This is a genomic window from Janthinobacterium sp. BHSEK (assembly GCF_056174685.1).
The window spans coordinates 1-56,279 of sequence record NZ_JBWBYV010000033.1 but is presented as its reverse complement, the minus strand read 5'-3'; the positions used below and the strand labels follow the sequence as shown (position 1 = coordinate 56,279).

Genomic DNA, 56,279 nt, shown 5'->3' with positions numbered 1-56,279 from the left:
GCGGCCTGCCCTTGCTGCCAGGCGTGATGACGCCAGGCGAAGTGATGGCGGCGCGTGAAAACGGCTTCCAGCAGCTGAAACTGTTCCCGGCCGTGCCTGCCGGCGGCATCGGCATGCTCAACGCCATCTACGGCCCGTTGCCGGACATCACGTTCTGCCCGACGGGCGGCATCTCGCAAGAGACGGCGTCGCAGTTCCTGGCGTGCAAGAACGTCGCCTGCGTGGGCGGCTCGTGGCTGACGCCGAAAGACGCGATCGCGGCCGGCAACTGGGACCGCATCACGGAAATCGCCAAGGCTGCCAGCGGTCTTCGATTGGCTTAAGCGGTACTGGCGCGGCAGGCTTTACGCTTGCCGCGCTTTCTTCTCTTCTTCTTATGCGAGTCTTGCGCCGCCCCCTCACCATCGGCGAAACCGCCATGGCCCGCAGCGTCTTCCAGGGCGCCATCGACTACGCGCGCGTGCGCGTCGTGCGCGGCTCCTTTCTGCCGTTCGGCTTGCAGGACCAGAACACGGCCATGACGCCGCGCGGCAGCCTGCATTTCATGCCGGCCCAGTACCGCGACGACTTTTCCCGCGAAGGCAACAGCGGCAAGCTGTTCTTCATCCACGAAATGGTGCACGTGTGGCAGTACCAGCTCGGCTACGGCGTGCTGCTGCATGGCGTGCTGCTGGCGCTGCGCGGCGGCTACATCGGGCAGCGCGCCTACCGCTACGATGCGCAGGCGGGCGGCGTCCTGTCCGACTTCAACATGGAACAGCAGGGCGACATCATCGCCCATTACTTCGGCGCGCGCCAGCTGGGCATTCCCGCCTACGTGGCGAAGCTGCCGCAGCTGCAGGATATCCTGCAGGGCTTCCTGATCGACCCCGCCGACCGCCGCTTGCTGCCGCGCTGATGCCGCCGTTACTGCGCCAGGTTCGATGCCAGGCGCACGTCCGGCGCGCGCAGGCTGGCCGCCGCATCCTTGCCCAGCAATAAACGCAGGTCGGCGCCCGCGCCGATGCCGCTGCCGTCCGCCGCCTGCAGTTGCGGCATGCCGCCCAATGCCAGGGCCAGGGCGGCGGCCGCCTGCGCATGGCCGGGGCGGTAGACGATGCTGCTGGCCTGGACGCCGTACGGCCGCTGGTTGCCCAGCCGCAGCACGCTGATGCCCATGCCGCCCAGCATGCCGCGCATGCGCGCCGCCATCCCGGTTTCTCCATTGCCGTTGATGACTTCCAGCCTTGGCAGGGGCGCCGCCGGCGCCACCGGTTTTGCCGGGACCGGCACGGCCGCGTGCGCCGCCACGCGAGCGTCGCGCCAGCTCAGCGCGAAGATATTCGGCTGCAACCGCGTCAGCTGCAAACGGCTGGACGGGGCCGTTGGCGCGGGCGCCGGCGCCAGGTCGGGCGCGATGGCGTCCGCGGTGACGTCGACGGTGGCGATGCTGCGCGCCAGCGCCGCGATGGCCAGTTCCAGGTTGGCGCGCGCCGGCTGCTGGCCGTTGTCGAGCTGCAGCGACTGGCGCAGCACGGCCGCCGCCTGGGCATACTCTGCCTGCAGGTACAGCACATAGCCGAGGTTGTTGTAGGTCCTGGCTGTCGGCGCCTCTTGCGCCAGCGTCTGCAGCATGGCGCGGGCCGTTTCCAGCTGGCCCAGCTGCGCGTGCAGCACGGCGGCGCCATTGCGCGCGTCGGCCGAATCGGGTGTCAGCAGCATCGCTTCGCGATACGCCGCCATCGCCGCGCGCGGGTCGCCCAGCTCCTGCATGCGCTTGCCCAGCTTGCAGAACGCGGCGCTGCGGGCGGCGGGGCTGTCCTCGCTGCGCGCCTGGGGCGGCGCAGCGTGATTGGCCTGGCTGTGCTGGCTGGCGGGGCCGGGCAGGTGGCCGCAGGCGGGCAGCAGGCCGGCGCAGGCGAGCATGAGCATCAGGGTGGTGTGCTGTGACATGGCGGTTCTCCGGTCAGCTGCCGCTGCCCATGCTGGGCAGGAGCACGCGGTAGATTTGCAGGAAGGCTGGCCCCATCAGGACGACCAGCAGCGAAGGGAAGATGAAAAAGATCAGCGGGAACAGCAGCTTGAGGGCGATCTTCGCCGCTTCTTCCTCGGCCATCTGGCGGCGCTTGGTGCGCAGCTGGTCCGACTGCACGCGCAGCGAGGCGGCGATGCTGGTGCCGAAGCGCTCGGCCTGGATCAGCATGGCCACCAGCGCATCGACATCCTCGACGCCCGTGCGCAGGGCCAGGTTGCGCAGCGCCCGCTCCTTGGTGTTGCCGGCGCGCAGTTCCAGCATCACCAGATGCAATTCCTCGGCCAGCACGGCGCTTTTCAGGGCGATCTCGGCCGCTACCCGGGCCAGCGCCGCATCCATGGCCAGGCCCGCTTCCACGCACACCGTCATCAAATCCAGCGCGTCGGGAAAGCTTTCGAAGATATCGCGCTGGCGCCGCTTGATCATTTGCGCCAGCACAATATTGGGCAGATAGTAGCCGACGGCGGCCACGATCAGCAGCCAGAACAGCAGTGCCTTGCCCGCCATCTGGCTGCCCGAGGCGCTCAGTCCCAGGAACAGCAGCAGGGGCAGGCCGATGGCCAGCATGGTCTTGGCGGAAAAGAACAGGATGGGCGCGGACGCCTGGCGCAGGCCGGCATTCATGAAGCGCCGGCGCATCACGGAGCCTTCCCAGCCCTGGTCGGGCAGCGACAGTTTGGCCAGCGGGCCGCTCAGGCGCACCATGCGCGCCAGCCAGGGGCTGGGCGCCGAGGATGCGCCAGGCGCCGCCGCGCTCTTGCCGGTGGCGTTGTCCATGCGCTGGCGCAAGGGATCGGGGGCAAAGCTGCGCATGGCCACCAGCACGGTGCCGAAGACGGCGATGAAGAGCAGGGCGAGAAAGGCGATATGCACGGGATTCATGAGGGTTCTCCTTGCGGGCTCAGACGCGGATGCGGATGATATTGCGCATGACCAGGACGCCGCACGCCATCATCACCAGGGCGCCGGCGAGCATCTTGCGTCCGCCCGGGTCGACGAACAGCATTTCCAGGAACTGCGGATTGGTCAGGTGGATCATGGCCGCCGCGCCGAAAGGCAGCAGCGACAGGATCCAGGCCGACAGCCTGCCTTCGGCCGACAGCACGCGTACCTGACCCAGCAGCTTGATGCGTTCGCGGATGATGCGGCTGATGCTGTCGAGCAGTTCGGCCAGGTTGCCGCCCGTTTCGCGCTGGATCAGCACGGCGATGACGAAATAGCGCAAGTCCGTGCTGGGCACGCGCGTGGCCAGGTTCATCAGGGCATCCTGCATGGCGATGCCGAAATTGACCTCGTCGAAGGTGGCGCGAAATTCCACGGCCAGCGGCGCGTTCATCTCATCGCCGACCATTTTCAGGGCGGTGGGAAAGGCGTGGCCGGCGCGCAGGGCGCGCGCCATCAGATCCAGCGCATCGGGCAATTGCTGCTCGATGCGCTGCAGGCGCTTGGCCTTGGCGCGCAAGACCACCAGCAGCGGCAGCAGGGCCGCGCCGGCCACCAGCGGCAGGCGCAGCATCCACGGCAGGCCGAAGTAGCTGAGCAGTAAAAACGCGGCGCCGGCCGTGGCCAGCATCACGCCGGCGAAGCTGGCCACGCTCCAGCTCAGGCCCGACTGTTCCAGCAGGCGGTCGAGCGCATGCACGCGGGGCACGCTGAGCAGCACGCGCTGCAGGGCCGGGGTATCGCTCAGCAGGCGCTTCTTGATCATCGAGCTGCCCGTGTCGCCATGCGCGCCGGCCGACATGATGCGCAGGCGGCGCGCCACCCTTTCCGCTTCCGGGCCGCGCGAGGTGTTCCACGCCAGGTATATGCCCTCGATCAGCAGCACCACGGCGATGAAGGTGAGAATGGCGAATACGTAATAGAGATAGTCCATGATGCTCCCCTTAATGGTACTGGCGGGCGGGATCGAACAGGGTTTCCGGCAGGCTGATGCCGAAGGCGCGCAGGCGTTCCAGGAAACGCGGCCGCACGCCGCTGGCATGGAAATGCCCCTGCACCGTGCCGTCCTCGCCGATGCCCGTCTGGCGGAAGGTGAAGATTTCCTGCATGGTGATCATCTCGCCCTCCATGCCCGTGATTTCCTGGATCGACGTGACCTTGCGCTTGCCGTCCGTCAGGCGCGACACCTGCACCACCACGCTGATGGCCGAACTGATCTGCTGGCGCATGGCTTTCACGGGCAGGGCCGCGGAAGCCATGCTGATCATGTTTTCCAGCCGCGTCAGCGCGTCGCGCGGGGTGTTGGCGTGGATGGTGGCCATCGAGCCTTCGTGGCCCGTGTTCATGGCGCCCAGCATGTCGAGCGCCTCGGCGCCGCGCACCTCGCCCAGGATGATGCGGTCGGGGCGCATGCGCAGCGCGTTGCGCACCAGCGCCCGCTGCGTCACCTCGCCCTTGCCCTCGATGTTCGCGGGCCGCGTTTCCAGGCGTACCACGTGCGGCTGCTGCATCTGCAGTTCGGCCGCGTCCTCGATGGTGACGATGCGTTCGGCCGTGCTGATGAAGCCGGAAATCGCATTGAGCATGGTGGTCTTGCCGCTGCCCGTGCCGCCCGAGATCAGGATGTTGACCTTGGCCTTGCCCAGCGCCTGCAGGGTGGTGCTCATTTCCTCCGTCAGGCTGTGCTTGAGCAGCAGGTCGGCCAGGCGCAGGGGCTGGGCCGAGAAGCGCCGGATCGACATCACGGGGCCGTCGATGGCCAGCGGCGGGATGATGGCGTTCACGCGCGAACCGTCGGGCAGGCGCGCATCGACCATGGGGCTCGATTCATCGATGCGCCGGCCCACGCGCGAGACGATCTTGTCGATGATCTTCATCAAATGCGCGTCGTCGGTGAAGCAGACGTCGCTCAGCTCCAGGCGGCCATGGCGCTCGACATACACCTGGCGGTAGGTGTTGACGAGGATATCGGACACGCCGGGATCGGCCAGCAGCGGTTCGAGCGGGCCGAAGCCGAGCACCTCGTCCTGGATATCGCGGATCAGCGAGCGCCGTTCCAGCTCGTTGATCACCACGTTGTCTTCCGTGAGCACCTCGCTGACGAGGATTTTCAGCTCTTCGCGGATCTGCTCGCGCGACAGGCGCTGCATGCCCTCCAGGTCGACGCGGTCGAGCAGCGCCTGATGGGTGCGGTGCTTGAGTTGCTGGTAGCTGTGGCTCGATGCGCCCTGGTGCGCGGCATCGTCATTCAGGCTGGCGTCATCCTGGGCATAGCCCAGGCGGTCCCGCAGGGTGAGTTTTTCGGCAGTCATGGTCGGTCTCCGGTGAGTGGGGCGGTATCAGGCTCGAGGATCAGGCTGGAGCCTCAGGCGCGCGCCAGCAGCCGCGCCACCCAGCCTTGCGCGGCTGGCGGGGTCTCGCCGGCCAGGCTGGCGGCCAGTTCCTGCAAGGCGCGCGAGACGGGATTGTGCGGGGCCAGCTTGAGGATGGGCACGCCCTGGCTGACGGAAGCCGCCACCCCCTCGTAGTGGTTGGGGATGGACTTGTAGACGTGCTTGCCATACGCCGCCTCGAGGTCGGCCACGCGGATGCTGTCGCTGCTGGCATAGCGGTTCAGGATCAGGCGGATCTTGTCTTCGCGGTAGCCGAGGCCGCGGAACACGTCGAGCAGGCGCTTGCCGTCGCGCACATACGGCAAGGTTGCCTGCAGCACGGGGAAGATCAGGTCGGCCCGGTCCAGCGCGCGCACGCTGACGGGGTCGAGTCCGCGTCCCACGTCGAGCAGGATGTAGTCGTACTGGCTGCGCGCCAGGGTCAGCAGCCGGTCGATATGCTCGGCCTCGACGTCGGCCGCATGGGCGGGATCGTCGGCGGCGGCCAGCACGCTGTAGGCGGGCGTGATCTGGATCATGCTGGCCGTCAGCAGCGAGGCGTCGAGGCGCACGATCTGCTGCGACAGCTGCGACAGGGTGGCGGCCGGCTTGTGGTCCGAGACGAACAGGGCGGCGTCGCCGAACTGCAGGTTCAGGTCGAACAGCGCCACCTTGCGCTGTTCGCCGGCGGCTAGCGCGTAGCCCAGGTTGGCGGCGATGAAGGTGGCGCCGCTGCCGCCCTTGCACGAGACGAAGGCCAGCACCTGGCCCTTGCGCGTGACCTGTTTCTGCAGCTTGTCCTCGATGCGGCGCAAGGCGGCGCACAGGGCCGCGTCGTCGTCGGGCTGCAGCACTTCGCGCACGCCGGCGCGCATCGAGCGCAGCAGGAATTGCGGACTTTGCTGCGGACATTGCACGATGATGGCCAGGTTCGGATGGCGCCCGCCCAGCAGCTCGAGCCGTTCCAGCTCCGCCTCGCCCGTCTGCTCCTGCTCCAGCAGCAGCAGGTCCGGCGTGACGCCGTTGTCGAATACATCCGGTATGCTCGCCAGCAGGGTGACGCGGTCGGCCGCGCTGCGTTCGCGCAGCAAACGGGTCAGCCGCTTGAGCTGGGCTTCATTCTTCGAGACGATGACGATATTCACTTGGTACTCCCCGGTAAAAGCGTTCGGTAAAGGCGTTCAGTTGATCTGGAAGCCCAGGCTTTCGGCGTGCATGACCACCACCGAGGCTGGCACGGCGATATTCAGAAAACCGAACAGGCTGACCATCGGCGTGTAGCTGACGTTGTCGATCGAGACGCGCACGCTGTCGATGCAGCTGGCCGTACGCGTGATGTCGCCGCAGGCCGACAGGTTGTCGCCCGGGTCAGTCGGCGGCAAGGTCACCTCGGCGCCGCTCTTGTTCAGGTAGCGGATGGTGATGTTGGCGGCCGTCAGTTCCGGCGCGGCCGGCAGGGCCGTGCCGCCGAACAGGGCCAGGGTCTTGATGGCGTCGGTCTGGTCGATCCAGCGCACCACCGCTTCGCGCGCGGCGCGGCGGCTCACTTCCTGCACCGTGTTGTACAGGTACAGCATGCGGCCGAATTCGAGGATGCCGAACAGCAGGGTGAAGAACAGCAGCGCCACCAGGGCGAATTCGACGGCGGCGGCGCCGCGCTGAGGCCTGGCCGGGGGAGACGATGAAAGGCGGTGGCGCATGGCGTTCTCCTTACAGCATGTAGCGCATGGTGGTGCGCGGTGCGAGCGGCGTGGCATAGGTGCTGGCCGCGCCGATCACGAAAGGCAGGTACTGTCCCACCGACAGCGTGTAGTTGACGACTTCGACGCGGATGCCGCCCGGCGCCGTGCCGTCGGTGCAGCTGCTGTCGTTGAATGCCGCGTCCAGGCAGGTGACCGTCACGTTGGCCGTGGTGAAGTCGCTGATGCCGGCGCTGACGGCCGCGTCGGCCACCGTCTGTTTGGCGGCAGGCACGCCCTGCGAGGCGATGCCGGCCTTGGCCTTGACGGACATGTTGCGCGCCGCGTCGCGCGTGGCCTTGTTCAGCGCGTCGTAATACCAGAAGGCGCGGCCGAAGCCGAAGATGCCGGCCAGCAGGGTGACCAGCAGGGCCAGCACGATGCCGAATTCGACGGCGGCGCCGCCGCGCTGTTTGAGTGGGGAAAGGTGGATGCGCATGGCCGCCTCACTTGTAGAGTTTGATTTCGGAATTCGGCACGGGCTCGATCAGGCCCGCGAACTCGACGTCGAGGCGCTTGGTGCCGCCGCTGAAATCGGCCTTCATCGTCATGAAGAATTTGCCGATGCCCACCGCGTTCATGGTGCCGCACGAGGCCGGCCCGACGGGCGCCGTGCGGCAGTCGACCAGCACCACGTTGAGGATGCGGCGGTTGCGCTGGCCAGGATGGGCCGCCGACGGCGCCTGGAACGTGGGGCCGCTGGTCTGGTTGTACGGCGAAGGCGGCGTACTGGCAGGAAAGCCTGCGCCGGGGCTGACGGGGTAGCTGGTCGTGTCGAAGTAATTCGCCTTGGCCGTGCTGTACATGGGGTTGGCGTTTCCGTCCGCGACGCTATAGGCCGTGCCGGCCTTGGCCGGGGTGGCGCCATTGCTTTGGTAGGCGGGGCCGTACGACCACAGCACGCCGTAGCCGGCGAATTGGGCGAACGTGGCCGACGGCGCCGGGACGGCGCCGGCCGACGGCAGCTGGTAATTCGGCTTGTTGCCGGCCAGGCTGACCGGCTGCTGGCTGGGCAAGGTGCTGGCGCCCGGCTGCATCCAGCCGGTGGGCGGCGAGTTGGCGGCGGTGGCGGCGCAGGGCGAGGCGGCGCCCACGCACGGATATTCCTTGATGTTGGTGTCGGGCGGCGCCGTCGCGGGGTCGCACACGGAGGGGCCGCCGTAGTCGTCGAAGCGCGAGTTGAGCGAGGCGGCCAGCGAGGCCGTCATGCCCGTGTTCGTGTAGACCTGGCCCGAGCCGCTGCTGATGACGGCGCTGCTGCCCGTGCACATGAACGGCGCGGTGGAGGCGGCGCTGGAGTGCGAGGCGCTGCAGCTGCCGGGCGGGGCGTCGACGGGGTTGATCAGATAGGGGTCGGACGGGCCGCCCAGCGGATTGAGGCCGAACAGGTTGTAGGTGACGCCGCGGCGGAAACCGAATTCCACCAGTTCCGTCAGGCCCGTGCCGGCCGGCGCGGCCGGATACGTGTATTGCGCCGTCTTGTTGGCCGGGTCGACGGCGCACACGCCGATCGGCGTGACGTCGTTGACGAAGCGGCCCGCCACGGCCACGCCCGAGGTGCTGGTGCTGGCGATGCCGGCGATGCCCATCAGGTAGGTGGCGAAGGTCTTGCTGCCCGTGTCGACGCGGATGAAGGTCTGGCCCTGGGGGCTGGTGCGGGCGCTGGCGCCGGACGACCAGGGGCCGTCCGGGCTGGGGCCGAACTCGATGTTGGCGGCCGTGATGGTCAGCGGGGTGGAGAAATCGTAGCGGTTCTTTTGCGCGATGGCGATGGCCTTGGCCTGCGCATTGTCGATGCCGGCGGCGCTTTGATTGAGTTCCACGGCGCCTGCCAGGGCGGCGCTGTCGGCGCCGTTCTGCAGTTCCGTCTTGGCGATGTACAGGTGGCCCAGGTCCAGCACCAGGCCGCCCATGGCGAACAGCACCACCAGGGTCAGCCCCAGCACGATGGCGATCGCGCCCTGCTGCCTGTCGTGCCTGCGAAATGCGGTCTTCATGGCGGTCTCCTGGTGGCCTGGGGAAAGTGCATCGGGGGACTGGCGCCTATTGGCGTCCGCCCACGCCGATGGTGAAGACATTCGGCTGCGGTTCCGGCGCGGCGAACGATTTCTGGTAGCGCTGGTAGGCGCTGGCGCCGGCCTTGCCGTCGATGCCGCTGACCGGGTTGGCATTGCGGTAGGCGTCCGGATACATGATCTGCTGCGCCTTGAGCAGGGCCACCGATTCGCCGAAGTGGGAATCGAGCACGGGCGTGGTGGTGGCGGCGCAGCCGGCCAGCAGGCATAACAGGGCGGCGCAAGGCAGGCAATGTGCGGTTTTCATGGTGCTCTCCTAGTTGAGGTCGAAGCCGGCGGCAGGCTGGGGCGCGGCCGCTTGCGGCGGCATGGGCGCTGCCGGCGCTGCGGGGGCGGGAGCAGGAGTGGGCGCGCTGCCTTCCATTTTTCCCTGCATGAACATGTCGCCGCGCGTCGGCTGGATGTAGCCGTCGGTGGGCAGCTTGTAGTCGGGCGGCAGCGGCTTGACCAGGTGCGGCGTGATGATGAAGACCAGTTCCGAGCGGTCCGTCTGGAAGTCCGTGCTGCGGAACAGGGCGCCCAGCACGGGCACTTCGCCCAGGCCTGGCAGGGCCTTGATATTGCTGGTCACGTTGTTCTTGATCAGGCCGCCGATGGCGAAGCTCTGGCCGTCGAACAGCTGCACCGTGGTGGTGGCGCGCCGCGTCGTGAACGAGGGCAGGATGGCCGTGGCCGAGATGCCGGTGGCGGTGATGCCGATGCCGTCCTTGTTCAGGTCCGACACCTCCGGCGCCACCTTCAGGTTGATGCGCCCCCCATCGAGCACGGTGGGCGTGAATTTCACGGCCACGCCGAACTCCTTCTCTTCCAGCGTGATGGTGGGCACGCCGTTATTGTTGCTCTGGCTGACGGGGATGAAGATCTTGCCGCCGGCCAGGAAGCTGGCCTCCTGGCCGCTGATGGCCATGATGTTCGGTTCGGCCAGCACCTTGATCAGGCCATCGCGTTTTTGCGCGTCGAGGTTGAAGAAGTTGTTCTTGCTGGCCCCGCTCAAGCCGCTGGGATTGTTGCTGAGCAGGCTGGACAGCAGCGAATACGACCAGCTGCCGATGGTCTTGTTGATGCCCAGGCTGGCGCCCAGCTGATCGACCAGCACCTTCGACACTTCGGCCACCTTCACTTCCAGCATCACCTGCTGCGGCGCGGCGATCGACAGCAGGTTGATCACGCGCGGTGCGGCCGCATCGGGTGTGGCGGCGGGAGCGGCAGCGCCCGCGCCCGCGCCCGCGGCTGGCGCGGCGCCGGAGGCGGCGTTGCCGCTGCGGGCGCTGCGCTGCACATAGGCGTTCGCCAGCGACAGCGCCTGGTCGGCCTTGACGACATCGCTGACCATGCCCGACAGGATCAGGGTGTCGCCCGCCACCGTGACGTTGATCTTCTCGTTAGGCAGCAGTTCGGCCATGCGTGCCTGCAGGCTGCTGCTGTCGATGCCGACGGCCAGGTCGATGATGGTGGCGTCATTGCTCTTGTTCCACAGGATCAGGTTGGTGGTGCCGACGGAGCGCCCCAGCAGATAGACCTCGGTCGGATTGAGCAGGATGACGTCGGCGATGCGCGGGTCGCCGACGGACATGCGGCTGGCGGCGAACGGCAGGCGCATCAGGGTCGACTTGCCCTCGGCCAGGCTCATTTGCGGCGCCATCTCGGTGCGGCCGGCGCGCGATTCGCTTTGCGGCGGCGTGGCCCTGGGCCGGACGGCGGCGCGGCTGCTTTTGGCGGCCCCGGTGTCGGCGCCAGCGGCGGTGGCGGCAGCGGCGACGGGTTCGCCGCGTGCCTGGGGCGCCAGGGCGCCGATCATGGCGAGGGCAAGCGCCAGGCTGAGTACCCGGCTTCCGCTTGCTGTGCAATATGTGCTCATGGCGTGACTCCTCTGGTGCAGGTTAGAATTGTTGGGAGCTGCGTTCCAGCCCCTTGATGACATCGACGCGCGGACCGGCCTGTGGTGCCGGCGCGGCGGCGGGACGGCGGCGTGGCAGCGGCTTGGCTTGCACTATGGCGGCGGGGGCGGCCATGGCGACCTTTTCATCGAGCAAGCTGGACTTGGTGGCGCCTTCCGTGTTGACGGGCTTGTCCTCGATCTGGTTGCGCAGCACCAGCGAGAGGGTGCCCACGCTGCGCGCCAGGTCGAGTTTTTCCGCTTGTTCCGGCGTCAGCTCCAGGGTCACCGCGTTGACCACCTTGGGCTTGGTGTCGTCGCGGTTCGATTCCTGGGCGATGGCGAGCACGAGGATGCGTTCGAGCACGATCTTGGAAATATTCGGATCGCGGTCCGGCGTCTTGCGGGCCCCTTCGCCCTGGGTGTTGACGAGGATGTCGACGAAGTTGCCGGGCAGGGCGAAGCCGGCCACGCCCACCACGTCGTTGACGCGCACGGTCATGGCGCGCTTGCCCTCGGCGACGACGGCCGACAGGCCGCCTTGCGTGCCGGGAGGCGCCAGCTTGCCTTCCATGATCGGTTCGCCGTGCTGGATGCTGGTGCGCGTGACGCGCGTTTCCAGCAGTTTCGGATCGTTGATGGCGCCCGGCGGCAGCGCGTTCGATGGCCAGTCCACCATGCGGACCATGTCGGGCGTGAGACGCGCCCCCAGGCTGATGTCGACCTGGGCCACGGCCACCTTGTTGATGTTGCCCGAGGCTTGGGCATTGATCCAGCGCGCGGCCACGATGACCGCGGCGAACGCCAGGATGACCGCAATGGCCATCATCGTCAGAGCGCGTGCGTTTCTCATTTTGCTTCCCCTTTGTGCTGGACCGCTGCCGGTCCGTTATGTGTGCTTGCAAGGTCGTCATCGCTGCCGAAATAGTTTTGCCATGCCCAGAACAGCACTTCCGGGGACAGCTGCGCCGCGTGGTCTTCATAGCGCGCCTGGTCGCAGACCTGCGCCAGGATGTCGCGCGGATAGCAGGCCAGCAAGGGCCGCTTGTAGAGGCTATGCAGGTGCAGCAGGTAGGTATAGGAGGCTTCGTCGAAATTGATGCCCAGCTGGGCGCAGGTGCTGCGGAACACGGCCAGGTAGTGGTAGGCGCTCAAGGGACCCACATGGATCTTGTAGCCGATGCGGCGCAGGAAGGAATCGTCGGCCAGCTGCTGCGGCGCCAGGTTCGACGAGAACACGACGATGACGTCGAAGGGCACGGGGAATTTGTAGCCCGTGTGCAGCGACAGGTAATCGATGTGGCGCGCCATCGGCACGATCCAGCGGTTCATCAGTTCCACGGGCGAGCAGCGCTGGCGGCCCAGGTCGTCGATGATGAAGATGCCGTTGTTGGCCTTCAGGTGCGGCGGCGCCTGGTACAGGCGGGTGCCCTGGTCGAATTGCAGGTCCAGCATGTCGAGCGTCAGCTCGCCGCCCGTCAGCACGGCGGGGCGTTCGGCGCGCACCCAGCGCGGGTCGGATGGCACGAGGCCTTTGCTTGACAGGGTGTGCAGCATGGGGTCGAGGAAGGGCAGCACTTCGCCGTCGACCATCACGGCATGGGGCAGGGCGATGGCGCCGCTGAGCAGGCCGTTCAGGCGCTCGGCCAGGTAGCTCTTGCCGCTGCCGGCGGGGCCGTGGAAGAACAGGGCGCGCCCGGAATTCATGGCCGCGCCCAGCTGGTCGAGCACGGCCGAACTGGCCACCACGTCGCGGAATTCGCGCTGCACGTCGTCGCGGGTGACGTGCATGTCGGCCACGCTTTGCGCCAGCACCTGGTTGCTGTAGTCGGCCAGGGTGACGGGGGCGGGACCGCTGTAGGCGTTGCGGCGCATGTACTCGGCGGCGCGCAGGCGGCCCTGGTCGCCCAGCATGTAATACAGGTCGGCGTCGGTGCCGCTGCCGCCGTTGCGGCGCGCTTCGCACAGTTTTTCGGCGCGCATGAAGGTGAGCAGCGGTTCGAGCACGCCGGCGCCCAGTTTCACGTGCGTCGACAGGGCGGGCAGGCCGATCTGGCCGCGCAGGAAGAGGATCTTGACCAGCAGTTCGACCAGGAACAGGAAGGGCAATCCCGTTTCCTCGACCGTGCGTGGCGCGCGCTTGGCCGCCGGTTCGACGCCGCCGCCGTCGCTGCGTTCTGGATAGGTGTCAGGCATGATAGGTACTCCTCGCTCGGGTGGCTGGGTATCAGAAGATGAAGGGCAGCAGGCGGTACTTCACCTGGCGCATGTAGACGCGATAGCGCACGTCGGCGGACAGGAAGCGTTCTTCGCGCAGCAAACGCGCCACCATCATGGTTATCGTCGCGACATAGGTGACGGTGTTGGCGGCCGAGGTATTGGCCAGCAGGTAGCCGCTCAGGGAAATCAGGTAGCTGGCGTACAGCGGATGGCGTATCACGCGGTAGACGCCGCCCGTCTTGATCTCGCGCTGCGCCGCCACCAGGCCGAAGCTGCGGTTCAGCGACAGCAGGCCGGCGATCTGCAGCAGGCTGCCGACGGCCAGCAGGTAGCGGGCGCCGGGCCAGATGGCCATGTCGGCGGGGGACAGGAGGAAGGGCGCGAAGGTGGCGCCGATGGCCAGCAGCCAGTCGCCCGCATCGGTGGAGACGCTGACGGGGGCCGAACGCACGATGAAGAACAGGGCGGCCAGGGTTTCGGCGGCGCAGAACAGCAGATAGCTCCAGTCGCCGCTGTGCAGGAATCCCACCACGTGGGCGCTGGCGAAGAACGCCCACAGGCCGGCCATGGTGATGCTGGTAAACAGGCTGGCGCCGCGGGAGTGGCAGAGGGTGGCGAGGGTGTCCATGGTCGTGTCCTTGGGTGGCGGGCAGGCGGCGCGTTTCAGCGCAGACTCCACAGGTGGGTGTAATGCAGGAACACCTGCAAGCCGGTGCCGCTGGCGATGGCGAAGGCGTAGGCCAGCTTGCCGGTGGCCGGCGGCGGCTCGGCGATCGTGGCGGCGCCGCCGGCAAGGCTGTGCAGCAGCGCGCCCAGCATCATGTGGTACGTGTTTTTCAGCACCTGGCGCAGGCGCTGGCCGGCCAGCGCGGCGGCCAGGGCCAGTACGCCGCCGCACAGGAAGGTCAGCAGGGCCGCTTCGAGCACGGCGTCGGGACCGAGGAAGGCGCCGCACATGGCCATCAGCTTGACGTCGCCGGCGCCCAGGGCGCGCAGCAGGTACATGGGCAGCAGCAGGGCCAGTCCGGCGGCGGCGCCGGCCAGGGCTTGCAGCAGTCCCAGGCCGCCGAAGGAGGCGTCGAACAGGCCGCTACCTGGCGGCACGAAGCTGTTCAGGATCAAGCCCGCCAGCGTGCCCCACAGCACCAGCCGGTTCGGGATGCGGCGCGTGCGCAGGTCGTGCCACAGGGCGCTAGCGAGCAGGGTGGCCAGCACGGCCAGGCACAGCAGCATGGGCAGGTGGGCGTTCATGACGTCAGTCCTTCCTTGCCCATGCAGGGCGCCGTGGCCACGTGCATGGCCGGCGCCGCGGCCTGGCTGCCCAGCAGCCGTCCCACCAGGCGCCATACCAGCGCCGCGCCGGCCGCGCCCACATAGCCGTCGAGCGCATAGTGCCAGCCCAGGTGGATGGAGCCGAGCAGGATCAGCACGGCGAAGGCGGACAGGGCGATCCCTGCGGCGCGGCTGACCTTCCAGCCCATGATGGCCATCAGCACGGCCGTGGCCACATGCATGCTGGGCATGGCGGAGATACCCAGTTCGCCGTTCGCGCCCTTGCTTTGATAGCCTTGCCACAGCATGTCCTGCACCTGCAGGGCCCAGACGGGGACGTGCTGGTTGGCGTCATGCAGGTAGGCCATCAGCGGCGCATACGGATCGTTGGCGTGCAGGTGGCCGTAGTAGCAGGGGCCGACCGAGGCAAACAGCACGGCCAGGATGCTGCCGAGGACGATCCAGGTCAGCGCAAAGCTGAGCAGGAACTGCATGCGCAGCAGCGGGCGGCGCGTGTCGAGGATCAGCCAGTACAGGATGGCGTAGAACAGGAAGAACCAGAAGTGGTAGCTAAAGTTGAGCAAGCCCGTGACGAGCGGATGGCCCAGCAGCGGTTGCAGCCTTTCCCAAGGGGCCATGCCGCCATGCAGCGCGACGTCCCAGGCGGACAGGGTGGCATCCCAGGTGTAGGGATGCAGGCGCGGGATGGCGCCCTTGAAGACGGTGAAGCTGGAGGCGAAGACGGGGATCAGCAGCATGGCCGGCAGCGCGTGCAGCAGGCGCTCGTTGTTCAGGTAGCGGCGCAGATCGTGGTACAGATAGTGGCACAGGCGGTGCGGGCGTTTCATCACCATGACGTGGATGGTGTAGCCGCACAGGATGAAGACGGGACCCGTGAGGATGGCCACGAGGAAGCCGGCCAGCACGTTGAGGATCTCCGATGCGCTGGGCAGGCCGCCGGCCAGCAAGGTCGCGGCGGCGGCGTACAGCAGCACGATCAGCAGCAGGGCGCGGTGGGTGCGCAGCGAGGCGCGCAGGGCGTTCATGACAGAGCCAGGACCACTTGGTCCTTGACGTAGACAAACAGCAGCTTGACCTGGTCGCCCAGCACGGTGATCGTGACCACCAGCACTGCCGCGATCAGGCCCGCCAGCAACGCGTATTCGATCGCTGTGACGGCGGACTCGTCGGATAAACGGCTGAAGAGAGATTTCACGATGGGCCTCGCTAGGCGGTATCAAGGTGGGCGTGCCGGGAATATGGGGAAGCGTAGTCCGGGCTGGCGCTGGGCCGGCCCGGACCGCACCGCATCAGCCATTGGCGGTGGTGAGTTTGGTGCCGATGGTGCTGAAGGTTTTTTTCAGCTGCGTGCCGACGATGGTGATGGCGGCGATGATCACCACGGCGATCAGGGCGGCGATCAGGCCATATTCGATTGCGGTGACGCCATCTTCTTCGCGGATAAAGTTTTTGATGAGGTTCATGACAACTCCTGGTGGTGGTTAAGGTACAACGGTGGATAAAACGACATGACAACTGTGCTGCTGCTGTGCGCTGGCGTCATGGGCTTTCGCCCAGTGCCAGCAATCCGATGATGCAGACTACCGCCATGAGGGCCGCCACCAGGGCATAGCGGTAGAACGCAGCCTTCTCCTTGCCCTGTAGATAGGTGATCAGGGCAGTCGGAAGAAACTTGTCAAGGCGCATGCTGTGCTCCGTGTCGTGGTGGGCCGCTGCGGTAATCTGCACTCCGGTAACACCACTATAGAATTTGCCAGCTTGATCTACATCAGAAGAACATCCTTTTATTGCAAGGAGGAACTGCTTGTTTTTTTCGTGACAATTGTCATGGTCGAGTCTGGCGCGCAGGCGCAGGCGCAGGGGCGCAGGCCGCGCCGCTGGCTGGCAAGGGGGCGAGGAGGGAAGGCGCGGCCGTGCGGCGGCCGTGCAGGAGGACAGTGGCGTCAGGCGCCGGGCGGCAATTGGCCCAGCTGGTGCTTGGTGGCGTAGGCGTACAGTTCCAGGCGGTTGTACACGCCCAGCTTGCGGTAGATCGACGTCAGGTGATTGCGCAAGGTGTGTTCGGAAATGAACAGCTGGTCCGCCAGCAGCTTGGCCGGCGTGCCGCTGCCGTGCACCAGCGCGGCGATGATCTTTCTTTCCTTGAGGGTCAGGCTGGCGATGGCGATGGCTTGCGCCGAGCCGCCGCCGGGCTGGGTCAGTTGCGTCAGCATGCGTCCCAGCATCGCGTGTTCCAGCCACAGCTCGCCCTGGTACACTTTTTCGATGGCCTTCAGGACCATTTCCGCGGGCGCATCCTTGCTGACGATGCCGCGCGCGCCTTTCAGTACCGTCTGGTCCAGGATGGCCTGGTCGTGGCTGGCCGTCAGCACCAGCACGCGCGTGCCGCCGCACTGCGCCAGCGCGGGCAGGATGGCCAGCGAGCTGATGCCGCCCAGGTCCAGGTCCAGCACGATCACATCCGGTTGCAGCGCCTTCGCCTGCTCCAGCGCCTCGGCGCTGTCGGAGGCCGTGGCGACCACGCGCATGCCCGAGTGCTCGCCGCCGATCAGCCGCTCCAGGCCCCACAGCATGGTCTTGTGATCGTCCACCAGCATGACGCTGATGACATGGCTGGCCGGTGGCACGTGGCGTAAGTCGTTCATATGGGGATCTCGATCTGTACGGAGGTGTTGCCCAGCATGCCATGCGTGACGCGGGCCGTGCCGCCCAGGGCGGCGGCGCGCTCGGCCAGCGAGTCGGGCAGGAAATCGGGGACGTGCGCGGCGGCGCATTCGTTGTCGATGCTGATGTGCAGCGCACCCTGCACGCAGGTCAGCTTGACGGCGCCGTGGCGCGCCGACGTATGCTTGCGGATATTGCTCATGCCTTCGTTGACGATCTGGAACACCTCGGCCGCCAGGCGGTCGTTGATGTGCAGGTCGCCTTCGATATGCAGGGCGATGTCGATGCCATAGAATTCGCGGATCTGCGTGGCCTGGCGGCGCAGCGCGACCAGCAGTTCCGGCTCGCTTTGCACCTGGCCGTTCTTGAACGTGCGCGCGTAGCTGCGCAGGTCGGCGATCACCTGGCCCGACATGATGATCAGTTTTTCCAGTTCGGGCAGCAGCGGGTTGCCCGGCGAGGCTTCGTTGCGCAGGGCGGCCAGGCCGTGGCGCAAGCCGATGTACGGCTGCACGGCCGTGTCGTGCAGGTCGCGCGCGATCTTTTCGCGCTCGCGCGAGGCCGCCTGCGACGCCAGGCGGTCGAGCAGGTCGATGTTTTCAATGACGGGAAACGCCTGCGCGCCGATATGGCTGAGAAACAGGGCATCCGTCTTGCTCATGCTGGTGGCGGACACGATAAAGATGCGGCCTTTGCCATTGCGCAGGGGCAGCGGCGCGCTGATGAAGGCGTGCGCTTCGAGCAGCTCGGCCAGGCGGGCGCCCGCCGCGTCGTCGTGCCGCAGCCAGCGCCCGCTGTCGGGATCGAGCATGCGCGCGCCGCCCGTCCACGGCAGCCAGCGGCCGGCGGGCTGGTTGTACAGGGCGATTTTATCGTGCGGGAAAGCGAGCAGGGGGCTGGCCGCGTCGTCGCTGAGCAGCGAACTGGTATGCACGACGGTCGTGCCCGTTTGAATCACGCTGCGCAGCGACCAGACCCGCGTGCCCTTGTCCTGCATGATCAGCAGGCAACTGCGGCCGTTGAAATAACTGCGGGTTTTTTCCAGCACCGAGGTGATGGTCTGGTCGACGCCGAAGCGCGGATTGGACAACTGGCTGACATCGCGCAGCAGCGCCAGGTGGCTGCGCTGGGTGATGGCCGAGCCGCCCCAATAGGCGATCATGTAGCCGAGCGCCAGCAGGAAGGTGGTGCGCAGCAGCAGGCGCGACAGTTCCGCCCCCGTTTCGCCGAACAGGGCGGTGGCGGCGAACAGGCCGGCCGAGGCCAGGGTCACGCGCGCGCCTTCCTCGAAGCCCCGCTGGAACGACGAGGTCAGGATGGCAAAGAAAAAAAACAGGAAGAATAAATTATTGTGGCTGCTGGTGGAAAACACGATCAGCGCATACCAGGCCACGTCGAGCCAGTACAGCAAGATGTCCTGGGGCAGGCTGAAGCCCAGCACGGCCAGCACGTAGAGCAGCAGGCTGTGCATGGTGTAGGCGGAAAAGATCAGCCAGGTGATCTTGCTCAGCTTGCCGGCGCTTTCGGGATCGATGAACAGGGTCAGCAAGGTGGCGCTCGACAGCAGCAGGCGCATGCCGTTGACCATGGTCGTATCCATGCCGGCACCCGGCAAGCCGGATCTGAGGGGAGGATCGAGATTCACAAGCGCTCCTGGCCATGTGCCGCATGGGGGCGCCATGCGCAGGGATAGATACCACAGATAAATTCTTGTTATTGTTGCTGCAATCAATAACGAGTCTACCCACCTGCCGTAAAGATGTCTACTGGAATCCTTTGCCCTGCGTTGCTTTTTTTATAGCGGCTGCACCATCACGCGGTTGCGCCCGGCGCCCTTGGCCAGGTACAGGGCGCGGTCGGCGGCGCCGATCAGGGCGGAGATGGTCGGCTGCTGCTGCGGGTGCTGGGTGGCGATGCCGATGCTGACCGTGATGTGCTTGGCGTCATTGACCGTCTTGGCATGCGGAATGCGCAGCCCGGCCACGTGCTCGCGGATCGACTCGGCCATGCGCAGCGCCTGCGCCGCGTCCGTGTCGGGCAGGATGGCGGCAAATTCCTCGCCGCCATAGCGCGCCAGCAGGTCGGTGGGACGCTGCAGCATGGCAGCCAGTTCGGCCGCCACGCGGATCAGGCAGCCGTCACCCTGCTGGTGGCCGTAATGGTCGTTGTAATCCTTGAAATGGTCGATGTCGATCATCAGCAGCGACAGGGGGCTGCTCGTGCGCATGGCGCGCCGCGTTTCCTTTTCGATCGCCACGTCGAAGTGGCGGCGGTTGGCGATGCCCGTCAAGCCGTCGGAAAAAGTTTGCGAACGCAACACCATGGTTTGTTCGCGCAGCAGCTTTTCGCGGCCTACGGCGATGGTGACGTCATTGATCTGGATCAGGCAGTGGCGCGGCGAACCGGGCAAATTGATCGGCGTGACGGCGATCGCCTGCTGCATGCGCTCCTCGCCGTCGTTGCCGCCTGCGGCCGCGCCATGCGTGTACAGGGCAAACGGCGCCTTGTGCAGGGTTTGCGACAGCAGCGACTGGAAATTGTCGCGCAGGGCCTGGGTGATGGCCGAATCGATGCGTTTGTGGCGCAGTTCCGGAAAGACGGCGAAGAAATCCTGGCCCAGCACGGCGTCGGCCTGGCGGGCCGAGTGGCGCGCCATCCATTGGTTCCACAGCACGATGCGGTGCTGCTCGTCGAGCACGATGGCGCCCAGGTTCACGGCACCGAGTATGCTCTCGAGCAGGGCGAGTCGGTGTAAGGCATCCGGCATGATCGTCACGCCTGTCCCAGGACCTTGGCCAGATAGTGGCTGACCTGCTGTTTCAGGTCGTGCAAGGCGGACAGGTCGAGCACGAACGCCACATAGCCGTGGATCTGGTGCTTGGACAGCACGAAGTCGATATGCAGCATCAGCACGACGGCGTCGTCATCCTGGCCGCCGAACGAGGACAGGATTTCCGCGCTGGTGCCCACGTGGTACAGGGGCAGCGAGCCATGCAGTTCGCTGTCGAACAGGTTGGCCAAAGTCCCCACGCAGGAATTGAGGATGATGTTGCCGATCTCGCTCATCGCCTCCTGTTCCATCTCCGTCAGTTCCTGCAGCGGCATGGCGTCGCCCACCATCAGGCGCACGATTTCCAGGCTCTTGTCTTCCGGGAACATCAGGATGGCTTCCGTGGCGAAAGCGCCATCGTAATGCTGGCTGACGCCGCAGATGCGTTCGCCATCCTTCTTGCTACCGAGCAAGGCGGCCGCGTCGGCACGGTTCAGGAACGTGATCGACGGCACCGACATGGTGACTTCTTCATTGACGATCTCGCTCATCGCGGCCGCCGCATGGCCCACCCCGATGTTGAATATCTCCACGAGGGCATCGTTTTCCAGTTCGGAGAGATTGACCATGCTCACAGTCCCAGTGACTCGATCAGCTGGTGGATGCGGGTTTCCGTGATCGGTTTTTCCATGAAACCGACTTGCATTTCGCTGGCACGGTTGCGGATGGCGTTTTGCACGTTCGCCGTGACGAGAACGATGTGCGTTTGCGGGCACAGCACGCGCAATTGTTCCGCCGCCGCCACGCCGCCCATGCCGGGCATATTGACATCCAGTAATATCAGCACAGGGCTGACTGTCTTGACTTTTTCCAGGGCTTCCTCACCCGTCGCCGCCTCAATCACTTGCCAGTCGGCATGTTTGCTGAGGATGAACTGATGCGACATCAAACGTGAAACCCGGCTGTCATCGACAACAAGTACCTGTTTACTGTGATTCATTGGCTATTCCTGAAACGTCATATCGGTCAATCGTGCCATTTTCGCATATTTTAGAGGGCATAGAGAGTAATTGGCTGGGGAGTTGCCCTGGGGCAAAGCTTTTTCGGCTGCCTGTTGTATTCCATCGCATGGCCCGTCATCATGGCCGGCTGGCCGGGCTGGCAATCCGTTAAAATAGCGGGATTCCTCACTTTAGCCCTTTTTTGCCATGACCCAAGACGAATTGAAGCAAGCCGTAGCCCGCGCCGCCATAGCCTATGTGGTGGACGGTGAAATCATCGGTGTCGGCACCGGTTCCACCGCCAACTTTTTCATCGATGAACTGGCCAAGATCAAGGACCGCATCAAGGGGACGGTCGCGTCGTCCGAAGCGACGGCAGCGCGTCTGGCAGGCCATGGGATTCCCGTCTTCGACCTGAACGACGTCGAGGCGATCGCCGTCTACATCGACGGCGCCGACGAGATCACGGCCAGCGGCGCCATGATCAAGGGCGGCGGCGCGGCATTGACGCGCGAGAAGATTGTTGCTTCCGTAGCGAAACAGTTCGTCTGCATCGCCGACGGCTCCAAGCTGGTGGAAACCCTGGGCGCCTTCCCGCTGCCGGTGGAAGTGGTGCCGATGGCGCGCGCCGCCGTCTCGCGCCAGCTGGCCGCGCTGGGCGGCACGCCCCGCTTGCGCCTGAAGGCCGGCAGCACGGAAGCATTCATCACGGATAATGGCGGCGAGATCATCGACGTGCTGGGCTTGCAGATTGCCGACCCGGTGGCGCTGGAGCAGCAGATCAATCAGATCGTCGGCGTCATCGCCGTCGGCCTGTTCGCCGTGCGCGGCGCGAATGTCTGCCTGCTGGGCATGCCGGAAGGCGTGCGTACGCTGGCCTACTAAGACGATAGCCGGCGTTCGCCGGCGTTTGCATCTGACCTACACGGCGGCCCCTTGCGGGCCGCTTGTCATGTGCGCCTGGCGGTACACGGCCACGGTGCGCAGCAAGCCGCCGAGGAAGATGCCGCTGAAGCAGCCATAGGCGAGGCAGACGGGCAGCATGAAGCCGCTCGCATGGGCATAGGCCGGTGCGATGGCCAGGGTCACGGCCACCGCATATTTCAGGCAGAAAATACTCATCATCAGGATCAACGGCACCCAGCTGCCGGGACGCTGCACGCTGCTCCGCGCGGGAATGGCCACGATGGCGTCTGTCTTGGTCAACGACCATGCCAGCGCCGCGCCGGCCAGTGCGCCGGCGCCCCAGGCGAACGGCGCTACGCCGGCCAAACCGAAGCTGCCATGCACGCCGCTCAAGGACAGGGTCAGCATGACCAGGGGAATGATGCACAGCTTGCGCAAGCTCACTTCGCGCGCGCGGCTGGCCAGCACGCCCCGGTAGACGAGCAAGCCCAGGATGGCCCAGACGTAGAGGGGAGTGTGGCTGAAGATGTGCTGCAACATGGTGTCCGCCTTTGGAGTGAGGTTGTCGATGGACGTACTGTGCCAGCGGGCGGCAGGGGCGGCGAGCGGGGTGCGACGAAACGGGAAAGGTCAGCCGTGAAACAGCGTCAGGCGGCGTGAAACGGGGAGGGATGAAACAGCCCGCGGCGCAGCGGCCACGGGCGGGAATGCTGAAAAACTTATTCCGTTGGCGGCACGTAGCCCATGGCGGCATCGGCGCCATCGCCGAAGAAATGCTTTTCCATCTGCGTGGCCAGGTATTTGCGGGCGCGCGCGTCGGCCAGGTTCAAACGGTTTTCATTGACCAGCATGGTCTGGTGCTTGAGCCAGGCGGCCCACGCTTCTTTCGACACCGATTCGTAAATCTTCTTGCCCAGTTCGCCCGGGTACGGCGGGAAGTCCAGTCCTTCGGCTTCCTTGTTGAGTTTGATGCAGTGGATCGTGCGGGCCATCTGTGCTCCTGAATCAGTGTAGAGATAAAGCGTGATTATAAGGCACTTTGCGCCTGCCCTCGCGGGGCCGTCGCGACCGGGCCACGCGCCGTTTGCCGGGCGCTTGCGCTGGATCAAATTTGATCTGCGCCGCCCTAGCTAGTAAGATGCCTTATCGCGCCAGCCGCTGGCGGGCCTCGTCCAAGCAAGTAGTAACAATTAACCAATATGGAATCCCTATGACCTCAGTGAAAGTCCATGGCATCGACGTCAGCAATACAGGCAGCTTTGCGCTGTTTGGCGGCATCAATGTGCTCGAATCGCGCGATCTCGCCATGCGCGCCTGCGAAGAATATGTGCGCGTGACGCAAAAACTGGGCATTCCCTATGTGTTCAAGGCCAGTTTCGACAAGGCCAACCGTTCCTCGATCCATTCCTATCGCGGCCCTGGCCTGGAAGAAGGCATGCGCATCTTCCAGGACGTCAAGGCGGCGTTCGGCGTGCCCGTGATTACCGACGTGCATGAGCCATGGCAGGCGCAGCAGGTGGCCGAAGTGGTGGACGTGCTGCAATTGCCCGCCTTCCTGGCGCGCCAGACGGACCTCGTCGTGGCCCTGGCGAAAACGGGTAAAGTGATCAACATCAAGAAGCCGCAATTCCTCAGCCCTGGCCAGATGGCCAATATCGTCGAGAAATTCAAGGAAGCGGGCAACGACCAGCTGATCCTGTGCGACCGCGGCACTTGCCTCGGCTATGACAACCTGGTGGTCGACATGCTGGGTTTTGGCGTCATGAAAAAGACCTGCGACGACTTGCCCATCATCTTCGACGTCACGCACGCCCTGCAGCAGCGCGATCCCGGCGGCGCCGCTTCGGGCGGCCGCCGCCAGCAAGTGGCGGACCTGGCCCGCGCCGGTTTGGCCGTCGGCATCGCCGGCCTGTTCCTGGAAGCCCATCCTGATCCCGACAACGCCCGCTGCGACGGCCCCAGCGCCTTGCCGCTGGACCAGCTGGAACCGTTCCTGGCGCAATTGAAGGCGCTCGACGACCTGGTGAAATCGTTTGCCCCGCTGAACATCAAGTAAGGATGTTTCAGTAAAGAAAAAGCCCGGCATGCCGGGCTTTTTCACGTGTTACAGGGTTTTAATTAAGACTTGCGATTTGCGTTGCCAGTTATACATATGCTGGCGGTCCTTCGGCAGATCGTCGACGGTGGCCGGCACGAAACCGCGTTTCTTGAACCAGTGCGAGGTGCGCGTGGTCAGCACGAACAGTTTGTTCAGGCCGGCGGCGCGCGCGCGGTTTTCCATGTGTTTCAGGATGCGTTCGCCGTCGCCCTGGGCTTGCACTTCCGGGTTCACCGTCAGGCATGCCATTTCCGCCATCTTTTGCGCGGGGAACGGGTACAGGGCGGCGCAGCCGAAGATGACGCCGTCATGCTCGATGACGGAGAAGTAATCGATTTCGCGTTCGATCAGCTCGCGGCCCCGCTTCACCAAAGTGCCGTCCGCTTCCAGCGGTTCGATCAGTTTGATGATGCCGCCCACGTCTTCGATGGTGGCCTGGCGCAGGCTTTCCAGGTTTTCATGGCTGATCATGGTGCCCACGCCATCATGGGTAAACAATTCCAGCAGGGCCGAACCGTCCATCGAGAAGGGCACGATGTGCGAGCGCTCGACGCCGTTGTGACATGCCTTGACGCAATGTTTCAGGTAGAACGCCGTGGCGTCGGGCAGGAAACCGGCCATCAGCACGGCTTCGGCCTGGTGCGACGACAGTTCGCGGATTTCCACGCCCGTGGCGTCTTCCATCATCGGCGTCTCGGTAATAAAGATCAGCTTGTCCGCGTGCAGGGCGATGGCGGCGCTGCACGCCACGTCTTCCATGGTGAGATTAAACGCTTCGCCGGTGGGCGAGAAGCCCAGCGGCGAGAGCAGCACCAGGCCGTCCGAACCGAGGATGGAGTGGATGGTTTCGGCGTCGACCTTGCGCGTGATGCCCGTCAGTTCCAGGTCCACGCCGTCGATCACGCCCAGCGGGCGCGCCGTGATGAAGTTGCCGGAAATGATACGGATGGCCGCATGCGACATGGGCGTGTTCGGCAAGCCCTGGCTGAACGCGGCCTCGATATCGAGGCGCAGTTCGCCGGCCGCTTCCTTTGCGCATTCCAGCGCGGCGATGTCGGTGATGCGCACGCCGTTGTGGAAGCGGCCTTCGACATTACGCAAGGCCAGTTGTTCCGCCACCTGCGGCCGCGAGCCGTAGACGACGGTGACATTGATGTCCAGCGCATGCAGCAGGGACAAATCATGGGCCAGCACCTGCAGCGCCCCGGCGCTGACGAGTTCACCGGGGAAGGCGACCACGAAGGTCTTGCCGCGAAAGGCGTGGATGTAGGGCGCGACGGAGCGCAGCCATTGGACGAATTGGGTAGGGTTTTCCATTAAGCGCATTATAATTCGCTGCGCGATGTGCGCGCTTAAAATACCTGTAAAAAACAATGTCTTCAGCCAGCAATAAGTCTTCCCCTCCTTCCACCGTTGCAAATGTGCCCGCCAGCGGGGGTGTTGCCACGCCTGCCGCCGCTCCCGCGCAGGGCCGATCACGCCCGCCCGTGAGCCAGCAAAGGCCGCAAGCGCCGCGCACGGAGCAGCAGAAAGAGCAACAGCGACAGCAACAGCAGCAGCGCGCGCCGCGCGAGGGGCAGGAAAGCCGCGACGCGGCCCGCGCCGCGCGCGAGGCGGAAAAGGCTTTCCGCAATCCGCTGCCACCGATTACGTATCCGGAAGACTTGCCCGTCTCGGGCCGGCGCGAAGAAATCGCCAAGGCCCTGATGGAAAACCAGGTCATCATCGTCTCGGGCGAGACGGGTTCCGGCAAGACGACGCAGTTGCCGAAGATTTGCCTGGAACTGGGACGGGGACAGAAGGGCATGATCGGCCACACGCAGCCGCGCCGGATCGCCGCCTCGTCGACGGCCAAGCGCATCGCGCAGGAGCTGGGCACGCCACTGGGCGAAACCGTGGGTTTCAAGGTGCGCTTTACCGACACCCTGAGCCGTGGCGCGTCCGTCAAGCTGATGACGGACGGTATCTTGCTGGCCGAGACGCAGACCGATCCGTTGTTGAAAAACTACGACACCATCATCATCGATGAAGCGCACGAACGCAGCCTGAACATCGATTTCCTGCTCGGCTATCTGAAACAGCTGCTGCCGCGCCGGCCCGACCTGAAGATCATCATCACTTCGGCCACCATCGATGCCGAGCGCTTCTCGCGCCATTTCGGCACGCCGGAAAAACCGGCGCCCGTGATCGAAGTATCGGGCCGTCTGTACCAGGTGGAAGTGCGCTACCGTCCCGTGGAACGCGAGCAGGTGGCCATGCCGGGTGCCGCCAATACTGACAAGCCGGGCCAGCGCACGGCCGCCGCGCGCGAAAAGCGCGACTTGATGGATGCCGTCGTCGATGGCGTGGAAGAGCTGTGCCGCATCGGCTCGGGCGACGTGCTGGTGTTCTTGCCGGGCGAGCGCGAAATCCGCGACTGCGCCGAGGCGCTGCGCAAGCACCATCCGCCGCACGTGGAGATCTTGCCCCTGTTCGCCCGCCTGTCGGCCGAAGAGCAGGAACGCGTCTTCAAGACCAGCAATGCGCGCCGCATCGTGCTGGCCACCAACGTGGCGGAAACCTCGCTGACGGTGCCCGGCATCCGCTACGTGGTCGATGCTGGCCTGGCGCGCGTGAAACGTTACAGTTACCGGAACAAGGTGGAGCAGCTGCAGGTCGAGCCGATCGCCCAGTCGGCCGCCAACCAGCGCGCCGGCCGTTGCGGCCGCGTCGCCGACGGCGTCTGCATCCGCCTGTACGAAGAGCAGGATTATCTGCTGCGGCCCAAGTTCACGGAGCCGGAAATCCTGCGCTCCTCGCTGGCCGCCGTCATCCTGCGCATGAAGTCCCTGCACCTGACGGACGTGGAAACCTTCCCCTTCATCGAGCCGCCGCTGGCGCGCGCCATCGCCGACGGCTACCAGCTGCTGCAGGAACTCGGCGCCGTCGATGAAGTCAATAAACTGACGCCGTTGGGCAACAAGCTGGCCAAGCTGCCGCTGGACCCGCGCGTGGGCCGCATGATCCTGGCCGCGCTCGATAACGCCTGTCTGACGGAAGTACTGATCGTCGCCTCCGCGTTGTCCGTGCAGGACCCGCGCGACCGCCCGATGGAGCACCAGCAGGCGGCCGACGAAGCGCACAAGAAGTTTGCCGATGAAAAGTCGGAATTTTTCAGCTACCTGAAGATCTGGCGCTGGTTCGAGTCCGCCATCGAGCACAAGAAAACCAACCGCCAGCTGCAGGACAATTGCCGCACGAATTTCCTGTCGCAGATGCGCTTGCGCGAATGGCGCGACGTGCACTCGCAGCTGCTGACCATCGTCAAGGAACAGGGCTGGCGCCTGAACGAAGCGCCCGCCACCTACGACAACTTGCACATGGCCTTGCTGACCGGTTTGCTGGGCAATATCGGCTTCAAGGGCGAGGACGAGCCGGGCGCCGGCTATCTGGGCGCACGCGGCATCAAGTTCCATATCTGGCCCGGCTCCTCGCTGCTGAAAAAGCCGGGCAAGTGGATCATGGCGGCCGAGCTGGTCGACACGACGCGGCTGTACGCGCGCTGCGTGGCGCAGATCCAGCCCGAGTGGCTGGAAAAAGTGGGCGAGCACCTGCTGAAGAAATCGTGGGGCGAGCCGCGCTGGGAAAAACGTTCGGCGCAGGTGACGGCGTCGGAACGGGCGACCTTGTACGGCCTGGTGGTGTACAGCCAGCGCCGCATCAACTACGGCAATTTCAACTTGCCGGAAGCGCGAGAGATCTTCATCCGCGATGCCCTCGTCGGGGGCGACTTCGACACGCGCGCGCCGTTCTTTGCGCACAACCACAAACTGATCAAGGATATCGAAAACCTCGAGCACAAATCGCGCCGCCTGGACGTGCTGGTCGACGATGAATTGATCGCCGCCTTCTACGACAAGCTGCTGCCGGCGGACGTGTGCAATGGCGCCGGTTTCGAGAAATGGCACAAGGACGCCACGCGCGAAAACCCGAAGCTGCTGTATTTGAACCGCGAAGAGCTGATGCGCCACGAGGCGGCCGGCGTGACGACGGACCTGTTCCCGAAAACCATGTCCGTGACGGGCCTGGAAATGGGACTCACGTATCACTTCGAGCCAGGCAGCGTGCGCGATGGCGTGACCTTGAGCGTGCCCCTGTATGCCTTGAACCAGTTGCCGCGCGAGCGCTGCGAATGGCTGGTGCCGGGCATGCTGAAGGAAAAGGTGCATCTGCTGCTCAAATCCTTGCCGCAAAAGCTGCGCCGCCACTGCGTGCCGCTGCCCGATTATGCGGCGAAATTCTGCGAGCGCGTGCATGAGGCGGGCGTGTTCGGCCGGGGCGACCTGATCGATGCCATCATCCTCGATATCCGCACGCAGATCACGATCAACGTACTGACGACGGATTTCAAGCCGGAAACCCTGCCGGCCCATCACTTCATGAATTTCAAGGTGATCGACGAGCATGGCCGCCAGCTCGACATGGGCCGCAACCTGGCCACCCTGCAGGCGGAATTCGGCGGCCAGGCGCGCCAGAGTTTCCAGAAGCTGGCCGAAGTGTCGGGCGTTTCCGGCACGGGCACGCCCGGTGCCAAGGTGGCGGGCGCGCAAGTGGCGTCGCGGCTGCAGGCACAGGCCACAGTTGCGGCAGGCAAGGGGGCGGCTACTGCCGCTGCGGCCGCGCCGGCGTCAGGCAATGCCACCGTCTCGCAGCACATGGGCTTGACGGCCTGGACCTTCGGCGAATTGCCGGAACTGCTCGAAATCGTGCAGGGCAAGCTGACCCTGATCGGCTTCCCCGCCCTCGTCGACAAGGGCACGCATTGCGACCTGGAAGTGTTTGACGACCCGACTGTGGCCGCCCGCACGCACAAGATCGGTTTGCGCCGTTTATTTGCGCTGCAAATGAAGGAGCAGATCAAGTACGTCGAGAAAAGCATTCCCGGCTTGCAGCAGATGGGCATGCAATTCATGGCCCTGGGATCGCAGGAAGAGTTGCGCGAGCAAATCATCAACAAGGCGCTCGACATCGCGTGTTTGCAGGATCCGCTGCCGCTGGATGCCGCCTCGTTCGCCAAGCGCCAGGCCGAAGGCAAGTCGCGCCTGGTCTTGCTGGTCAATGAAATCGCCCGTTTGCTGTCGCAAGTGCTGACGGAATTCCACGGCTTGCCCAAGCGGCTGCAAAACATTCCCGCAGCGGCGGCCACCGATATCCAGTCGCAGCTGCAGGGACTCGTGCATAAACGCTTCCTGACGGAAAACGAGTACACGCAACTGGCGCATTTTCCCCGCTATCTGAAGGCGATCAATGTGCGCCTGGAAAAACTGCGCGCCGACCCCGCGCGCGACACCAAGTTGATGGCCGAATGGCAATCGGCCGCCGCGCCGTATCTGCGCCAGGCCAAGGACCGCCAGGCCGGCAAGAACACGGACCCGAAGCTGGTCGATTTCCGCTGGATGCTGGAAGAACTGCGCGTGTCCCTGTTTGCGCAGGAACTGCGCACGCCGATGCCGGTGTCTGCCAAACGCTTGCAGAAGGTATGGGAATCGATGCAGCGGTAGGTCGGATTAGCGCGTCCGCAGGGCGTGCGTAATCCGACGTCATCGTTGGGCGGGCGATGGGGCGGTGGATGGTGCGCTGCTGTTAACGGTGTCGCTGGTGGTGTCGGATTACGCGGCTGCGCCGCTAATCCGACCTACCCGACCTACCCGACCAGTGCGACCAGTGCGACCTGTCCGGTCTGCCCGACTTACGTTCTATCTTTATTGAGATCATCATCGCTGAGCGATGAGCGCGAGCCGCTCTGGCTGCTGGTGCCGGCGCGGCTGCCGCTCATGGAGCTGCCGGACAGGCTGCCTTCGCTGCCCGATTGCAGGCTGGCGCCGCCGCGCAGGTCGCTGCCCGATGGCATGCGGCTGCCGGCCATGGCGCCGCTGCTGTAGCGCATGCCGCTGCCATAGAACGCTTCCATCTGCTGGTTCCAGGCATCGCTGCCCATGTCGGGCCAGTTGTTCTTGTCGAAGCCGGGAGCGTTTTTCAGCAGGTCTTTGTCCACGTTGAGCAGGAAGCGCTTGTTGACGGTGTCCAGGGTCAGGCGTTCCCAGGGCACGGCAAACAATTTGTCGCCCATGCCCAGGATGCCGCCGAAGGACAGCACGGCATACGCGATCTGGCCCGTGCGCATGTCGAGCATGATTTCCTTGATGTCGCCCAGCTCCTCGTCGTTGTGATTGTAGACTTCGTCCCCGATCAGGGTATCGGCCCCCATCAGGGCTGGCCCGGGGCCGTCGTGGTTGCGGTACATGCCCAGGATGTCGCGGTCCAGGTAGCTCATGGTGTTCTCTCCTCTGGTGAAATGCTGATCGAACATCCAGATTAAGCATACGCACCTGTTCGCGGTTGATCTGCCTCAATGGTGTCTGGGGCACTTTTATGCGTGTGCAAACGTACGGTGTGGTCGGCCAATTGCGGTACTCTATGCATTCTACGGAGGAGGCCGCACATGCTGACGATGCAACGATGCAGAGGGATGAACTTGCGGTACGCTCCACCACGACATGCGCGCCGCGCGCCATGGTAAAGCCCGCCGCCAAATGGCTGCGCGGGCTATTGCGCGCCGGTAAGGCGCAGCAGCGCACGGCGACCAAACTGGCCAAGGTGCTGTTCGGGCCCGTGCCGGCCAAGCCCACGCCTAAACCTAAATCTAAACCCCGCGGCAAGCCCGTGGTCAAGACCAGGCCGACGCCGCGCGTCAGGCCCGCCGGCGACGCCGTGCCCTCGCTGGCGCCGTTTGCCACGCCCCTGTCGCCGCCGCGCGTGCGCAAGCGAACGGCGCCCCCGCCGGGCAAGTGGCTGGCCGCCCACTATGCGCCCTTGCCGGAGCTGGGGCAGTTGCCGGGCCGGCGCCTGCCTTATTTTTTGTACCTGCCCGAGAAAGCGCCGAGCGCCGCCATGCGCAGCCGGGGCCGGCCGCTGCTGGTGATGCTGCACGGCTGTGAGCAGAGCGCCACGCAGTTTGCCGACGGCACGCGCATGAACCGCCTGGCCGAGCGCAAGGGCTATGCCGTGCTGTATCCGCAGCAATCGCTGCGTTCGCATGCGCGCCGCTGCTGGAAGTGGTACGACAAGCTGACGCAGGAGGGCGGCGGCGACGTGCGCCTGATCGTCGGCGCCATCGAGCAGGTGGCGGCCCGCTATGCGATCGACCGCGCGCGCATCTATATCTGCGGCATTTCCGCCGGCGCCGGCATGGCGCATATCGTGGCGCTGAACCATCCCCATCTGTTCGCCGCGCTGGGCCTGCATTCCGGGCCCGTGTTTGGCGCCGGGCATAACCTGATCGGCGCGCTGGGCGTGATGCAGCATGGCGCCGCCGCCCGCGCCGATGCGGCCATCGATGAAGTGCTGGCGCGCCAGCCCGCGTTCCCCCGCCTGCCCACCATCCTGCTGCAAGGCCTGGCCGACAAGGTGGTGCGGCCCATTAACCAGACGCAGCTGGTGCGCCAGAGCGTGCGCGTGAACCGCATGCCCTTGGACACCGTGGTGACGGCGCAGCGCCTGCCGGGCGGTGCGGCGGGCGGGCGCAATCCGGCCCATGCGTACGCGCTGCACGATTATCAGGTGGGCAAGGAGGTGCTGCTGCGCGTGGCGCAGGTCGAGCACCTCGAGCATGCGTGGAGCGGCGGCGACGCCAGCCTGCCGTTCAACGACAAGGCCAAGCCCGACGCCAGCAAGATGCTGCTCGATTTCTTCGCCAGCCACCGCCGCCGGTAAGCGGCCGCGCCGCGCGCCCACTGGTACGCATCGATCTTCCCTTCCGGGCATGCCCGCGCCAGCGCGCCGGCATGCTGGCCGCGCCCTTTTCAGGGCAGGCGCTACATGCCGTAATGCCACGGAGTTATTGTAAGTGGTATTGCTGCGGTATTTAAAAAACACAAAAATCGGCGTTAAAAATACGAACTGGTATACAATTGGTACACGTTTTCAGTGTGAAACCGTGTCCACCGTCCCATGCCCCGACGGCGGGCACGCACTGACGGCAGCCACCCATGTTACGGAACGCGCCATGTCCATCAAGTCCAAGCAGTTGCTGTGGTTTTTTGCGTTTTTTCTCGTCTTTGAACTGAATATTTATCTGTCCAATGACATGATCATGCCGGCGATGCTGGGCATCGTCGAGGAGTTCCAGGCGGAGAAAAAGTTCGTCCCCCTGTCCCTGAGCCTGTATCTGCTGGGCGGCAGTTCCCTGCAGATTTTCCTGGGGCCATTGGCCGACTGCATCGGCAAGCGCAAGCTGGTGCTCACGGGTAATGCCTTGTTCCTGCTGGCCACCTTGGCGGTGCCATTGACCGCCTCGATCGAGCAATTTCTCGCCGCGCGCTTCATCCAGGGCATGGGCTGCTGCTTCATCTTTGTCGGCTATGCCATGATCCATGAACTGTTCGACGACATGGCGGCCGTCAAGCTCAGCAGCATTCTGTCGAGCACCACCATCCTCGCGCCCCTGGCCGGCCCCATCCTCGGCAGCGCCATCATCAGCCGGCTGGACTGGCGCTACGTGTTTTTCCTCTCGGGCCTGCTGGCGCTGCTGTCCCTGCTGGGCCTGTTCAAGACCATGCCGCGCACGGCGCCGGCGGTCACGCGCCTGGACCTTGCCGCCATCGTGCGCAGCTATGCCGCCATTTTCAGCAACGGGCGCTTCATGTTCGGCATGTTCACGGCCGGGCTGGCCACCGTGCCCCTGACGGCCTGGATCGGCTTCTCGCCCATCTTCGTGCTGCAGGAAATGGGCGCCTCCTACGCCACCTATATCGCGCTGCAATGCGTGATTCTGTCGGGTTTTGTCCTCAGCAGCATCGCCATCCAGCGCCTGCGCCAGGATTTCCCCCTCGTCCATCTGCTGCGCATGGGCGGGCTGATCGCAGCTGCCGGCATGCTGGGCGCCGGCGCGGGCCGCCATCACGTCGATGTGTTTGCGGCCTGCATGTTTGTCTATTCCATCGGCTTCGGCCTGTTCAACGGCGCCCTGATCCGCAGCGCGATCACGGCCAGCAAGGAGTCGATGACATTGACGACGGCCGCCATGAGCTTGCTGTACTGCATTTATCTGTCCGCCTGGCTGCAGCTGTACAACGTGCTGTGCCAGCGTTTCGGCTATGCGCTGGAAACGTATGCGTTGCTGAATATCCCCGTCATCGTGGTCATCGCCGCCTGCCTGCTGTTGTTTACGCGGGGCATGGCGGAGCGCCGGGAAAGCGAGGTGCGGCTGGCCCGGCACTGATGGCGCAACGATGCGCGTGTTGTCGACCTTGTTTTACCCCCTGCGAAGTTTATTGACACTCTCCTGCGGAAAATGGTGCGCCCATGAAAATAGATGACCTGGCCTCAAAACACGATCAAGCAAAGATTTTCAACCTGGAATACGAGTTCCGCATCAACCGGCTGAAGCTCGATTACATCACCTTGGCCGATGTGCGGCCCCCTGGCATTGATCTGGAACAACTGGCCGCGGAACACCAGGCGGGCATCGCCGCCCTGCGCAGCTTCGTCGGTCTGAACTTTAACCATTTCAATGCGGCAAGCTGTTCCTCGCTCAGCTGCATCCCCACGCGCGCCCTCGGCGACGACGAGCGCTACCTGCACCGCATCTGGATGGGCGGGCCGCTGCCGGCCATCGCTGCCGAAGCGATCGGGCAGTGGGGCGCGGCGCTCGACGAGGTGCGGCACAATGGCGGCGCGCCGTATGTCTCCATCCTGTGGGTGTGGGATGCGCAGCAGCTGCGCAATGACGAACGCTTCAGCCCCACGGGCGGCGCCGGGCGCTACACGATAGGCCGCTACGCCATCGGCGGCACGACCCTGCACATCAACTCGCTGCGCGCGCTGGCGCTGGACTTCGCGCCCGCGCGCTTCGACATCCTCGACACCCTGCATACGCAGCGCTACTTCGCCACCCTGTCCGATTATTTCCGCATTCTCATCATGTGCGAATACGGCGGCATGTACATGGACGTCGATACGATTCCGCATAATCCGGCGACGATTTTCCTGATGAAGCCGGAAGTGCCCGATTATTTCCAGCGCGGGGAAGGCGAGGGCGAAGCGCGCCGGCATGTCAGCTGGATGAATCTGTTTCTCGATGAAACGGGCATGCTGATCGCCAAGAAGAACGACGCCGCGCTGCGCGTGATCCAGCGCAATGTGAACCTCGCCTATGCGGGTATCGCTGCGCAGGTTCCCCGTTCCTGCCCGCAATTCGAGGCGCAGCTGTTCAGCCAGTTCTATGCCGAATGGAAGAAAAACCTGGGCGTGACCGTGCTCAGCCATGCCGAGTTCTACCAGCGCTATTGCGTGCTGTACGACGGCGTGCGCGAAGCGGTGGCGGGCGGCATCCGCGGCATGCGCTTGCTGGACGATATCATTACCGACATGCACATCCCCTTGAGCGACGAGGAACGGCGCGCGTATGCGCGCTGCGTGGCGCGGCTGGCCGACATCGACTGGCAGCTCGACGATCCTTTGCGCCTGCCCGACATCGTCGACGTGTTCGACATCGAGGAAGTGCCGCGCATGGCGTATGCGGCCCAGCTGCGGGCCGACATCGATCACTTCCACTATTACTCGGTGTTGTCGGACGACCCGCAGCTGGACCGCGTGAATGCCGTCTTTTGCCGCTACCTGCTGGCCCACCGTTCGCAGCATATTGCTGCCGGCAACTTCTGGCGCCCCACCGTGGGCCGCCACGGCAGCCGCATGCCGGCCGTCAGCGATGCCGCCCCGCCTGGCGACGAGGCGCAGGCGGGCCTGCTGTCGCATGCGCCGCTCAAGCTGGTGGCGGGCGAACTGCTGGGCGAAGAGGCGAAGAACCGCATGGCCAAATTGCTGTTTGCCACCAGTTACCTGGAGTATTGCTCGTTCGGCAATAAACTCAATCTGCAGTTCGTCGAATTGCAGCGGCGGCAGAACATCGACCCGTATCTGGCGCACATCCACGGCCTGCATGACGAGGACGACCGCTTCATCGGCTTTTTCACGGCCGCGACGATGGCCGAATTCCAGGCCTGCGGTGCCGTGTCATATTACCGCGATGACATGAAGGCGCTCGACGATGCGTATGACGCCTTCGTGCTGGCGCATGCGCGCGCCGACGACTGTTTCGTCAGCAGCCTGGCCATCGACGAGAAATACCGGGGCCAGGGCTTGTTCCGGCAAATGTTCCATGAAATCCGCGACCTGGCCGGCCGCAAGGGCTGCGCGCGCATCACCCTGACGGTGTGGGAAAAGAGCGAAGCGCTGCAAGTGTATCTGCACAAGGGCTTTCGCAGCGTGGGCACGTTCGACTACGCCTACAGCCTGTTCTATGACCGGCTGCACTTTCTCGTGTATGAAGGAAACTGAGGAGGGCGGGAAGCGCGGGAGCGGCCGGCAGCCGCCCCGTGATGCAGCTTACAAAGCCAGGAAGGCCAGGCCCGCCACGGCCGTCGGCAGCAGGGCGCCGGCCAGCAGGCCGACGGCGCCGATCGATTCATCCTTGAAGCCGCGACGCAGCAGGGCCACGCCGGCCGGGTTCGGCGCATTGGCGATGACGGTCAGGCCGCCGCCGGCCACGGCGCCCGCCATCAGCATGTATTTCGCTTCGTCCGTCATGCCGACGATCAGCGAACCGAGGTAGGTGAGGGCCGCATTGTCCGTGATCGCCGTCAAGCCCAGGGCGCCGAAGAACAGGGCCAGCGGTTTCAGGCTGGAAACGATGGGCTGCAGCCACCATTGCTGCATGCCGCCCAGTACCACCAGGCCGCCGAGGAAGAAGCCGACCAATAAGCCTTCCTTGAGGATCAGCGGGCTTTGATAGCGCTCATACGCCTGCACGAAGCCGAGGAAGAACAGGAACAGGCCGATGAACAGCACGGGATGATGCGCCAGGGTCACGACGCCGGCCAGCACGATCATGTGCACCAGGCTGACGGCCAGCGGCACTTTCGGCGCTTCCACTTCGCCGGCCTTCGGCTTGATGTCGGAGGTGTTGCTGTGCAGATATTTGCGCAGCAATATGCTCACGCCCGTGGCATTCACCAGCACGGCGATGGCGGCCTTCCAGCCGAAATGGGTGGCCATGTAGGCGCTGTCCCAGTTCCACGTGGTGGCCACCATCAGCACGGGCGGCGCCGCATACGAGGTCAGGGTGCCGCCGATGGAAACGTTGACGAACAGCACACCCAAGGCGCCGTATTTCAGCCATTCAGGGATGCCCGGACGGAAGATTTGCGGCGCCAGCATCAGCGCGGCCAGTGTCATGGCGGCCGGTTCCGTGATCAGCGAGCCCGTCAGGGGCACGAGCGCCAGGCCCAGCCAGACGAGGGCCAGTTCCGTGCGCAGCGGCATCACGCGCGCCACGCCTTTCAGCAGGCGCTGCACGGCGTCGAGCACGGGGCGCGAGGCGGCCACGACCATGACGACGAAGACGAACAGCGGCTCCGTGTAATGGCGCGACTCGGCATACTCGATGGCCGCATCGCTGCCCGAGACAAAGGCCATGATGATGATCAGGATGAAGGCCCAGAAGCCGAACACGACTTCCACTTCGCCCAGCAAGTGCAGCAAGCCCGCGTGGCGGGGGTGGCGCCGCGATAATGTCTCAAACGACTTGGCGGCGAAGGTGTGGATGAGCGCAAGGCCGAAGACGATGGCGCTGATGATTTGGATGGTGGTCAAATGCGTTTCCTTATGGACGGAGGAAGCCGCCCGGTGCATTGCCGAGCGGTAAGGAGAGTGCTTATGGTACAGCAATCGATGCGGGAAACGGGGTTTTTCGGACATGGCGGAGCGGCCCCGGGCACGCTATCTGGCAGATAAGCCTTGCCAAAAGCAGGGCTGGATAGTACTGTATATGCATACAGTATTCATCTTCATATTCAATTATGCAACATTCCGAATTGATGGCCTCGCCGGAAGCCCTGCACCCGTCCCTGTGGCGCGCATCGCAGCTGGGCCAGGGCGCCGCGCGCTGCCTGGATACGGGCTTTGCCGCCCTGTCGGCGCAGCTGCCCGGCGGCGGCTGGCCCAGCGGCAGCCTCATCGATCTGCTGGTGCAGCAGCCGGGCAGCGGCGAATTGCGGCTGCTGGCGCCCGCGCTGGCGCAGCTGCCGGGCTTGCCCATCGTGCTGCTGCAGCCGCCCCATCCGCCGCAGGCGCTGGCCCTGGCCGCGCAGGGACTGGCGCCATCGCAATTGCTGTGGATCAAAAGCGCCGGCAGCAAGGACGCCCTGTGGGCGGCGGAGAATATCTTGCGCAGCGGCACGTGCGGCGCCCTGCTGTTCTGGCAGGCGCACGTGCGCGCCGACAGCCTGCGCCGGCTGCATCTGGCGGCGCAGTCGGGCAACACCCTGTTCTGCATGCTGCGCCCCTTGCACGGCGCGCAGGATGCGTCGCCCGCGCCGCTGCGCCTGTCCGTGCGCCCGGCCGCCGGCGGCATCGAGATCGGCTTCATCAAGCGCCGGGGACCGCAGCGCGACGCACCCCTGTTCCTGCCCCTGCAACCTCCTTCTTTACTGCTGCGTCATGCGACTCTGGATCGGCCTGTGCCTGCCCCGGCTCCCGCTCGAAGTGTTTTGCCCGCGCTGGTCGGCTGACCACCTCGGCGTAGTGCTGGAGCAGGAGCAAGTGATGGCCCTGTCGCCGCTGGCGTTGGCGGCCGGCATCCGGCCGGGCATGCGCCGCGCGGGCGCGCTGATGCTGGCGCCGCAGGCGCGCCTGCACGAACGCTCGCCCGAGCTGGAAGCACAGGCCCTGCAGGCGGTGGCGCTGGCGCTGCTGCAATATTCGCCGCTGGTGGCGCAGGGCGAGGAAGCGACCCTGCTCGTCGACGCGGGCGCCAGCCTGCGCCTGTTCGGCGGCGTGCGCGCCCTGTGCCGGCACATCGCGGCCAGCCTGCGCGCACTCGGCTACACGGCCCAGCTGTCGTGCGCCCCCACGGCGCGCGGCGCCTGGCTGCTGGCGCGCGCCGCGACGCGCCGGGGCCGGACCTTGAGCATGGCCAGCCTGGTGCGCCGGCTCGACGGCTTGCCGTGCGCCTTGCTGCCGCCCGCGCGCCCCTGGCTCGACTGGCTGGACGGCATCGGCTGCCGCACCCTGGGGCAGCTGCGCCACTTGCCCCGGCCCGGCTTGCAGCGCCGTTGCGGCGGGGCCCTGCTGGACATGCTCGACGACGCGCATGGCCACGGCACGGAACTGTTCGTCTGGCTCGAAGCGCCGCCCACGTTCCGCGCCAGCCTGGAATTGTTCGACCGCGTGGAGCACGCCGACGCGCTGCTGTTCGGCGCGCGCCGCCTGCTGCAGCAGATGACGGGCTGGCTGTGCGCGCGGCAATTCGCCGTCGAGCGCATACAGCTGCTGCTGGCGCACGAGCGGGGCAGGGTGGCGCGCCCGCCCACCATCATCGACCTGGCGCTGGGCGAGGCCGTCTGGCGCGACGAGCACCTGGTGCGCCTGCTCAAGGAGCGCCTGGCGCAGCTGGCGCTGGACGCGCCCGTGATCGGCCTGACCCTGGAAGCGCTGCAGGTGCAGCCGATGGCGCCGCCCAGCGATAGCCTGTTCCCCGAGCCGGGCGGCACGCCGCAGGAGCGCCAGCGCTTGCTGGAATTGCTGGTGGCGCGCCTGGGCATGGACAATGTCCTGCAGGCCGCGCCGCGCGCCGATTACCGCCCCGAAGCGGCCAACCGGTGGCTGCCTCTGCCGACCAAGCCGGCTGGAAAAAACGCGCTGCCCGACTTGCCGCCCGGCTTGCCCGGCATGCCCCGTCCCGCCTGGCTGCTGGCCCAGCCCATCGCCCTCCTGATGCGCGAGCACCGGCCCTTCTATGGCTCGCCCCTGAAAATGGTGTCCGTTGCCGAACGCATCGAGGCAGGCTGGTGGGGCCAGTCGCAGGCGCGCGATTACTTCATTGCGGAAGGCCTCGACCACGCCCATTACTGGGTCTACCGCGAACGCATCGCTGGCAGCGGCGAAGACGCCGCGCCGCGCTGGTTTTTGCATGGCTTGTTTGGCTGAAGGCGCTGTCCTGCTGAAACTGCCATGCTTGGCTATACTTGCTTTCTTGCGCCGCGTCTTTAATTGAAATGAAGGATATCCATGACACCGCTTTCCGATTTTCCCATCACCCAAAAATGGCCTGCCCGGCACCCCGAGCGCCTGCAGCTGTACTCGCTGCCGACGCCGAACGGCATCAAGGTGTCGATCCTGCTGGAAGAGCTGGGCCTGGCGTACGAGCCGCACCTGGTCAGCTTCGAGCAGAACGACCAGCTGTCGCCCGCCTTCCTGTCCCTCAATCCGAACAACAAGATTCCCGCCATCCTCGACCCGGACGGTCCTGACGGCAAGCCGCTGGCCCTGTTCGAGTCGGGCGCCATCCTGCTGTACCTGGCGGAAAAGACGGGCAAGTTCCTGCCCCAGGACGCGGGCCTGCGCTACGAAACCATTCAATGGCTGATGTTCCAGATGGGCGGTATCGGCCCCATGTTCGGCCAGGTGGGTTTCTTCCACAAATTCGCCGGCAAGGAATACGAAGACAAGCGTCCGCTGGAGCGCTATCTGGGCGAAGCGAAGCGCCTGCTGGGCGTGCTGGAACAGCGCCTGCAGGGCCGCGACTGGATCATGGGCAGTCAGTACACGATTGCCGACATCGCCATCTTCCCGTGGGTGCGCTGCCTCGTGGGTTTCTATGGCGCGGGCGACCTGGTCGGTTTTGATAATTTCCCGAACGTGCGGCGCGCGCTGGACGCGTTCCTTGCCCGTCCCGCCGTCATCAAGGGGATCGACATCCCGCAGCGCGGATAAGGTTGGCCAACTGCGGCGGCGGCCGGGCGGCGCTACAATGCGCCTTCGGCCGCCCTGCGCGGCAGCTTTGATCTGAGACAATGAAATCCACCCGGCAAGATTTTCCCGGCGCCCACGGCCATGTGCTGGCGGCGCGGCTCGACGCGCCCGACGGCGCCATCCGCGCCTACGCGCTGTTCGCCCACTGCTTTACCTGCGGCAAGGACGTGCTGGCCGCGCGGCGCATCGCGCAAGGCTTGACGGAACACGGCATCGCCGTGCTGCGCTTCGACTTCACGGGACTGGGCGCCAGCGAAGGCGAGTTTGCCGCCACGAATTTCTCGTCGAACGTGGATGACCTGGTCGCCGCCGCCGATTTCCTGCGGGCAAAACATGCTGCGCCGCAATTGCTGATCGGCCATAGCCTGGGCGGCGCCGCCGTGCTGGCGGCCGCCGCGCACGTGCCGGAAGCCACCGCCATTGCCACCCTGGCCGCGCCCAGCACGCCCGCCTATGTGACGCGCATGTTCAGCGCGCATCTGGAGCAAATCGCCGCCGAGGGCGAGGCGCTGGTGCAGCTGGAAGGGCGGCCCTTCCGCATCCGCCAGCAATTCGTCGACGACGCGGGCAGCCACAGTTTAAAGGAGCACATCGCCGGCCTGCGCCGCGCCCTGCTGGTGATGCACGCGCCGAAGGACACGACGGTGAGCCTGTCGAACGCGATGGATATCTTTACTGCCGCGAAGCACCCGAAAAGCTTCGTCTCGCTCGACGATGCCGACCACCTGTTGACGGGGCGCAATGATGCCGCGTATGTCGCCAACGTCATCGCCGCCTGGAGCGCACGTTATATCAACTAAGCTGAACTAAGCGGTCGCCCATGAAAAACGCCGTACCGGCAAGATGCGGGTACGGCGCAGATAGTGCTGATAGTTTGAATGCTTAATCTTCGTCAAACTCGGCCGAAAGATCTTTCCAGCCCTTGCTGACGGCAAAGGCGGAAAATTCCTCCGGCGCTTCCAGGACGATCAGTTTCTTGTCTTGCAAGCCCAGGTCGCCGTGGCCGAAGTCGGGGCCTACGTAGCCGAGGCTGCGCAGGCGGGCCAGGATGTGGCCGACCAGGGTCTTGTCCTTGTAGGCGCCCGCTTCGAGCGGGGCGGCGAAATCGACGTAGACGTCGATGATGCCGTAGCCTTCGTCGAAGATGCGGATGGCCTTGATGTCGTGGGCACGGCCGGAGCCGTCGGTGGCCTTGAAGGGGCCGCTGAGCTGGATGTCGGTGTCATTGTTCATGCCGCCAGCATACACCAAAAGCCGGCCCCGCATGGGGGCGCGCGGCGCAAAATCACCGGGCAATCTCCGCCTCAGCGCGCCTGCAGGATGGCCGACAGGCGGTCGCGCGTGCCGGCGATGCGCTCCAGCTGCGGGTAGCGCAAGCCGCCGTGGTAGTCGAGCGCCACCGTCTGGAATTGCTTGCCCTTTTTGACCAGCAAGTTGATCGGCTGCGGGCTGGTCTTGGCCGCCTGGATGGCCGCCTTCAGCAGCTTGGGCGTGTAAGCCGTGCCATTCACGGCGAGCAAGGTCGTATTGCCGGACAAACCCGCCCGGAAGGCGGGGCCATCCCACAGCAGCTTGCCCAGCTTGCCGTCCTTGTCGATCGTCAATCCCAAAGAGTACGTCAGGTCCGTACTCTCGCCGTGCTCTTCATTCGCTTTCATGAACGGCGTCGGCATGTCGCGGTAGACGAGTTTCCAGCCGGCGCGGGCCAGGCCGTCCAGCGGTGCGCCGGGGCCGTGGCCGTCGAGACGCGTGCGCAGGAAGGCGGCCCAGTCGTGCGGCTGCACGGCGTTCAGGGCCGCCACCACATCCTCGAAGGTGTAGGGCAGGGGCGTGGTGCTGCCATCCTGCATGCCAAAGAAACTGCGGGCGAAGTCGTCCAGCGAGCGACGCTCGCCCGACAGTGCGCGGATGGTGGTGTCGACGTCGAGCCAGACCAGCGCGCCTTCCATATAGTAATCCTCGTCGCGCTGCCAGCTGCTCCAGGCTATGGGGCGCCGGCCATTGATGATGGGGTCGTTCGTCGTATCCTGCATGGTGCGCCAGCTGCGCCCGGGCATGACGTCGTAATGGGCCGCCGTCGCAGCGAACAGGTCGCGCATGTGGGCCGGGGCCACCAGGCCGGAGCGGGCCGCCAGCACATTGCCCCAGTATTGCGTCTGGCCTTCGTAGACCCACAGCAGGCTGTTTTGCAGCGGCGTATTGAAATCCGGCGTGTCCTGGCCGGCGGGGCGGCGGAACTTGCCGTTCCACGAGTGCACCAGCTCGTGCGGCAGCAGCACGCGGCCCGCCTCGTTCTTGTCCCACTCGCTGAAATAACCGGGCTTGACGCCGTTTTCGCTCGACTGCAGGTGTTCGCGGCCGATGCCGCCGAACTCGTCGCTCAAGGCCAGCAGGAAATCATAGTGGCGGTAGTGGCGCGCGCCGAACAATTTGTAGGCTTGCTGCAGCATGGCCCGGTGTTGCTCGACTTGCTGCGGCGTCGCCTCCAGGCTGTCGGCGCCGTCGGCCATTACGTTCAGGTGCACGGGGATTTTGGCGCCCGGGTCGAGGTCGATGCGCTCGAAATGGCGCCCCGCGAAGACGGGCGAGTCGACCAGGGTGTCGAGGTCCAGCGCTTCGAAATCGACTTGCTGGCTGGCCGGCGTGGCCGCCCGCGCGCGCACTTCCAGGGCGCTGGCAAATTCCCAGCCGGCCGGCAGGGTCAGGCTGGGCTGCACGAGGATGTCGCGCGCGGCGCGCCCGGCCGGATACAGGGTCATCGCATGCCATTGCACGCCCAGCATGGCGCTCGTCATGGTGATGCGGCCCTGGCTCGTGTCGACGGGCGAGAGGAACTGGTATTGCGCTTCCACGGCCGTGGCGCCGGCCGGCACGTCGAGGTGGAAGGCGAACATGTTGACGGGGTCGCGCCGCCACTCCAGGGGCGCGCCGTTGGCGGACAGGCGCAAGCCGGCCAGCTGGTTCAGCGGGCCGCTGGGGCCGTGGTTGCCCGGTACCCATTGCGGATACAGCAAGGTCAGCTTGCCGGGCGCGGCGGGAATGCTTGCGCGGATGCTGAACAGTTGCTGCGCCACATTGCTGGCATCCACATGCAGCACGATGGGGGTGGCGCCAGGTGCGGCGGCCTGGGCCACTGCGGAAATGAGGAGCGAGAAGGACAGGGACAGGACGGCGCGGGAATAGGGCATGGAACGGGGCATGGAGCGGGGCATGGGACGGGGCGGCGGCGGGAATGGCAAACGGGAAGTCTAGCATTCTGTAAAAAATTCTTACAAATTTGGCGGCGTCTGGGGCGTTTTGCGCCAATTTCAAGGCCTTGAAGGCCGCTTGATCGTCCTTAGATTGGTAGCAGGCGGATGCTCACGGTGAGGTCCGCCCCTCTTATCGCTTCATTTGAAAAGGATATTTATCATGCGTACTTTTGACCTTGCCCCCCTGTATCGTTCCGCCATCGGCTTCGACCGCCTGGCACAGCTGCTCAACGAACAGCGCGCCGATGCGCAACCGAGCTATCCCCCATACAACATCGAACTGGTGTCGGAAGATAAATACCGCATCGTGATGGCATTGGCCGGCTTCTCGCGCGAAGAGATCGACATCATCACGGAACGCGACTCGCTGCACGTCACGGGCCGCAAGCAGAAAGATGGCGTCGAGCGTACTTTCTTGCACCGCGGCATCGCTGCCCGCGATTTCGAACAGCGTTTCCAGCTGGCCAACCACGTGAAGGTCACGGGCGCCACGTTTGAAAACGGCATGCTGACCATCGACCTGGTGCGTGAAGTGCCGGAAGCGCTGAAACCGCGCAAGATCGAGATCGGCAGCGGCGGCGACACCATCGCCGCTAACGTGAATGCGCTGGAACAGCGCCAGGCAGCCTGATCTGATCGCGGCGCCCCTCGGGCGCCCGGGCTAACCTCTCCCATGCAGTAAAATACTGGCCGGTTGATCCGGCCAGTGTCACGTCCGGCGCCCGTTCGGGCCCTTTATCGCCCGCCATGTGAGGTGCGCGGAGCGCGCAAGATTAAACCCCGCTTAAAGGCGCAAATGCCTGTTTCCAAATGGAAAAATGTTAAGCACCGCCTAAGACTCGTGGCCCACTATTGCATACATCAAAATCTCATTAAATGAGGAGCAATTCATGGAACAGCAAACGAATACCGCATCCCTGAAAATCAAACGCACCGTAGCCGCGCTGGCCGCGATCGGTGTGCTGGGCGCCGGCGGCGCCATGGTGGTGCATCAGAACAATGCCGGCGCGAATGCCGCCGCTGCGCCCGCAGCCCCGGTGGCTGCCGCCGTGGCGCCTGCCGCCAGCGCGCCGCTGGTGGCCTTGCCCGACTTTAGCCAGATCGCCGCGCGCAACAGCCCGGCCGTCGTCAATATCAGCGTCACGGGCAGCACCAAGGTGGCCTACGACCCATCGGCCCAGGCCGGCAACGACGACTTCGGCAACGACCCCTTCTTCGAATTCTTCCGCCGCTTCCAGGGCCCGCAAGGCGGACAGCGCGGTGGCCGCGACGTGCCCACGCACGGCCTCGGTTCCGGCTTCATCGTCAGCCCCGACGGCGTCATCATGACGAATGCCCATGTGGTGCGCGATGCGCGCGAAGTGACCGTCAAGCTGAACGACCGCCGCGAATTCCGCGCCAAGGTGCTGGGCACGGATCCGAAGACCGATATCGCCGTGCTGAAGATCGACGCCAACAACCTGCCCGTCGTGCCGCTTGGCCATTCGAGCGACCTGAAAGTGGGCGAGTGGGTGCTGGCCATCGGTTCGCCGTATGGCTTCGACAGCACGGTGACGGCCGGCGTCGTCAGCGCCAAGGGCCGCTCCCTGCCGGACGACAGCAATGTGCCCTTCATCCAGACGGACGTGGCGGTGAACCCCGGCAACTCGGGCGGCCCCCTGTTCAACACGCGCGGCGAAGTGGTCGGCATCAATTCGCAGATCTACAGCCAGACGGGCGGTTTCCAGGGCCTGTCGTTCGCCATCCCGATCGACCTGGCCGGCCGCATCAAGGACCAGATCGTCGCCACGGGCAAGGCCAGCCATGCCAAGCTGGGCGTGACGGTGCAGGAAGTCAACCAGGGCTTTGCCGACTCGTTCAAGCTGGCCACGCCGGAAGGCGCGCTGGTGGCCAACGTCGAGCGGGGCAGCCCGGCCGACAAGGCGGGCCTGAAATCGGGCGACGTCGTGCGCAAGGTGAATGGCCAGCGCATCATCGGCTCGGCCGACTTGCCGGCGCTGGTGGGGACTTCCTTGCCAGGCGACAAGATCACCATGGATGTCTGGCGTGACGGCAAGATTGTCAGCCTGACGGCAACCCTGGGCAATGCGGCCGACAAGGTGGCCGAAGTGGCGAAGAGCGATAGCGCCGCCGGCAAGGTAAAACTGGGCCTGGCCCTGCGTCCGTTACAATCGGATGAAAAACGCGAGGCGGGCATCAGCGCCGGCCTGCTGGTGGAAGACGCGGGCGGCGCCGCCGCGAATGCCGGAGTGCAGCCGGGCGACGTGCTATTGTCGGTCAATGGCCGTCCCGTCAACACCGTCGAGCAGGTGCGCGACGTGGTGGAAAAATCCGCCAAGTCGGTGGCCTTGCTGATACAGCGCGGCCCCGATAAGATCTTCATTCCTGTACGGCTGGGGTAAATACCGGGGTCAGACCCGCCGGGTCTGACCCCAGCCTTCCGCTATGGGGCAAATAAATAAAAAGGAGCGGCCATGCGGCTATTGCTGGTAGAAGACGACACGATGATCGGCGAAGTGGTGCTTGACTTGCTGCGCGCCGAGCATTACGCGGTGGACTGGGTCAAGGATGGCGACATGGCCGATACGGCCCTGCAGACGCAGACCTATGACCTGGTGCTGCTGGACCTGGGCTTGCCGCGCAAGGATGGCCTCGACGTGCTGCGCTCGATGCGCTTGCGCAAGCTCGACACGCCTGTGCTGGTAGCCACGGCGCGCGACGCCATCGAGCAGCGCATCGCGGGCCTCGATGCGGGCGCCGACGATTACGTATTAAAACCGTATGACCTCGACGAACTGCTGGCGCGCATCCGCGCCTTGCTGCGGCGCGCCTCGGGGCGGCCGGAACCGGTCTTCGAACACCAGGGCGTCTCCATCAATCCGCTGACGCGCGAAGTGATTGCCGAAGGCCATCCCGTCAACCTGTCGGCGCGCGAATGGGCCGTGCTGGAAGCGCTGATCGCGCGCCCCGGCATCGTGCTGTCGCGCGCGCAGCTGGAAGAAAAGCTGTACAGCTGGAAGGATGAAGTCAACAGCAATGCCGTGGAAGTGTATATCCACGGCTTGCGCAAGAAGCTGGGCAGCGACTTGATCCAGAACGTGCGCGGCCTCGGCTACATGGTGCCCAAGGCATGAGGATGAAGGTCACGGTGACGCACTCGCTGCGCGGCCGCCTGCTGTGGTTCTTGCTGGCGGCCATCATCATGGCGGCCCTGGCGCAGGCCTCGATCGCCTACCGCAGCGCCCTGTACGACGCCGACCAGATTTTCGACTATCACATGCAGCAGATGGCCCTGTCGCTGCGCTCGGGCGCGCCGCTGGCCAACCACGCGCAAGCCTTGCCGGCCGACCCTGTCAACAATGACATGGTGGTGCAGGTGTGGACGCCGGACGGCGTGCAGGTGTTCCGTTCGATCACGCGCGCGGAATTGCCGCAACGCGCCGTGCTGGGCTTTTCGAATGTGAAGGCCAACGGCACCACCTACCGCATCTTTTCCGTGCAAACCAGTTCCCAGACGGTGCAGATCGCCCAGGACATGGCCGTGCGCAAGCGCATGGCCGGCAGCCTGGCGCTGCGCACGGTCGGCCCCATCGCGCTGATGGCGCCTATCCTGATGCTGGTGGTCTGGTGGGTCGTCAGCGGTTCGCTGGCGCCCGTCTCGCGCGTGCGCAAGCAGGTGGCGGCGCGCCAGGCGGACGATCTGTCGCCCGTCTCGGAAGCGGGCTTGCCCGACGAAGTGCGCCCGCTCGTGCATGAGCTCAATCTTTTGTTCGGCCGTGTCAAAACGGCGTTCGACGCGCAGCAGCACTTCGTCGCCGACGCCGCGCATGAATTGCGCACGCCGCTGGCGGCCTTGAAGCTGCAGGTGTTGAGCCTGGAGCGGGCCGAATCGGCAGAAAAGCGCAGCCTGGCCATTTCCCGCGTGAGCGCCGGCATCGAGCGGGCCACGCGCCTGGTCGAGCAATTGCTGGTGCTGGCGCGCCAGGAAGCGAGCGCCGCCAGCGGCGACCAGCTGCAGGCGGTGGATTTGAACGACGTCGTCAAGCGCGCGCTGGGCGACATGGCCGGCATCGCGCAGGCGCGCAAGATCGACCTGGGCCTGCACCACATGGATGCGGCCAGCGTCGCCGGCCAGGCCGACGCGCTCAACATCATGCTGCGCAATCTGGTCGACAACGCCATCAAGTACACGCCGCAGGGCGGCACGGTCGACATCGACCTGCGCGCCAGCCCCGTCGGCGTGACCTTATCGGTGGAAGACAGCGGCCCGGGCATCCCGCCCGAGGAGCGCGAGCGCGTCTTCAGCCGCTTCTACCGCGTGCCCGGCACGGATGCCAATGGCAGCGGCCTGGGGCTGGCCATCATCAAGGCCATCGCCGAACGCCATGGCGCGCGCCTGGTGCTCGACAAATCCGAGCGCCTGGGCGGCCTGTGCGTGCGCGTGGAATTCCCGCAAGCCGTAAAAAAATAACGTTTTGATCATGATCCTTGGCATGTTGCATTGACGCGCGCGCCGCTGGCATATATTGTCTGCGCAATAAGCAATCAAGCAAACGGAGCGCAGCATGCAGAAGATCGGCTTTTCAGGAACCCTCGATCCCATCACCAACGGCCACATGTGGGTGATCGGCGAGGCGCGTTCGCTCGCCGACGAGGTGATCGTGTTCCTGTCGCAAAACCCCGCCAAGCGTCCCCAATTTCCCGCCGAAGACCGCAAGCGCATCATCGAGCAGAGCGCGCGCGAGTGCGGCTGGGAGAATGTGCAGGTGGTCATCGTCAAGGGCGACTACACGGCGCGCGCGGCGAAAAAGCATGGCTGCGACTACCTGATCCGCGGCATCCGCACGACGGCCGATTTCGACTATGAAAACCTGATCCAGCAAACCAATGTGGACGTGTTGCAGGGCGCCAAGACGATCTTCGTCATGCCGCCGCGCGACCTCGGTTCCGTCAGTTCCAGCTTCGTCAAGGCGCTGGAAGGGCCCGTCGGCTGGAACTGGACCATGAAGAAATTCGTCCCCGGCCCGGCCTACCAGGCGTGGATACTCGACTGCCTGCGCAAGGAGTGGGAAGTGCTGTGGCACTACGCCACCGCCTCGCCAGCGGACATCGCCCTGTTTGACCACTGGTTCGCGCACCTGACGGGACCGCAGGCGTACGGCGGCGTGGACCGCCACTATCACAACCTCGACCACCTGGTGCATGGCCTGTCCGAGATCCGCGTGTGGGCCGACAATACCTATGCGCCCAAGCGCGACAGCGCGTTGGTCAAGAAGGCGTTCTGGTTCCACGACGCCGTCTACAGCCACGACGAAGACGCCCTGTATTCGAGCGAAGAGGCCAGTGCCCAGCTATGGCTGGCCAGCGGCCTCGATGCGGGCGATAATCAGGATGTGGCGCAATTGATACGCGCCACCGACCATTTTCAGGGTCCTGGCATCAGCCACGCGCTGAAGGACGCCATGCTCAGCGCCGACCTGGCCATCCTGGGCCAGGACGAGGAGGTGTACCTGGCGTATACGCAAGCCATCGTCCGCGAATACGCGCACATGGACCCCGCGCGTTTCAACGAACAGCGGGGCCTGGCCCTGCAGCATCTGTGCGCCAAGGCACAGGCGGGCCAGCTGTTTGGCGATGCGTATTTCGCCGACCAGTACAACGAGCGGGCCATCGACAACATGCAGAAGGAGATCGCGGCGCTGGCGGCGCACTCGCGTGCATGATGTCACGCCGCCGGCGTGGCGGCGGCCTTGGTCTGGGTATCACAGACAACTGGTTTGCCACGGAGCGCCCCCGTCGCCGCAGATGCCGGCAGGTCCGCAGGCGCGGGGAATGGCGATGCCGGATTGACAGACGGGCGCGCCGGTCCGTGCTGCGGGACTCACCGATCCCCAGCATTGGCATGTCGTCAGCAGCCATCCTGACGGCAGTTTCTGTGGCATGGGCGGGGCAAACCCCGAGACGCCCATCGAGCGGGTACCGACATGCGGCGGCGACAGCAATCTGGCTTCGTTTTCTCGGGCATATGCAGGGGCTTCGACAGGACCGCCATCGGATGAGTTATCCACCCATTGTTTGGCAAAGCCTGTTACACCCCAATCCTTGTATTGCTGGACATGCATCATTTCATGCGCCCATAGCGCAGGATCGCGCGCATCATCATCGCTGCGAAAAATGACGGCATTCAAGACTGTAATAGCGCGCGTGTTGCTGTTGAATTGCATTTGTGCCGCCTGCAGCGTGTTCTGCAAAGCACTCCACTCGCTGGTCCAGCGGACGGAATCGAGCAAGTCGGGGGAATGCCAACGCATCAGGAAAGCCTTGATTCCTGGCTCCATGCCATTGGCATGACCGCCTGTGACAACGGCGTTGCGTGCCGATACCATCGCCGCTGCCACCGGCGTGTAGGGAATCTGGCCTGGATTTTGTATCAACTGGATTGCAGCATCGGGATTTTTTACGGCAAATTCAGTGATGTCGCCTAGCGTCGGGATGCCGGTGGGGTTGAGAGGCGCAAGCGGATTCAGAATGGTGCCGATGGGATCTGTCTTACCCCGCTCAATCACCTTGCCGGGATCGATGACGGGGGGAAGAATGCAGCCACTTTTAGGAAGGCAGGCACATCCGACTAGCGGCACGCATGCTTCATACTGACAATCGGGGCAGTCGGCCGTGGCCGCCGTAGTACTGAAGAATATGCCTACCAGCGCCAGCAAGCCAGCGGTCATGTGCGATAGCGTAGCCATGGGTCCCCCTTATGCAGGTTGCCCCTGTTATATGGCATGGTGCGGTGGTGGCAACAACGATGACGATACGCCTGATCCCTGCGCACGGCAGGGTATTTCGCCTGAAACAAGGAAGGCTTTGCGCTAGCTCAATTCATTCAATTCAGTCAGGAATTTTTCGGCTTGATGCCATGGATAGCGTGCTCATGCGGGAAATGCCTAGGGATGATCGGTGCTTCTCTGCGCGCCATGTCGCAGCGTATCCAGCGTGTGCCATGGGGTCACACGGTAGCCGCCGTATTTCCGGTACAGGTATTGTGCGGTAGTCGAATCTGTGCCGGGGTGACAACGCCTGAAAAACCGACGCACAGTAGGTTTTGACCGGCGTTCCTGGCGTCATTCCTGCGAATTAGCCCTGTACCCCGTCACTCTGGCGGATCGCCGCCCTGGCGCGCGCCGCGTGCAGCTTTTTGAAGCTGTCGATCAGGCGCTGGTGCCGGTCCAGACCTTCCAGCTGCATGCTGGTCGGGGTCAGGCCGTAGAAGCGCACGCTGCCGTCTACCGAGCCCAGCACCGCGTCCATGCGTTCGTTGCCAAACATGCGGCGGAAATTGACGACGTAGTCGTCCAGTTCCAGCTCGTCGTCGAGTTCCACTTCCAGCACCACGTTCAAGGCTTGATAGAACAGCTTGCGCTCGAGCGTGTTGTCGTTGTACTGCAGGAAGGTTTCCACCAGCTCTTTCGCTTCCTCGAATTGCTGCAGAACGAGATGAATCAGCAGCTTCAATTCCAGGGTCGTCAGCTGGCCCCAGACCGTGTTTTCGTCAAACTCGATGCCGATCAGGGTGGCGATGTCGCCGTACTCGTCGAGCTCGCTGTTTTCCAGGCGGTCGAGCAGGTCTTCCAGGCTGGCATCGTCCAGCTTATGCAGGTTCAGGATGTCGGCGCGGAACAGCAGCGCCTTGTTGGTATTGTCCCAGATCAAATCTTCGACCGGATACACCTCGGAATAACCGGGCACGAGGATGCGGCAGGCGGTGGCGCCCAGCTGGTCGTACTCGGCCGTGTACACTTCCTTGCCCATGCCGGCGAGGATGCCGAACAGGGTCGCCGCTTCCTCGGCATTCGAGTTCTCGCCCTGGCCGGAAAAATCCCACTCGACAAAATCGTAATCGGCCTTCGCGCTGAAGAAGCGCCACGAGACGATGCCGCTCGAATCGATGAAGTGTTCGACGAAGTTGTTCGGCTCGGTGACGGCTTCGCTGGCAAACGTCGGCTGCGGCAAGTCGTTCAAGCCCTCGAAGCTGCGGCCCTGCAGCAATTCCGTCAGGCTGCGCTCGAGCGCCACTTCCAGGCTCGGGTGCGCGCCGAACGAGGCAAACACGCCGCCCGTGCGTGGGTTCATCAGGGTGACGCACATCACCGGGTACACGCCGCCCAGCGACGCATCTTTCACCAGCACGGGGAAACCCTGTTCTTCCAGCCCCTGTATGCCCGCCAGGATGCCCGGGTATTTCGCCAGCACTTCCTGCGGCACGTCGGGCAGGGTGATCTCGCCTTCAAGGATTTCGCGCTTGACGGCCCGCTCGAAAATTTCCGACAGACATTGCACCTGGGCTTCGACCAGGGTATTGCCGGCGCTCATGCCATTGCTGACGTACAGGTTTTCAATCAGGTTCGACGGGAAATACACGACCTCGCCATCGGAATGGCGCACATACGGCAGCGAGCAGATGCCGCGCTCGGCATTGCCGGAGTTGGTGTCGACCAGGTGCGAGCCGCGCAGCTCGCCATCGGGGTTGTAGATGTCGAGGCAATATGCGTCGAGAATCTCCTTCGGCAGCGCATCCTTGCGGCCCGGCTTGAACCAGCGTTCGTTCGGATAATGGACAAAATCCGCGTTGGCGATGTCCTCGCCCCAGAACGACCCCGCGTAGAAATGGTTGTTGCTGAGGCGCTCGATATACTCGCCCAGGGCCGACGCCAGCGCGCTTTCCTTGGTCGCGCCCTTGCCGTTGGTAAAGCACATGGGCGAATGCGCATCGCGGATATGCAGCGACCAGACATTCGGAATGATGTTGCGCCACGAGGCGATTTCAATCTTGATGCCCAGGCCCGCCAGCAGGCCCGACATATTGGCGATGGTCTGTTCCAGCGGCAAATCCTTGCCGACGATATAGGTATTCGCGCCCGGCGCCGGATTCAGGGCCAGCAAGGCCTGGGCATCGGCATCCAGGTTTTCCACCTCTTCAATGACGAACTCGGGGCCCGTCTGCACCACTTTCTTCACCGTGCAACGGTCGATCGAGCGCAGGATGCCCTGGCGGTCCTTGGCCGAGATATCGGCCGGCAACTCGACCTGGATCTTGAAAATCTGCTGGTAGCGGTTTTCCGGATCGACGATATTGTTTTGCGACAGGCGGATATTTTCCGTGGAAATATTGCGCGTATCGCAATACAACTTCACGAAGTAGGCCGCGCACAGTGCCGATGATGCCAAAAAGTAATCGAACGGGCCAGGCGCCGAGCCATCGCCCTTGTAGCGGATGGGCTGGTCGGCGATGACCGTAAAATCGTCGAACTTGGCTTCGAGACGCAGCTTGTCGAGAAAGTTGACTTTAATTTCCATGAGGTAATCCAATACTGTGCTTATGAGTTAGCCGCTATTATCCTTGCTTTCCGCCGCGGGACAAAGATTGTTCACTGCGGCCGTGCTGGCCGGGAGCCGCTGGGGCAATGATGCAGGCATGATAGTTCATTGCTTTTCACCTATCGCACAGAAGGTTGTCTATATGGATATTCTTGCTGACATACAAAAATCGCAAGCTGTGATGGACGAGCTCGCATCGCAGTGCGATGTTGACCTTGGCCGTGCTGTGCGGACGTGAGTGTATTGCGGCCCGCCAAAAAAACAGCGGCTGCCCATGCCGGCGCAGCCGCTGTTTTCTTATGCGGACACGGTGGTCAGAACTTCACCCACAGCCGTCCGAAATACGACGCGCCGTTCAGACCGAACTGTACGCTGTCGTACTTGAAGCCGTTGTCCGTCTCGTCCGCGTTTTGCGTGGTGGGCTTGACGTTGAAGATGTTGTTGCCGCCAAAGGTCAGCTTGGTGTTTTTGTTGATGCTGTAGGTGAAGCTCAGGTCGGCGGACGTCTTGGCCTTGTAGCGGGCGTTCGGCACGCCCTCGGCCGTGCCGCTGAAGGTGCCCAGGGTTTGCGGGCCAAAGTAGATGATGCGCAGGTCCGACTCCAGCTTGCCCGTGATGTAGTCGAAGCCCAGGGTGGCTTTCGCGCGCGGGCCGCCCTGTTCGATGAACAGGCGTTCGCGCTCGGACAGCAGCACGTCTTCAAAGCCCGTCAGTGAGGCGGGCGTCTTGACCTTCGTCACTTCCGTCTTGCTCAGGTTCAAGGCCAGGAAGGTGTTCAGGCGGTTGCCGGCCAGCTCGCCCTTGTGCGAAGCCGTCAAGTCCAGCCCGCGCGTGCGCGTGTCGATGGAGTTGACGAAGAATTGCGCCTCGCCCACGCCCAGCAAGGCCAGGCGCGCGGCCAGATCCGGGTAGTTGTCGGCATTGAAGCGGCCCGACAGCACGATGCGGTCCTTGATCTTGATATTGTACAAGTCGGCCGTCACGGAAATGGCTTGCGTCGGCGTCCAGGTGGTGCCGAACGTAAAGCTGGTGGATTTTTCCTCTTTCAGCTTGGGAATGCCGGCCGCATTGGCGACGGTGCCGCCGTTCGGCGCCAGCACCACGTCGGTGGGCACGCCGCCGATGAAGTCGGTGAAGGTGGACGAGAAATACACTTGCTGCAACGATGGCGCGCGGAAACCCGTGCTGGCCGAGCCGCGCAGCAGCACGTTCGGCGCCACTTTATAGCTGGCGGCCAGCTTGCCCGTCACGGTGGAGCCGAAATCGCTGAATTTTTCGTAGCGCAGGGCCGCCTGGGTTTTCAGGCGTTCCGTCCAGTCCAGTTCCACGTCGCCATACGCGGCGATGCTGTGGCGCTTGGCCTTGGTAGCGTCGCCGGGCTGGAAGCCGGGAAAGCCCTGGCTGCCCGCATTGCCGCCCGTGCCCACGCCGTCGGCATCGATGTAGGAGTTCGGCTCGCCGGCCATGATCTTGTATTCCTCGCTGCGGTATTCGGCGCCGAAGGCCACGTTCATGCCGCGCATTACCGTGTCGTAGTAGCGGCTGAAATCGGCGTTGCTGGTCAGTTGCTGGAACGAGAAGCCGCCCGCGTCAAAGTTGCTGGCGCTGACGCCCTTGCCGCCATTCATCAGGTCGAGGTTGGCGATCGAGGCGTTCAGGGTATGGCTGATGTCGTAGCGCATCTTGTTGTAGCCATAGGTTTGCGAAAAGTCCGCATGCCATTCGCCGATCTGGCTGCGGTGGCCGATGGTGGCGTACTGGTCGTCGATCTTGCCGTTAATGAAGGGTACGAAACCGTCCGGGTACATGGCGGCCGAATTGCGTGATGGAATGTCGTCGCTGCCGATGCCGCCCCGGCCGAATGCGGCGCTGGAGGCGTCGCGCGTCTGCGCGCCGGCCGTGAAGTACAGCTTGCCCGTGCCGCTGGTGGCGTAGTCGCCATTCAGGTACAGGGTCTTGTTCTTGGACTTGGTGTCGCCGATGATGCGCATGCTGTCCGCGTCGGCCCGGTTCGAGCGACCCCGGTCCAGGTATTCGCCCGTGATGGCCAGGGTGCCCTTGTCGCCCAGCGCGATGCCGCAGTAGGCGGAGGTCATGTAATTCTTGCCGTCGCCTTCCGAGTACTGGCTGTAGCCGGCCACCGCTTCGCAGCCCAGGCTTTTCTTCAGTTCGATGTCGATCACGCCGGCAATGGCGTCCGAGCCGTACTGGGCAGCGGCGCCGTCGCGCAGCACTTGCACGTTCTTGATCGCCAGCAAAGGAATCGCATTCATGTCCGTGCCCGTGTTGCCGCGGTTGCGCGCGCCGAACAGGTTGACCAGGGCCGTCGTGTGGCGCCGCTTGCCGTTCACCAGCACCAGGGTCTGATCGGAGCCGAGGCCGCGCAGGGCGGCCGAATCGATCAGGTCGGCCCCGTCGGCGCCCGTCTGGCGCGTGGAGTTGAACGAGGGCGAAATGTATTGCAGCGATTGCGCCAGGTCAAACTGGCCGCCTTGCTCGGCCACCCGGGAAATGGGGATGATATCGACCGGCACCATGGTGTCGGTGGCGGAACTGGCGACCCGGCGCGAGCCGACCACGCTGACCGTTTGCACGGGACCGTCCGTGGCCGTTGCCTCGCTGCTTTGCGCCATGGCGGCGGGACTGAAGGCGGCGAGGGCGGCGCTGCCGTACAGGCTGATGAGGATGGCTTTACGCAAGGTGGTAAGGGTCGGCACGCAGTGTCTCCAAGTGGCTGATGAGCAAGATTCGTGACTTGATTCTAGTGCCATCATTTCAGCATTCACCAGCGATACTTTGTTTTGTTATTACAAATTTGCCGTAACTGTTGTTTCCTGGTTGATTATCTTTTGGCCGCTGCCCGGCTTGCCTTGTACCGGTGCGCGATGCCCCATTCAGGTGCTGCGCTGCACCATGCCGCCCACCCAGATTGCGTCTGCGCTGTATTGCACCTCGATCAAACAGGGCTGCTGCGTCACATGGCCCTGATGCAGGCGCAACGACTGTTGTCGGTGCGCCGCCAGCGCGCCCGCCGCCACGCCCGTGGCGCTGTCTTCCAGCGCCGGGTCGCGGTGGTTGAAGTTGCGCCCTTCATATTCATGCTCGCCCGTGCGGCAGTACGCATAGCAGCCGCTGACCTGATGCAAGGCGCTCCAGTCGGCGATCAATTCCAGATTCGGCCGCAGCGCCCGCAGCGTGGTGCGGTCGGCCACTTCCAGCAGCAGCTTCGGGCTGCCGACGGAGGCGATCACGGGCGGCGACAGCAAGTGCATGTGCTGGCCCATGAGTTCGGACGGCACATATTTTTCCAGCATGACGGCCGGTGCCGGCTGCGAAGTCAAGCCGATGAAGATTCCTTCCGCGCGGCGCACCAGCTGCAAGGCTTGCCCGCGCATGGCGGTCGTCACCGTCAGCTCCGCCGGCGCGCCGGGCGCCGCCAGCAGCACGTGCGCGGCGGCCAGGGTGGCGTGCAGGCACAGGGGGCTGCGCGTGTGCGGATAAAAATAGTCGAGCACGATGGCGCCATCCGCCTGCCGGTCGAGGAAGACGCAGGCGCTGACCTGGCGTTCGCGGGCGAAGGCCTGGCGCGCCGTTTCTCCGCTGCCATCGTTTTCCACGACCAGCGCCGCATTGCCGCCACCGGGGGCGGCGCCGAAACATTTTAATAAGTGGACGATCATGGCGGTCGATGCAAAAGGTAAAACACCAGCATAAACGAAAATAGGTACAAAGCTTCTCGATGTCTTGGCCGGATGGAGTCAACGGCTGCAGTTATTGAGGCTTTCGTGGAATTGGCATATCAACAGATGATATACTTCCCGCATGCGGATCGAT

At 64.6% G+C, this 56,279-nt stretch carries 51 protein-coding genes (1 of these 51 running past the window's edge); 17 read left to right on the top strand and 34 right to left on the bottom strand.

Features of this window, described 5'->3' with window-relative positions; translation table 11 throughout:
* Positions 1-323: the 3' portion of a bifunctional 4-hydroxy-2-oxoglutarate aldolase/2-dehydro-3-deoxy-phosphogluconate aldolase gene (gene eda / locus AC0V2Y_RS13585; protein ID WP_475416845.1), read on the top strand. It extends 307 nt beyond the left edge of the window; only the last 323 of its 630 coding nucleotides appear in the window; its start codon lies beyond the left edge, outside the window; the stop codon is at positions 321-323.
* Between the two features lie 62 nt (positions 324-385).
* On the top strand, positions 386-898 hold the full coding sequence (locus AC0V2Y_RS13580) for a Rhs element Vgr protein (protein WP_230519161.1): 513 nt from the start codon (positions 386-388) through the stop codon (positions 896-898).
* Positions 899-906: 8 nt separating this feature from the next.
* Here AC0V2Y_RS13580 and AC0V2Y_RS13575 read toward each other — a convergent pair whose 3' ends face one another.
* The 23 genes from AC0V2Y_RS13575 to AC0V2Y_RS13465 form a co-directional block, all read right to left on the bottom strand.
* On the bottom strand, positions 907-1,932 hold the full coding sequence (locus AC0V2Y_RS13575) for a LytR C-terminal domain-containing protein (protein WP_475416844.1): 1,026 nt from the start codon (positions 1,930-1,932) through the stop codon (positions 907-909).
* 13 nt (positions 1,933-1,945) lie between these two features.
* The gene (locus tag AC0V2Y_RS13570) at positions 1,946-2,896 is read right to left on the bottom strand and encodes a type II secretion system F family protein (RefSeq protein ID WP_475416843.1); all 951 of its coding nucleotides are present in this window, start codon (positions 2,894-2,896) and stop codon (positions 1,946-1,948) included.
* 19 nt (positions 2,897-2,915) lie between these two features.
* Entirely contained in the window at positions 2,916-3,890 is a 975-nt protein-coding gene (locus AC0V2Y_RS13565; protein WP_475416842.1) for a type II secretion system F family protein, read from the bottom strand.
* Between the two features lie 10 nt (positions 3,891-3,900).
* Positions 3,901-5,268, bottom strand: a complete 1,368-nt coding sequence (locus AC0V2Y_RS13560; protein ID WP_475416841.1) for a CpaF family protein — start codon at positions 5,266-5,268, stop codon at positions 3,901-3,903.
* A 53-nt stretch (positions 5,269-5,321) separates the two neighbouring features.
* On the bottom strand, positions 5,322-6,473 hold the full coding sequence (locus AC0V2Y_RS13555) for a CpaE/TadZ family protein (protein WP_475416840.1): 1,152 nt from the start codon (positions 6,471-6,473) through the stop codon (positions 5,322-5,324).
* A gap of 36 nt (positions 6,474-6,509) precedes the next feature.
* On the bottom strand, positions 6,510-7,028 hold the full coding sequence (locus AC0V2Y_RS13550; RefSeq protein ID WP_475416839.1) for a TadE/TadG family type IV pilus assembly protein: 519 nt from the start codon (positions 7,026-7,028) through the stop codon (positions 6,510-6,512).
* A 10-nt stretch (positions 7,029-7,038) separates the two neighbouring features.
* Positions 7,039-7,506: a TadE/TadG family type IV pilus assembly protein gene (locus AC0V2Y_RS13545; protein ID WP_475416838.1), complete on the bottom strand. Its 468-nt coding sequence runs from the start codon at positions 7,504-7,506 to the stop codon at positions 7,039-7,041.
* Positions 7,507-7,513: 7 nt separating this feature from the next.
* On the bottom strand, positions 7,514-9,064 hold the full coding sequence (locus AC0V2Y_RS13540) for a pilus assembly protein TadG-related protein (RefSeq protein WP_475416837.1): 1,551 nt from the start codon (positions 9,062-9,064) through the stop codon (positions 7,514-7,516).
* 46 nt (positions 9,065-9,110) lie between these two features.
* Positions 9,111-9,389: a hypothetical protein gene (locus AC0V2Y_RS13535; RefSeq protein WP_086140104.1), complete on the bottom strand. Its 279-nt coding sequence runs from the start codon at positions 9,387-9,389 to the stop codon at positions 9,111-9,113.
* A gap of 9 nt (positions 9,390-9,398) precedes the next feature.
* Entirely contained in the window at positions 9,399-11,000 is a 1,602-nt protein-coding gene (locus AC0V2Y_RS13530; protein WP_475416836.1) for a type II and III secretion system protein family protein, read from the bottom strand.
* Between the two features lie 22 nt (positions 11,001-11,022).
* The gene (gene cpaB, locus AC0V2Y_RS13525) at positions 11,023-11,871 is read right to left on the bottom strand and encodes a Flp pilus assembly protein CpaB (RefSeq protein WP_475416835.1); all 849 of its coding nucleotides are present in this window, start codon (positions 11,869-11,871) and stop codon (positions 11,023-11,025) included.
* Positions 11,868-13,214 carry an ATP-binding protein gene (locus AC0V2Y_RS13520; RefSeq protein WP_475416834.1) on the bottom strand — a complete coding sequence of 449 codons (1,347 nt, stop codon included), beginning with the start codon at positions 13,212-13,214 and terminating at the stop codon, positions 11,868-11,870. Before AC0V2Y_RS13520 ends, cpaB begins: the two co-directional genes overlap by 4 nt.
* Positions 13,215-13,245: 31 nt before the next feature.
* Positions 13,246-13,866: a methyltransferase family protein gene (locus tag AC0V2Y_RS13515; protein WP_475416833.1), complete on the bottom strand. Its 621-nt coding sequence runs from the start codon at positions 13,864-13,866 to the stop codon at positions 13,246-13,248.
* Positions 13,867-13,901: 35 nt separating this feature from the next.
* Entirely contained in the window at positions 13,902-14,489 is a 588-nt protein-coding gene (locus AC0V2Y_RS13510) for an A24 family peptidase (protein WP_475416832.1), read from the bottom strand.
* A complete protein-coding gene (locus AC0V2Y_RS13505) occupies positions 14,486-15,556 on the bottom strand; it encodes a phosphatase PAP2 family protein (RefSeq protein ID WP_475416831.1) in 1,071 nt (356 codons plus the stop codon). Before AC0V2Y_RS13505 ends, AC0V2Y_RS13510 begins: the two co-directional genes overlap by 4 nt.
* Complete coding sequence (locus tag AC0V2Y_RS13500) at positions 15,553-15,726, bottom strand: Flp family type IVb pilin (RefSeq protein ID WP_071654391.1); 174 nt, start codon at positions 15,724-15,726, stop codon at positions 15,553-15,555. The genes AC0V2Y_RS13505 and AC0V2Y_RS13500 overlap by 4 nt, the downstream gene beginning before the upstream one ends.
* A gap of 94 nt (positions 15,727-15,820) precedes the next feature.
* On the bottom strand, positions 15,821-15,994 hold the full coding sequence (locus AC0V2Y_RS13495; protein ID WP_071322445.1) for a Flp family type IVb pilin: 174 nt from the start codon (positions 15,992-15,994) through the stop codon (positions 15,821-15,823).
* A gap of 76 nt (positions 15,995-16,070) precedes the next feature.
* The gene (locus AC0V2Y_RS13490; RefSeq protein WP_157814672.1) at positions 16,071-16,217 is read right to left on the bottom strand and encodes a hypothetical protein; all 147 of its coding nucleotides are present in this window, start codon (positions 16,215-16,217) and stop codon (positions 16,071-16,073) included.
* A 257-nt stretch (positions 16,218-16,474) separates the two neighbouring features.
* The gene (locus AC0V2Y_RS13485) at positions 16,475-17,176 is read right to left on the bottom strand and encodes a response regulator (protein ID WP_475416830.1); all 702 of its coding nucleotides are present in this window, start codon (positions 17,174-17,176) and stop codon (positions 16,475-16,477) included.
* Positions 17,173-18,840, bottom strand: a complete 1,668-nt coding sequence (locus tag AC0V2Y_RS13480; protein WP_475416829.1) for a sensor histidine kinase — start codon at positions 18,838-18,840, stop codon at positions 17,173-17,175. The genes AC0V2Y_RS13485 and AC0V2Y_RS13480 overlap by 4 nt, the downstream gene beginning before the upstream one ends.
* A 150-nt stretch (positions 18,841-18,990) precedes the next feature.
* Positions 18,991-19,962: a GGDEF domain-containing protein gene (locus tag AC0V2Y_RS13475; RefSeq protein WP_475416828.1), complete on the bottom strand. Its 972-nt coding sequence runs from the start codon at positions 19,960-19,962 to the stop codon at positions 18,991-18,993.
* A 5-nt stretch (positions 19,963-19,967) separates the two neighbouring features.
* Complete coding sequence (locus tag AC0V2Y_RS13470) at positions 19,968-20,594, bottom strand: chemotaxis protein CheC (protein ID WP_475416827.1); 627 nt, start codon at positions 20,592-20,594, stop codon at positions 19,968-19,970.
* A 2-nt stretch (positions 20,595-20,596) separates the two neighbouring features.
* Entirely contained in the window at positions 20,597-20,965 is a 369-nt protein-coding gene (locus AC0V2Y_RS13465; RefSeq protein ID WP_475416826.1) for a response regulator, read from the bottom strand.
* A gap of 208 nt (positions 20,966-21,173) precedes the next feature.
* Here AC0V2Y_RS13465 and rpiA point away from each other — a divergent pair, with 208 nt between their 5' ends.
* Complete coding sequence (gene rpiA / locus AC0V2Y_RS13460) at positions 21,174-21,851, top strand: ribose-5-phosphate isomerase RpiA (RefSeq protein ID WP_475416825.1); 678 nt, start codon at positions 21,174-21,176, stop codon at positions 21,849-21,851.
* A gap of 36 nt (positions 21,852-21,887) precedes the next feature.
* On the opposite strand, the gene AC0V2Y_RS13455 is transcribed toward rpiA, so the two are convergent.
* Together AC0V2Y_RS13455 and AC0V2Y_RS13450 are read right to left on the bottom strand one after the other, a co-directional pair.
* Positions 21,888-22,412, bottom strand: a complete 525-nt coding sequence (locus tag AC0V2Y_RS13455) for a DUF6622 family protein (RefSeq protein WP_475416824.1) — start codon at positions 22,410-22,412, stop codon at positions 21,888-21,890.
* Between the two features lie 179 nt (positions 22,413-22,591).
* Positions 22,592-22,864: an oxidative damage protection protein gene (locus AC0V2Y_RS13450; RefSeq protein WP_034750797.1), complete on the bottom strand. Its 273-nt coding sequence runs from the start codon at positions 22,862-22,864 to the stop codon at positions 22,592-22,594.
* A 218-nt stretch (positions 22,865-23,082) separates the two neighbouring features.
* Between AC0V2Y_RS13450 and kdsA the strand changes: the two genes are divergently transcribed.
* Positions 23,083-23,928: a 3-deoxy-8-phosphooctulonate synthase gene (gene kdsA / locus AC0V2Y_RS13445; RefSeq protein WP_034750794.1), complete on the top strand. Its 846-nt coding sequence runs from the start codon at positions 23,083-23,085 to the stop codon at positions 23,926-23,928.
* A gap of 48 nt (positions 23,929-23,976) precedes the next feature.
* Here the strand turns inward: kdsA and argA are convergent, their stop codons facing one another.
* Positions 23,977-25,287: an amino-acid N-acetyltransferase gene (gene argA / locus AC0V2Y_RS13440; protein WP_046685875.1), complete on the bottom strand. Its 1,311-nt coding sequence runs from the start codon at positions 25,285-25,287 to the stop codon at positions 23,977-23,979.
* Positions 25,288-25,343: 56 nt separating this feature from the next.
* On the opposite strand from argA, the gene hrpA reads away from it, so the two are divergent.
* Entirely contained in the window at positions 25,344-29,510 is a 4,167-nt protein-coding gene (hrpA, locus tag AC0V2Y_RS13435; protein ID WP_475416823.1) for an ATP-dependent RNA helicase HrpA, read from the top strand.
* Positions 29,511-29,698: 188 nt separating this feature from the next.
* Here hrpA and AC0V2Y_RS13430 read toward each other — a convergent pair whose 3' ends face one another.
* Positions 29,699-30,283, bottom strand: a complete 585-nt coding sequence (locus tag AC0V2Y_RS13430) for a PRC-barrel domain-containing protein (protein ID WP_475416822.1) — start codon at positions 30,281-30,283, stop codon at positions 29,699-29,701.
* A 239-nt stretch (positions 30,284-30,522) separates the two neighbouring features.
* On the opposite strand from AC0V2Y_RS13430, the gene AC0V2Y_RS13425 reads away from it, so the two are divergent.
* The 3 genes from AC0V2Y_RS13425 to AC0V2Y_RS13415 all read left to right on the top strand — a co-directional run bounded on the left by AC0V2Y_RS13425 (position 30,523) and on the right by AC0V2Y_RS13415 (position 35,346).
* A complete protein-coding gene (locus tag AC0V2Y_RS13425; protein WP_475416821.1) occupies positions 30,523-31,722 on the top strand; it encodes an extracellular catalytic domain type 1 short-chain-length polyhydroxyalkanoate depolymerase in 1,200 nt (399 codons plus the stop codon).
* A 292-nt stretch (positions 31,723-32,014) separates the two neighbouring features.
* Positions 32,015-33,229: an MFS transporter gene (locus AC0V2Y_RS13420; RefSeq protein WP_475416820.1), complete on the top strand. Its 1,215-nt coding sequence runs from the start codon at positions 32,015-32,017 to the stop codon at positions 33,227-33,229.
* Between the two features lie 83 nt (positions 33,230-33,312).
* Positions 33,313-35,346: a GNAT family N-acetyltransferase gene (locus AC0V2Y_RS13415; RefSeq protein WP_475416819.1), complete on the top strand. Its 2,034-nt coding sequence runs from the start codon at positions 33,313-33,315 to the stop codon at positions 35,344-35,346.
* Between the two features lie 48 nt (positions 35,347-35,394).
* Here AC0V2Y_RS13415 and AC0V2Y_RS13410 read toward each other — a convergent pair whose 3' ends face one another.
* Positions 35,395-36,660, bottom strand: a complete 1,266-nt coding sequence (locus AC0V2Y_RS13410) for a putative Na+/H+ antiporter (protein ID WP_230541189.1) — start codon at positions 36,658-36,660, stop codon at positions 35,395-35,397.
* A 206-nt stretch (positions 36,661-36,866) separates the two neighbouring features.
* On the opposite strand from AC0V2Y_RS13410, the gene imuA reads away from it, so the two are divergent.
* From imuA to AC0V2Y_RS13390, 4 genes are all read left to right on the top strand, one after another.
* Positions 36,867-37,577: a translesion DNA synthesis-associated protein ImuA gene (gene imuA, locus AC0V2Y_RS13405; protein WP_475416818.1), complete on the top strand. Its 711-nt coding sequence runs from the start codon at positions 36,867-36,869 to the stop codon at positions 37,575-37,577.
* Positions 37,507-38,994: a Y-family DNA polymerase gene (locus AC0V2Y_RS13400; RefSeq protein WP_475416817.1), complete on the top strand. Its 1,488-nt coding sequence runs from the start codon at positions 37,507-37,509 to the stop codon at positions 38,992-38,994. The genes imuA and AC0V2Y_RS13400 overlap by 71 nt, the downstream gene beginning before the upstream one ends.
* Before the next feature lie 81 nt (positions 38,995-39,075).
* The gene (locus AC0V2Y_RS13395; protein WP_475416816.1) at positions 39,076-39,780 is read left to right on the top strand and encodes a glutathione S-transferase N-terminal domain-containing protein; all 705 of its coding nucleotides are present in this window, start codon (positions 39,076-39,078) and stop codon (positions 39,778-39,780) included.
* 80 nt (positions 39,781-39,860) lie between these two features.
* The gene (locus AC0V2Y_RS13390) at positions 39,861-40,619 is read left to right on the top strand and encodes an alpha/beta hydrolase family protein (RefSeq protein WP_475416815.1); all 759 of its coding nucleotides are present in this window, start codon (positions 39,861-39,863) and stop codon (positions 40,617-40,619) included.
* A gap of 82 nt (positions 40,620-40,701) precedes the next feature.
* Here AC0V2Y_RS13390 and AC0V2Y_RS13385 read toward each other — a convergent pair whose 3' ends face one another.
* Complete coding sequence (locus AC0V2Y_RS13385; RefSeq protein WP_034783462.1) at positions 40,702-41,052, bottom strand: hypothetical protein; 351 nt, start codon at positions 41,050-41,052, stop codon at positions 40,702-40,704.
* Positions 41,053-41,123: 71 nt separating this feature from the next.
* Entirely contained in the window at positions 41,124-43,007 is a 1,884-nt protein-coding gene (locus AC0V2Y_RS13380) for a M61 family metallopeptidase (protein ID WP_475416814.1), read from the bottom strand.
* 223 nt (positions 43,008-43,230) lie between these two features.
* On the opposite strand from AC0V2Y_RS13380, the gene AC0V2Y_RS13375 reads away from it, so the two are divergent.
* The 5 genes from AC0V2Y_RS13375 to coaD all read left to right on the top strand — a co-directional run bounded on the left by AC0V2Y_RS13375 (position 43,231) and on the right by coaD (position 48,793).
* Positions 43,231-43,701: an Hsp20 family protein gene (locus AC0V2Y_RS13375; protein ID WP_475416813.1), complete on the top strand. Its 471-nt coding sequence runs from the start codon at positions 43,231-43,233 to the stop codon at positions 43,699-43,701.
* Positions 43,702-43,960: 259 nt separating this feature from the next.
* Positions 43,961-45,472 carry a Do family serine endopeptidase gene (locus AC0V2Y_RS13370; protein WP_475416812.1) on the top strand — a complete coding sequence of 504 codons (1,512 nt, stop codon included), beginning with the start codon at positions 43,961-43,963 and terminating at the stop codon, positions 45,470-45,472.
* Between the two features lie 72 nt (positions 45,473-45,544).
* Positions 45,545-46,204, top strand: coding sequence for a response regulator (locus tag AC0V2Y_RS13365; RefSeq protein WP_034750756.1), 660 nt, complete (start codon positions 45,545-45,547; stop codon positions 46,202-46,204).
* A gap of 2 nt (positions 46,205-46,206) precedes the next feature.
* Entirely contained in the window at positions 46,207-47,541 is a 1,335-nt protein-coding gene (locus tag AC0V2Y_RS13360) for an ATP-binding protein (RefSeq protein WP_475416850.1), read from the top strand.
* Between the two features lie 94 nt (positions 47,542-47,635).
* Positions 47,636-48,793: a pantetheine-phosphate adenylyltransferase gene (gene coaD / locus AC0V2Y_RS13355; protein WP_475416811.1), complete on the top strand. Its 1,158-nt coding sequence runs from the start codon at positions 47,636-47,638 to the stop codon at positions 48,791-48,793.
* 39 nt (positions 48,794-48,832) lie between these two features.
* Here the strand turns inward: coaD and AC0V2Y_RS13350 are convergent, their stop codons facing one another.
* From AC0V2Y_RS13350 to AC0V2Y_RS13335, 4 genes are all read right to left on the bottom strand, one after another.
* Positions 48,833-49,816, bottom strand: a complete 984-nt coding sequence (locus AC0V2Y_RS13350) for an eCIS core domain-containing protein (RefSeq protein ID WP_475416810.1) — start codon at positions 49,814-49,816, stop codon at positions 48,833-48,835.
* Positions 49,817-50,204: 388 nt separating this feature from the next.
* On the bottom strand, positions 50,205-52,424 hold the full coding sequence (locus AC0V2Y_RS13345; RefSeq protein ID WP_475416809.1) for an OsmC domain/YcaO domain-containing protein: 2,220 nt from the start codon (positions 52,422-52,424) through the stop codon (positions 50,205-50,207).
* 335 nt (positions 52,425-52,759) lie between these two features.
* Positions 52,760-55,162 (bottom strand): TonB-dependent receptor plug domain-containing protein, encoded by a 2,403-nt coding sequence (locus AC0V2Y_RS13340; protein WP_475416808.1) that lies wholly within the window; start codon positions 55,160-55,162, stop codon positions 52,760-52,762.
* A gap of 177 nt (positions 55,163-55,339) precedes the next feature.
* Positions 55,340-56,125: a PhzF family phenazine biosynthesis protein gene (locus AC0V2Y_RS13335; RefSeq protein ID WP_475416807.1), complete on the bottom strand. Its 786-nt coding sequence runs from the start codon at positions 56,123-56,125 to the stop codon at positions 55,340-55,342.
* Positions 56,126-56,279: the final 154 nt, after the last annotated feature.

Bases quoted from the DNA above. Each gene is read 5' to 3' on its own strand.
- AC0V2Y_RS13345 (WP_475416809.1), bottom strand. From the start codon at position 52,424: ATGGAAATTAAAGTCAACTTTCTCGACAAGCTGCGTCTCGAAGCCAAG.
- AC0V2Y_RS13470 (WP_475416827.1), bottom strand. From the start codon at position 20,594: ATGGTCAATCTCTCCGAACTGGAAAACGATGCCCTCGTGGAGATATTC.
- AC0V2Y_RS13335 (WP_475416807.1), bottom strand. From the start codon at position 56,125: ATGATCGTCCACTTATTAAAATGTTTCGGCGCCGCCCCCGGTGGCGGC.
- coaD (WP_475416811.1), top strand. From the start codon at position 47,636: ATGCAGAAGATCGGCTTTTCAGGAACCCTCGATCCCATCACCAACGGC.
- AC0V2Y_RS13505 (WP_475416831.1), bottom strand. From the start codon at position 15,556: ATGAACGCCCTGCGCGCCTCGCTGCGCACCCACCGCGCCCTGCTGCTG.
- AC0V2Y_RS13420 (WP_475416820.1), top strand. From the start codon at position 32,015: ATGTCCATCAAGTCCAAGCAGTTGCTGTGGTTTTTTGCGTTTTTTCTC.
- AC0V2Y_RS13450 (WP_034750797.1), bottom strand. From the start codon at position 22,864: ATGGCCCGCACGATCCACTGCATCAAACTCAACAAGGAAGCCGAAGGA.
- AC0V2Y_RS13390 (WP_475416815.1), top strand. From the start codon at position 39,861: ATGAAATCCACCCGGCAAGATTTTCCCGGCGCCCACGGCCATGTGCTG.
- AC0V2Y_RS13455 (WP_475416824.1), bottom strand. From the start codon at position 22,412: ATGTTGCAGCACATCTTCAGCCACACTCCCCTCTACGTCTGGGCCATC.
- AC0V2Y_RS13415 (WP_475416819.1), top strand. From the start codon at position 33,313: ATGAAAATAGATGACCTGGCCTCAAAACACGATCAAGCAAAGATTTTC.
- AC0V2Y_RS13475 (WP_475416828.1), bottom strand. From the start codon at position 19,962: ATGCCGGATGCCTTACACCGACTCGCCCTGCTCGAGAGCATACTCGGT.
- AC0V2Y_RS13430 (WP_475416822.1), bottom strand. From the start codon at position 30,283: ATGAGCTACCTGGACCGCGACATCCTGGGCATGTACCGCAACCACGAC.
- AC0V2Y_RS13515 (WP_475416833.1), bottom strand. From the start codon at position 13,866: ATGGACACCCTCGCCACCCTCTGCCACTCCCGCGGCGCCAGCCTGTTT.
- rpiA (WP_475416825.1), top strand. From the start codon at position 21,174: ATGACCCAAGACGAATTGAAGCAAGCCGTAGCCCGCGCCGCCATAGCC.
- AC0V2Y_RS13530 (WP_475416836.1), bottom strand. From the start codon at position 11,000: ATGAGCACATATTGCACAGCAAGCGGAAGCCGGGTACTCAGCCTGGCG.
- AC0V2Y_RS13550 (WP_475416839.1), bottom strand. From the start codon at position 7,028: ATGCGCCACCGCCTTTCATCGTCTCCCCCGGCCAGGCCTCAGCGCGGC.
- imuA (WP_475416818.1), top strand. From the start codon at position 36,867: ATGCAACATTCCGAATTGATGGCCTCGCCGGAAGCCCTGCACCCGTCC.
- AC0V2Y_RS13510 (WP_475416832.1), bottom strand. From the start codon at position 14,489: ATGAACGCCCACCTGCCCATGCTGCTGTGCCTGGCCGTGCTGGCCACC.
- AC0V2Y_RS13400 (WP_475416817.1), top strand. From the start codon at position 37,507: ATGCGACTCTGGATCGGCCTGTGCCTGCCCCGGCTCCCGCTCGAAGTG.
- AC0V2Y_RS13425 (WP_475416821.1), top strand. From the start codon at position 30,523: ATGGTAAAGCCCGCCGCCAAATGGCTGCGCGGGCTATTGCGCGCCGGT.
- AC0V2Y_RS13365 (WP_034750756.1), top strand. From the start codon at position 45,545: ATGCGGCTATTGCTGGTAGAAGACGACACGATGATCGGCGAAGTGGTG.
- AC0V2Y_RS13565 (WP_475416842.1), bottom strand. From the start codon at position 3,890: ATGGACTATCTCTATTACGTATTCGCCATTCTCACCTTCATCGCCGTG.
- AC0V2Y_RS13370 (WP_475416812.1), top strand. From the start codon at position 43,961: ATGGAACAGCAAACGAATACCGCATCCCTGAAAATCAAACGCACCGTA.
- hrpA (WP_475416823.1), top strand. From the start codon at position 25,344: ATGTCTTCAGCCAGCAATAAGTCTTCCCCTCCTTCCACCGTTGCAAAT.
- AC0V2Y_RS13495 (WP_071322445.1), bottom strand. From the start codon at position 15,994: ATGAACCTCATCAAAAACTTTATCCGCGAAGAAGATGGCGTCACCGCA.
- AC0V2Y_RS13545 (WP_475416838.1), bottom strand. From the start codon at position 7,506: ATGCGCATCCACCTTTCCCCACTCAAACAGCGCGGCGGCGCCGCCGTC.
- AC0V2Y_RS13490 (WP_157814672.1), bottom strand. From the start codon at position 16,217: ATGCGCCTTGACAAGTTTCTTCCGACTGCCCTGATCACCTATCTACAG.
- AC0V2Y_RS13575 (WP_475416844.1), bottom strand. From the start codon at position 1,932: ATGTCACAGCACACCACCCTGATGCTCATGCTCGCCTGCGCCGGCCTG.
- kdsA (WP_034750794.1), top strand. From the start codon at position 23,083: ATGACCTCAGTGAAAGTCCATGGCATCGACGTCAGCAATACAGGCAGC.
- AC0V2Y_RS13395 (WP_475416816.1), top strand. From the start codon at position 39,076: ATGACACCGCTTTCCGATTTTCCCATCACCCAAAAATGGCCTGCCCGG.
- AC0V2Y_RS13375 (WP_475416813.1), top strand. From the start codon at position 43,231: ATGCGTACTTTTGACCTTGCCCCCCTGTATCGTTCCGCCATCGGCTTC.
- AC0V2Y_RS13385 (WP_034783462.1), bottom strand. From the start codon at position 41,052: ATGAACAATGACACCGACATCCAGCTCAGCGGCCCCTTCAAGGCCACC.
- AC0V2Y_RS13560 (WP_475416841.1), bottom strand. From the start codon at position 5,268: ATGACTGCCGAAAAACTCACCCTGCGGGACCGCCTGGGCTATGCCCAG.
- AC0V2Y_RS13540 (WP_475416837.1), bottom strand. From the start codon at position 9,064: ATGAAGACCGCATTTCGCAGGCACGACAGGCAGCAGGGCGCGATCGCC.
- cpaB (WP_475416835.1), bottom strand. From the start codon at position 11,871: ATGAGAAACGCACGCGCTCTGACGATGATGGCCATTGCGGTCATCCTG.
- AC0V2Y_RS13520 (WP_475416834.1), bottom strand. From the start codon at position 13,214: ATGCCTGACACCTATCCAGAACGCAGCGACGGCGGCGGCGTCGAACCG.
- AC0V2Y_RS13350 (WP_475416810.1), bottom strand. From the start codon at position 49,816: ATGGCTACGCTATCGCACATGACCGCTGGCTTGCTGGCGCTGGTAGGC.
- argA (WP_046685875.1), bottom strand. From the start codon at position 25,287: ATGGAAAACCCTACCCAATTCGTCCAATGGCTGCGCTCCGTCGCGCCC.
- AC0V2Y_RS13535 (WP_086140104.1), bottom strand. From the start codon at position 9,389: ATGAAAACCGCACATTGCCTGCCTTGCGCCGCCCTGTTATGCCTGCTG.
- AC0V2Y_RS13360 (WP_475416850.1), top strand. From the start codon at position 46,207: ATGAAGGTCACGGTGACGCACTCGCTGCGCGGCCGCCTGCTGTGGTTC.
- AC0V2Y_RS13465 (WP_475416826.1), bottom strand. From the start codon at position 20,965: ATGAATCACAGTAAACAGGTACTTGTTGTCGATGACAGCCGGGTTTCA.
- AC0V2Y_RS13570 (WP_475416843.1), bottom strand. From the start codon at position 2,896: ATGAATCCCGTGCATATCGCCTTTCTCGCCCTGCTCTTCATCGCCGTC.
- AC0V2Y_RS13380 (WP_475416814.1), bottom strand. From the start codon at position 43,007: ATGCCCTATTCCCGCGCCGTCCTGTCCCTGTCCTTCTCGCTCCTCATT.
- AC0V2Y_RS13485 (WP_475416830.1), bottom strand. From the start codon at position 17,176: ATGAACGACTTACGCCACGTGCCACCGGCCAGCCATGTCATCAGCGTC.